The organism is Erwinia aphidicola (genome assembly GCF_014773485.1).
In the GTDB taxonomy this organism is placed as follows: Bacteria; Pseudomonadota; Gammaproteobacteria; order Enterobacterales; family Enterobacteriaceae; genus Erwinia; species Erwinia aphidicola.
The window spans coordinates 171,843-229,343 of the sequence record NZ_JACXBP010000004.1; the positions used below are offsets into that span (position 1 = coordinate 171,843).

56 protein-coding genes and 1 tRNA gene (2 of these 57 running past the window's edge) are annotated in these 57,501 nt (G+C 53.7%); 14 read left to right on the plus strand and 43 right to left on the minus strand.

Annotated elements, in window-relative coordinates:
* The 3 genes from ID864_RS10930 to pepA all read right to left on the minus strand — a co-directional run.
* Positions 1–1,046 carry the 5' portion of a valine--tRNA ligase gene (locus ID864_RS10930; RefSeq protein WP_048914528.1) on the minus strand. It extends 1,810 nt beyond the left edge of the window, so only the first 1,046 of its 2,856 coding nucleotides appear in the window; the start codon lies at positions 1,044–1,046; its stop codon lies beyond the left edge, outside the window.
* Positions 1,047–1,058: 12 nt separating this feature from the next.
* Positions 1,059–1,508: a DNA polymerase III subunit chi gene (locus ID864_RS10935; protein ID WP_048914529.1), complete on the minus strand. Its 450-nt coding sequence runs from the start codon at positions 1,506–1,508 to the stop codon at positions 1,059–1,061.
* Positions 1,509–1,578: 70 nt separating this feature from the next.
* Positions 1,579–3,087 carry a leucyl aminopeptidase gene (pepA, locus tag ID864_RS10940; RefSeq protein WP_048914530.1) on the minus strand — a complete coding sequence of 503 codons (1,509 nt, stop codon included), beginning with the start codon at positions 3,085–3,087 and terminating at the stop codon, positions 1,579–1,581.
* A 256-nt stretch (positions 3,088–3,343) separates the two neighbouring features.
* Here pepA and lptF point away from each other — a divergent pair, with 256 nt between their 5' ends.
* Positions 3,344–4,444 (plus strand): LPS export ABC transporter permease LptF, encoded by a 1,101-nt coding sequence (gene lptF, locus ID864_RS10945; protein WP_048914531.1) that lies wholly within the window; start codon positions 3,344–3,346, stop codon positions 4,442–4,444.
* Entirely contained in the window at positions 4,444–5,520 is a 1,077-nt protein-coding gene (gene lptG / locus ID864_RS10950) for an LPS export ABC transporter permease LptG (protein ID WP_048914532.1), read from the plus strand. Before lptF ends, lptG begins: the two co-directional genes overlap by 1 nt.
* Positions 5,521–5,650: 130 nt before the next feature.
* On the opposite strand, the gene ID864_RS10955 is transcribed toward lptG, so the two are convergent.
* The 3 genes from ID864_RS10955 to ID864_RS10965 all read right to left on the minus strand — a co-directional run bounded on the left by ID864_RS10955 (position 5,651) and on the right by ID864_RS10965 (position 9,217).
* A complete protein-coding gene (locus ID864_RS10955; RefSeq protein WP_191149824.1) occupies positions 5,651–6,928 on the minus strand; it encodes a DUF445 domain-containing protein in 1,278 nt (425 codons plus the stop codon).
* A gap of 7 nt (positions 6,929–6,935) precedes the next feature.
* Entirely contained in the window at positions 6,936–8,438 is a 1,503-nt protein-coding gene (locus ID864_RS10960) for a helicase HerA-like C-terminal domain-containing protein (RefSeq protein ID WP_048914534.1), read from the minus strand.
* Positions 8,439–8,869: 431 nt separating this feature from the next.
* A complete protein-coding gene (locus tag ID864_RS10965; RefSeq protein ID WP_048918870.1) occupies positions 8,870–9,217 on the minus strand; it encodes a FaeA/PapI family transcriptional regulator in 348 nt (115 codons plus the stop codon).
* A 172-nt stretch (positions 9,218–9,389) separates the two neighbouring features.
* Between ID864_RS10965 and ID864_RS10970 the strand changes: the two genes are divergently transcribed.
* A complete protein-coding gene (locus ID864_RS10970; RefSeq protein ID WP_062818068.1) occupies positions 9,390–10,124 on the plus strand; it encodes a winged helix-turn-helix domain-containing protein in 735 nt (244 codons plus the stop codon).
* Positions 10,117–10,602 carry a FidL-like protein gene (locus ID864_RS10975; RefSeq protein WP_191149825.1) on the plus strand — a complete coding sequence of 162 codons (486 nt, stop codon included), beginning with the start codon at positions 10,117–10,119 and terminating at the stop codon, positions 10,600–10,602. Before ID864_RS10970 ends, ID864_RS10975 begins: the two co-directional genes overlap by 8 nt.
* A gap of 117 nt (positions 10,603–10,719) precedes the next feature.
* Here the strand turns inward: ID864_RS10975 and ID864_RS10980 are convergent, their stop codons facing one another.
* The 19 genes from ID864_RS10980 to ID864_RS11070 form a co-directional block, all read right to left on the minus strand.
* Positions 10,720–11,457: an SDR family NAD(P)-dependent oxidoreductase gene (locus ID864_RS10980; RefSeq protein ID WP_048917450.1), complete on the minus strand. Its 738-nt coding sequence runs from the start codon at positions 11,455–11,457 to the stop codon at positions 10,720–10,722.
* Position 11,458: 1 nt separating this feature from the next.
* A complete protein-coding gene (locus ID864_RS10985) occupies positions 11,459–11,698 on the minus strand; it encodes an acyl carrier protein (RefSeq protein WP_048917451.1) in 240 nt (79 codons plus the stop codon).
* A 14-nt stretch (positions 11,699–11,712) separates the two neighbouring features.
* Positions 11,713–12,504 (minus strand): hotdog family protein, encoded by a 792-nt coding sequence (locus tag ID864_RS10990; protein ID WP_191149826.1) that lies wholly within the window; start codon positions 12,502–12,504, stop codon positions 11,713–11,715.
* Positions 12,501–13,754: a beta-ketoacyl-[acyl-carrier-protein] synthase family protein gene (locus ID864_RS10995; protein ID WP_048917453.1), complete on the minus strand. Its 1,254-nt coding sequence runs from the start codon at positions 13,752–13,754 to the stop codon at positions 12,501–12,503. Before ID864_RS10995 ends, ID864_RS10990 begins: the two co-directional genes overlap by 4 nt.
* Positions 13,741–15,135 carry a TolC family protein gene (locus ID864_RS11000; protein WP_048917454.1) on the minus strand — a complete coding sequence of 465 codons (1,395 nt, stop codon included), beginning with the start codon at positions 15,133–15,135 and terminating at the stop codon, positions 13,741–13,743. Before ID864_RS11000 ends, ID864_RS10995 begins: the two co-directional genes overlap by 14 nt.
* Entirely contained in the window at positions 15,132–17,063 is a 1,932-nt protein-coding gene (locus ID864_RS11005) for an ABC transporter permease (RefSeq protein WP_191149827.1), read from the minus strand. The genes ID864_RS11000 and ID864_RS11005 overlap by 4 nt, the downstream gene beginning before the upstream one ends.
* Before the next feature lie 3 nt (positions 17,064–17,066).
* Positions 17,067–18,218: an efflux RND transporter periplasmic adaptor subunit gene (locus tag ID864_RS11010; RefSeq protein ID WP_191149828.1), complete on the minus strand. Its 1,152-nt coding sequence runs from the start codon at positions 18,216–18,218 to the stop codon at positions 17,067–17,069.
* Positions 18,208–20,322, minus strand: coding sequence for a peptidase domain-containing ABC transporter (locus tag ID864_RS11015; RefSeq protein ID WP_191149906.1), 2,115 nt, complete (start codon positions 20,320–20,322; stop codon positions 18,208–18,210). The genes ID864_RS11010 and ID864_RS11015 overlap by 11 nt, the downstream gene beginning before the upstream one ends.
* 8 nt (positions 20,323–20,330) lie before the next feature.
* Positions 20,331–21,281, minus strand: coding sequence for a hypothetical protein (locus ID864_RS11020; RefSeq protein ID WP_048917475.1), 951 nt, complete (start codon positions 21,279–21,281; stop codon positions 20,331–20,333).
* 5 nt (positions 21,282–21,286) lie between these two features.
* Complete coding sequence (locus ID864_RS11025; RefSeq protein ID WP_133625004.1) at positions 21,287–21,952, minus strand: DsbA family protein; 666 nt, start codon at positions 21,950–21,952, stop codon at positions 21,287–21,289.
* 74 nt (positions 21,953–22,026) lie between these two features.
* Positions 22,027–22,224 carry a DUF4762 family protein gene (locus tag ID864_RS11030; RefSeq protein WP_048917458.1) on the minus strand — a complete coding sequence of 66 codons (198 nt, stop codon included), beginning with the start codon at positions 22,222–22,224 and terminating at the stop codon, positions 22,027–22,029.
* A gap of 88 nt (positions 22,225–22,312) precedes the next feature.
* Entirely contained in the window at positions 22,313–22,978 is a 666-nt protein-coding gene (locus ID864_RS11035) for a hypothetical protein (RefSeq protein ID WP_048917459.1), read from the minus strand.
* A 23-nt stretch (positions 22,979–23,001) separates the two neighbouring features.
* Positions 23,002–23,550 carry a fimbrial protein gene (locus ID864_RS11040; RefSeq protein ID WP_099754638.1) on the minus strand — a complete coding sequence of 183 codons (549 nt, stop codon included), beginning with the start codon at positions 23,548–23,550 and terminating at the stop codon, positions 23,002–23,004.
* 9 nt (positions 23,551–23,559) lie between these two features.
* Positions 23,560–24,618, minus strand: coding sequence for a fimbrial protein (locus ID864_RS11045; protein ID WP_191149829.1), 1,059 nt, complete (start codon positions 24,616–24,618; stop codon positions 23,560–23,562).
* A complete protein-coding gene (locus tag ID864_RS11050) occupies positions 24,618–25,241 on the minus strand; it encodes a fimbrial protein (protein WP_099754640.1) in 624 nt (207 codons plus the stop codon). Before ID864_RS11050 ends, ID864_RS11045 begins: the two co-directional genes overlap by 1 nt.
* A 21-nt stretch (positions 25,242–25,262) precedes the next feature.
* Positions 25,263–26,003 (minus strand): fimbrial biogenesis chaperone, encoded by a 741-nt coding sequence (locus tag ID864_RS11055; protein ID WP_396018877.1) that lies wholly within the window; start codon positions 26,001–26,003, stop codon positions 25,263–25,265.
* 47 nt (positions 26,004–26,050) lie between these two features.
* Positions 26,051–28,534: a fimbria/pilus outer membrane usher protein gene (locus ID864_RS11060; protein ID WP_133622657.1), complete on the minus strand. Its 2,484-nt coding sequence runs from the start codon at positions 28,532–28,534 to the stop codon at positions 26,051–26,053.
* 397 nt (positions 28,535–28,931) lie between these two features.
* Complete coding sequence (locus tag ID864_RS11065) at positions 28,932–29,489, minus strand: fimbrial protein (RefSeq protein WP_048917465.1); 558 nt, start codon at positions 29,487–29,489, stop codon at positions 28,932–28,934.
* A gap of 597 nt (positions 29,490–30,086) precedes the next feature.
* Positions 30,087–30,599, minus strand: coding sequence for a DUF2501 domain-containing protein (locus ID864_RS11070; RefSeq protein WP_099754642.1), 513 nt, complete (start codon positions 30,597–30,599; stop codon positions 30,087–30,089).
* A gap of 444 nt (positions 30,600–31,043) precedes the next feature.
* Between ID864_RS11070 and ID864_RS11075 the strand changes: the two genes are divergently transcribed.
* Positions 31,044–31,128, plus strand: a tRNA-Leu gene (locus ID864_RS11075).
* Positions 31,129–31,197: 69 nt separating this feature from the next.
* Here ID864_RS11075 and ID864_RS11080 read toward each other — a convergent pair.
* Positions 31,198–31,551 carry a DUF1294 domain-containing protein gene (locus ID864_RS11080; protein ID WP_048917467.1) on the minus strand — a complete coding sequence of 118 codons (354 nt, stop codon included), beginning with the start codon at positions 31,549–31,551 and terminating at the stop codon, positions 31,198–31,200.
* Positions 31,552–31,765: 214 nt separating this feature from the next.
* On the opposite strand from ID864_RS11080, the gene ID864_RS11085 reads away from it, so the two are divergent.
* Entirely contained in the window at positions 31,766–32,098 is a 333-nt protein-coding gene (locus ID864_RS11085; RefSeq protein ID WP_048917468.1) for a DUF1493 family protein, read from the plus strand.
* Positions 32,099–32,179: 81 nt separating this feature from the next.
* Here the strand turns inward: ID864_RS11085 and ID864_RS11090 are convergent, their stop codons facing one another.
* The 10 genes from ID864_RS11090 to ID864_RS11135 form a co-directional block, all read right to left on the minus strand.
* A complete protein-coding gene (locus ID864_RS11090) occupies positions 32,180–33,442 on the minus strand; it encodes a PTS galactitol transporter subunit IIC (RefSeq protein ID WP_048917469.1) in 1,263 nt (420 codons plus the stop codon).
* A gap of 83 nt (positions 33,443–33,525) precedes the next feature.
* The gene (locus tag ID864_RS11095) at positions 33,526–34,527 is read right to left on the minus strand and encodes a 2-hydroxyacid dehydrogenase (RefSeq protein ID WP_191149830.1); all 1,002 of its coding nucleotides are present in this window, start codon (positions 34,525–34,527) and stop codon (positions 33,526–33,528) included.
* Between the two features lie 16 nt (positions 34,528–34,543).
* Positions 34,544–35,305 (minus strand): SDR family NAD(P)-dependent oxidoreductase, encoded by a 762-nt coding sequence (locus ID864_RS11100; protein WP_191149831.1) that lies wholly within the window; start codon positions 35,303–35,305, stop codon positions 34,544–34,546.
* A gap of 10 nt (positions 35,306–35,315) precedes the next feature.
* Positions 35,316–36,854: an FGGY-family carbohydrate kinase gene (locus tag ID864_RS11105; RefSeq protein ID WP_191149832.1), complete on the minus strand. Its 1,539-nt coding sequence runs from the start codon at positions 36,852–36,854 to the stop codon at positions 35,316–35,318.
* Positions 36,855–36,874: 20 nt separating this feature from the next.
* A complete protein-coding gene (locus ID864_RS11110) occupies positions 36,875–37,426 on the minus strand; it encodes a glycerol-3-phosphate responsive antiterminator (RefSeq protein WP_048917473.1) in 552 nt (183 codons plus the stop codon).
* A gap of 14 nt (positions 37,427–37,440) precedes the next feature.
* Entirely contained in the window at positions 37,441–38,232 is a 792-nt protein-coding gene (locus ID864_RS11115) for a class I fructose-bisphosphate aldolase (RefSeq protein ID WP_191149833.1), read from the minus strand.
* 1,316 nt (positions 38,233–39,548) lie between these two features.
* Positions 39,549–41,273, minus strand: coding sequence for an ATP-binding protein (locus ID864_RS11120; protein ID WP_191149834.1), 1,725 nt, complete (start codon positions 41,271–41,273; stop codon positions 39,549–39,551).
* A gap of 15 nt (positions 41,274–41,288) precedes the next feature.
* The gene (locus ID864_RS11125; RefSeq protein ID WP_191149835.1) at positions 41,289–42,437 is read right to left on the minus strand and encodes a DNA cytosine methyltransferase; all 1,149 of its coding nucleotides are present in this window, start codon (positions 42,435–42,437) and stop codon (positions 41,289–41,291) included.
* Between the two features lie 186 nt (positions 42,438–42,623).
* Positions 42,624–43,220: a class I SAM-dependent methyltransferase gene (locus ID864_RS11130; RefSeq protein WP_191149836.1), complete on the minus strand. Its 597-nt coding sequence runs from the start codon at positions 43,218–43,220 to the stop codon at positions 42,624–42,626.
* Positions 43,220–44,233, minus strand: a complete 1,014-nt coding sequence (locus ID864_RS11135; RefSeq protein WP_099754709.1) for an HNH endonuclease family protein — start codon at positions 44,231–44,233, stop codon at positions 43,220–43,222. The genes ID864_RS11130 and ID864_RS11135 overlap by 1 nt, the downstream gene beginning before the upstream one ends.
* 387 nt (positions 44,234–44,620) lie before the next feature.
* Here ID864_RS11135 and ID864_RS11140 point away from each other — a divergent pair, with 387 nt between their 5' ends.
* From ID864_RS11140 to ID864_RS11155, 4 genes are all read left to right on the plus strand, one after another.
* Complete coding sequence (locus ID864_RS11140; protein ID WP_187499080.1) at positions 44,621–44,980, plus strand: tlde1 domain-containing protein; 360 nt, start codon at positions 44,621–44,623, stop codon at positions 44,978–44,980.
* Positions 44,977–45,501, plus strand: a complete 525-nt coding sequence (locus ID864_RS11145; RefSeq protein WP_191149837.1) for a hypothetical protein — start codon at positions 44,977–44,979, stop codon at positions 45,499–45,501. The genes ID864_RS11140 and ID864_RS11145 overlap by 4 nt, the downstream gene beginning before the upstream one ends.
* Positions 45,502–45,993: a type VI secretion system tube protein TssD gene (gene tssD, locus ID864_RS11150; RefSeq protein WP_191149838.1), complete on the plus strand. Its 492-nt coding sequence runs from the start codon at positions 45,502–45,504 to the stop codon at positions 45,991–45,993.
* Positions 45,994–46,204: 211 nt separating this feature from the next.
* On the plus strand, positions 46,205–46,531 hold the full coding sequence (locus tag ID864_RS11155; protein WP_191149839.1) for a DUF1493 family protein: 327 nt from the start codon (positions 46,205–46,207) through the stop codon (positions 46,529–46,531).
* A 24-nt stretch (positions 46,532–46,555) separates the two neighbouring features.
* Here ID864_RS11155 and ID864_RS11160 read toward each other — a convergent pair whose 3' ends face one another.
* Positions 46,556–46,894, minus strand: coding sequence for a SymE family type I addiction module toxin (locus ID864_RS11160; protein WP_191149840.1), 339 nt, complete (start codon positions 46,892–46,894; stop codon positions 46,556–46,558).
* 499 nt (positions 46,895–47,393) lie between these two features.
* Complete coding sequence (locus ID864_RS11165; RefSeq protein ID WP_191149841.1) at positions 47,394–48,389, minus strand: hypothetical protein; 996 nt, start codon at positions 48,387–48,389, stop codon at positions 47,394–47,396.
* Between the two features lie 173 nt (positions 48,390–48,562).
* Here ID864_RS11165 and ID864_RS11170 point away from each other — a divergent pair, with 173 nt between their 5' ends.
* Positions 48,563–49,123 carry a UPF0149 family protein gene (locus ID864_RS11170; protein ID WP_053110389.1) on the plus strand — a complete coding sequence of 187 codons (561 nt, stop codon included), beginning with the start codon at positions 48,563–48,565 and terminating at the stop codon, positions 49,121–49,123.
* A 48-nt stretch (positions 49,124–49,171) separates the two neighbouring features.
* Here ID864_RS11170 and nlpA read toward each other — a convergent pair whose 3' ends face one another.
* Together nlpA and ID864_RS11180 are read right to left on the minus strand one after the other, a co-directional pair.
* Positions 49,172–49,978 (minus strand): lipoprotein NlpA, encoded by an 807-nt coding sequence (gene nlpA / locus ID864_RS11175; protein ID WP_099754703.1) that lies wholly within the window; start codon positions 49,976–49,978, stop codon positions 49,172–49,174.
* 147 nt (positions 49,979–50,125) lie between these two features.
* Positions 50,126–50,383, minus strand: coding sequence for a helix-turn-helix transcriptional regulator (locus ID864_RS11180; RefSeq protein ID WP_048914552.1), 258 nt, complete (start codon positions 50,381–50,383; stop codon positions 50,126–50,128).
* Positions 50,384–50,502: 119 nt separating this feature from the next.
* On the opposite strand from ID864_RS11180, the gene ID864_RS11185 reads away from it, so the two are divergent.
* Positions 50,503–50,805: a helix-turn-helix domain-containing protein gene (locus tag ID864_RS11185; RefSeq protein ID WP_099754702.1), complete on the plus strand. Its 303-nt coding sequence runs from the start codon at positions 50,503–50,505 to the stop codon at positions 50,803–50,805.
* Here ID864_RS11185 and ampH read toward each other — a convergent pair.
* Both ampH and opgB read right to left on the minus strand, forming a co-directional pair.
* A complete protein-coding gene (ampH, locus tag ID864_RS11190) occupies positions 50,792–51,967 on the minus strand; it encodes a D-alanyl-D-alanine-carboxypeptidase/endopeptidase AmpH (protein ID WP_048914554.1) in 1,176 nt (391 codons plus the stop codon). The two genes, ID864_RS11185 and ampH, sit on opposite strands and share 14 nt — an antisense overlap.
* Positions 51,968–52,061: 94 nt before the next feature.
* Complete coding sequence (gene opgB / locus ID864_RS11195) at positions 52,062–54,353, minus strand: phosphatidylglycerol--membrane-oligosaccharide glycerophosphotransferase (protein ID WP_191149842.1); 2,292 nt, start codon at positions 54,351–54,353, stop codon at positions 52,062–52,064.
* 599 nt (positions 54,354–54,952) lie between these two features.
* Between opgB and ID864_RS11200 the strand changes: the two genes are divergently transcribed.
* Both ID864_RS11200 and ID864_RS11205 read left to right on the plus strand, forming a co-directional pair.
* Positions 54,953–56,095 carry a porin gene (locus ID864_RS11200; protein WP_191149843.1) on the plus strand — a complete coding sequence of 381 codons (1,143 nt, stop codon included), beginning with the start codon at positions 54,953–54,955 and terminating at the stop codon, positions 56,093–56,095.
* A 203-nt stretch (positions 56,096–56,298) separates the two neighbouring features.
* Positions 56,299–57,453, plus strand: coding sequence for a porin (locus tag ID864_RS11205; protein WP_099754275.1), 1,155 nt, complete (start codon positions 56,299–56,301; stop codon positions 57,451–57,453).
* A gap of 46 nt (positions 57,454–57,499) precedes the next feature.
* Here ID864_RS11205 and ID864_RS11210 read toward each other — a convergent pair whose 3' ends face one another.
* Positions 57,500–57,501 carry a 2-nt sliver of a tautomerase family protein gene (locus tag ID864_RS11210; protein ID WP_048914560.1) on the minus strand. The gene runs 388 nt beyond the window's last position, so just 2 of its 390 coding nucleotides fall inside the window; its start codon lies beyond the right edge, outside the window — the gene reads right to left on this strand; only part of the stop codon is in view: it crosses the right edge, with 2 bases visible at positions 57,500–57,501.

Sequence of the window (57,501 nt, forward strand, 5' to 3'; positions counted from 1 at the left end):
TCAATCGCCGCGACAATCGCTTTACGCGCCGCGAAGCGTTCCAGCTTCTGGAACGCCGCCGGAATGGTCGGATCGCAGGCGTCAGACTCTTCGCCGTTGGTGTCGTAAACCTGGGCGCTTTCGCGGATATCACCGTCGAAGGTCAGAATGTTGATCATCGGCAGCTTGTGACGACGGCCCACTTCGTAGTCGTTGAAGTCGTGCGCCGGGGTAATCTTCACGCAGCCGGTGCCTTTCTCCATATCGGCATGCTCATCGCCCACAATCGGAATGCGGCGACCGACCAGCGGCAGCACGAGGAATTTGCCGATCAGATCTTTGTAGCGCGGATCTTCCGGGTTGACCGCCACGCCGGTATCACCAAGTACGGTTTCCGGGCGGGTGGTGGCGACCACCAGGTAATCTTTACCGTCAGCGGTTTTCACGCCGTCGGCCAGCGGGTAGCGGATGTGCCACATCGAGCCTTTCGACTCACGGTTTTCCACTTCGAGGTCAGAAATCGCGGTGCGCAGCTTCGGATCCCAGTTCACCAGGCGCTTGCCGCGGTAGATCAGGTTCTCTTTGTGCAGGCGCACGAACACTTCTTTCACCGCGTTCGACAGGCCTTCATCCATGGTGAAGCGCTCGCGCTCCCAGTCCACGGAGTTGCCCAGACGGCGCATCTGACGGGTGATAGTGCCGCCAGACTCGGCCTTCCACTGCCAGATTTTTTCGATGAACGCATCACGGCCGTAATCTTTACGGGTTTTGCCCTCTTCGGCGGCGATTTTACGCTCAACCACCATCTGCGTGGCGATGCCCGCGTGGTCGGTACCCGCCTGCCACAGGGTGTTTTTACCCTGCATGCGCTGGTAGCGGATCATGGTGTCCATGATGGTCTGCTGGAAGGCGTGCCCCATATGCAAGCTACCGGTGACGTTCGGCGGCGGGATCATGATGCAGAAGCTTTCCTGGCTGGTGTCGCCATTCGGTTTAAAGTAGCCCTGTTGTTCCCAGTGCTCGTAGAGCGGCTGCTCGATATCTTGCGGGTTATATGTCTTTTCCATTTCTGCTATGTCTTAGGCAAGGGGCGGCGTTGCCGTATTCAAGTGGAATCCAACGCTGCGATACGCTTTGTAGCGGTCGCGCGCCAGCTGTTTCAAGGATGCTTCATAGGGAACGAAGTCTATCACTTCATAGAAAGCGGTGGCAAAATCTGCAAACTGCGGCAGCAGGCTGATCAGCAGGTCACGCGGCGAGTTTCCGCGCCGCTGCGGCCAGGCCAGTTCGACCGGTGCGCCATATTTCGGGCCTTCACCCGCCAGATTATGCGGCACAAAGGCGCTGGCCGGACGCTGCCACAGGGCTTCATCCAGGCGGATAGCCTGGGCTTCATCCTGGCAGGCGACCAGCACGCGTTTCCCTTCCCGCCAGCGCGCCTCGGCCAGGTCACAGACCAGCGCTTCCTGCGCGCTCAGCCCGTCAACCGGGGTGTCGGTTTCCAGCAGATAGAAAGTTGCGTTTTTCATAATGATGCCAATTGGGTTCGGTGGTTTCCGCAGGGGCCAGGCATACCTGGCCCCTGCAAAGGCTTAACGATTAATCGTCGCCGTTCAGACCCGCTCGGTTAAGCAGGAACTGCGACAGCAGGGCGACCGGGCGACCCGTTGCGCCTTTGGCCTTACCGGAGCGCCAGGCCGTACCGGCCACGTCGAGGTGTGCCCAGTTGTACTTACGCGTGAAGCGCGCCAGGAAGCAGGCCGCGGTAATCGCACCGCCGGGACGGCCACCAATGTTTGCCATATCGGCAAAGTTGGAGTCCAGCTGCTCCTGATACTCATCGGCCATCGGCAGACGCCATGCGCGGTCACCCGCCTGCTCGGACGCGCCAATCAGCTCGTGCGCCAGCGGGTTATGGTTCGACAGCAGGCCGCTGATATGGTGGCCGAGCGCAATCACGCAGGCGCCGGTCAGGGTCGCCACGTCGATCACCACGTCCGGATCGAAACGCTCAACGTAGGTCAGGGCATCGCACAGCACCAGGCGACCTTCGGCATCGGTGTTCAACACTTCCACCGTCTGGCCGGACATGGTGGTCAGTACGTCACCCGGGCGATAGGCGCGGCCGCCAGGCATGTTCTCACAGCCCGCCAGCACGCCGACCACATTAAGCGGCAGGCCCAGCTCGGCCACCATGCGCATCACGCCGTACACCGACGCCGCGCCGCACATATCGTACTTCATCTCGTCCATCGCTTCGCCCGGCTTCAGCGAGATCCCGCCGGTATCGAAGGTGACGCCTTTACCGACCAGCACAATTGGGCGCGCATCCGCATCCGGGTTGCCCTTGTACTCAATCACCGACATCAGCGATTCGTTCTGCGATCCGGCTCCGACGGCGAGGTAGGCATTCATGCCCAGCTCTTTCATCTGCTGCTCGCCAATCACGCGGGTGGTGATATTGCTCCACGCATCCGCCAGCTGGCGCGCCTGCGAGGCCAGGTATGCGGCATTACAGATGTTTGGCGGCATATTGCCGAGATCTTTCGCTGCCTTCACGCCCGCCGCAACGGCCAGGCCGTGCTGGATAGCGCGCTCGCCGCTGGTCAGCTCACGGCGCGTTGGCACGTTGAACACCATTTTACGCAGCGGACGGCGCGGCTCGACCTTGTTGCTTTTAAGCTGGTCGAAGCTGTACAGCGTCTCTTTGGAGGTTTCCACCGCCTGACGCACTTTCCAGTAAGTATTGCGACCTTTTACGTGCAGCTCGGTCAGGAAACAGACGGCTTCCATCGAACCAGTATCATTCAGAGTGTTAATTGTTTTCTGAATAACCTGCTTGTACTGGCGCTCGTCCAGCTCACGTTCTTTGCCGCAGCCGATCAAAAGGATGCGCTCAGAGAGAATGTTCGGTACATGATGCAGCAGCAGCGTCTGACCGACTTTTCCTTCCAGTTCACCACGGCGCAGCAGGGCACTGATGTAGCCATCGCTGATTTTATCGAGCTGTTCAGCAATCGGTGACAAGCGGCGCGGTTCAAACACGCCCACTACAATACAGGCACTGCGCTGTTTTTCCGGGCTACCGCTTTTTACACTGAACTCCATGCACTCTCCTGAATCTTAAAGACAACGGCGCTTGCTCCGGCTAGAATGGACCGCTTTCGTACCGTATAGCGCTGGTGCAATATGTCGCTGTCAGATTGAGTTTTGGTGATAATAAGTTTTTTTTTGCATCACCAGAACGCGATTGTTGTCATACTATTTTAGCTATGACTTGGGCCATTGATAGAAAAAATGGCGTGTAAGCGATGAAACTAGCGATTTTCCTGCAAAAAGACAAGTTTTCACAGGCGTACTCAGCGTGATCATCATTAGATATCTGGTTCGGGAAACGCTCAAAAGCCAGTTGGCTATCCTGTTCATCCTGCTGCTGATCTTCTTTTGCCAGAAGTTAGTCAGGATTTTGGGAGCCGCGGTGGATGGCGAGATTCCAACAAATTTAGTACTCACATTATTGGGCCTTGGCGTGCCGGAAATGGCGCAGCTTATCCTGCCGTTAAGCCTGTTTTTAGCCATTTTGATGACGCTTGGCCGGTTATACACCGAGAGTGAAATCACGGTGATGCACGCCTGCGGTTTAGGCAAAAGCGTGCTGGTGAAGGCGGCGATGATCCTGATGCTGTTTACCGCGCTGGTGGCAGCGGTCAACGTTGGCTTCCTTGGGCCGTGGTCCTCGCGCTATCAAAGCGAAGTGATGCAGAACGCCAAAGCCAACCCGGGTGCCGCTGCACTCGCGGCCGGGCAGTTCCAGCAGTCGGGCGATGGCCAGTCGGTGCTGTTTATCGAGAACACCAAAGGCAACACCTTTGACAACGTGTTCCTGGCGCAGATGCGGCCGAAGGGCAATGCCCGCCCGTCGGTGGTGGTGGCCGATCATGGCCATATGTCGCAGCGTGCCGATGGTTCCCAGGTGGTGACGCTGGATAGCGGTACGCGCTTCGAAGGCACCGCGCTGCTGCGCGACTTCCGCATTACCGACTTCAAGAACTATCAGGCGATTGTCGGCCATCAGGAAGCGATTCTGGATCCCAATGATTCCGAGCAGATGAGCATGAAAGCCCTGTGGCAGTCCGATAAACCCGATTTCCGCAGCGAGCTGCACTGGCGCCTGACGCTGGTGTTCTCGGTGCTGGTGATGGCGCTGATGGTGGTGCCGCTCAGCGTGGTCAACCCACGCCAGGGGCGCGTGCTGTCGATGCTGCCCGCCATGCTGCTCTACCTGATTTTCTTCCTGTTGCAGAGCTCGTTACGCTCCAGCGGCGGCAAAGGGCGCCTCGACCCGGCACTCTGGATGTGGGTGGTTAACCTGGCTTATCTGGGGCTGGCGATAGTGCTGAACGCCTGGGATACCGTACCGATGCGCCGCCTGCGCGCGCGCTTTACTCGCGGAGGATCGGTCTGATGTTTGGCGTTCTTGACAGATATATCGGTAAAACGATTTTCAATACCATCATGGCGACGCTGTTTATGCTGGTGTCGCTCTCCGGCATCATTAAGTTTGTCGATCAGCTGCGTAAAACCGGGCAGGGTGACTACACCGCGCTCGGCGCCGGGCTCTACACCATCCTCAGCGTGCCGAAAGATATCGAGATCTTCTTCCCGATGGCGGCGCTGCTGGGAGCGCTGCTGGGCCTCGGAACGCTGGCTCAGCGCAGCGAGCTGGTGGTGATGCAGGCATCCGGCTTTACCCGTATGCAGATTGCCGCCTCGGTGATGAAAACCGCCATCCCGCTGGTGCTGCTGACCATGGCGATTGGTGAGTTTGTTGCCCCGCAGGGCGAGCAGATGGCGCGTAACTACCGTGCGCAGCAGCTGGTGGGCGGTTCGCTGCTCTCCACGCAGAGCGGGCTGTGGGCGAAGGACGGGAATAACTTTATCTTTATTGAACGTATTCGCGACGACAACCAGCTGGCGGGCATCAGCATCTACAGCTTTAACCAGCAGCGCCGCCTGCAGTCGGTGCGCTACGCGGCATCGGCCAAGTACGATGCGAATAAAAAAGCGTGGGCGCTGGCGCAGGTAGATGAATCAGACCTGACTGACCCGCAGCAGGTGAGAGGCAGCCAGACGCTGACCGGCGAGTGGAAAACCACCCTGACGCCGGACAAGCTGGGCGTGGTGGCGCTGGACCCGGCGGCGCTGTCGATCACCGGCCTGTATAACTACTCGAAGTATCTGAAGCAGAGCGGCCAGATGTCCGGGCGCTATCAGCTGAATATGTGGAGCAAAATCTTCCAGCCGCTGTCGGTGGCGGTGATGATGCTGATGGCGCTGTCGTTTATCTTCGGACCGCTGCGCAGCGTGTCGATGGGGATGCGCGTGGTGACCGGGATCAGCTTTGGCTTCCTGTTCTACGTGCTGGACCAGATTTTCGGCCCGCTGAGCCTGGTGTATAACATCCCGCCGATCCTCGGCGCGCTGCTGCCCAGCGCGGCGTTCTTCGCCATCAGCGTATATATGCTGTTGAAACGCAGGTAATTGTTGGGTTGCGGGTCGACCAGAAAAGCGGTCGACCCCTACAAGATCGGTACGTGACGCCCGTGATGATGGCGCACCGTTCACTACCCCCTGTAGGGGCTGACCCTCTTTTCCGGTTAGCCCTTTTTTCTTACAGCACCAGCGGCAACAGCGACAGCAGATACAAAATCAAACCAATCACCCCGCCGACCAGCGTGCCGTTAATGCGGATGCGCTGCAGATCGCTGCCGATATTCAGCTCCACCTGATGTGACATATCTTTGGCATCCCAGCTTTTTACCGTATCGCTGATATGGCGGCTGAGAAACGCCGAGAACTCCGGCGCCACGCTGCTGGCGGCGTCCTCCATGTGCTGATTAAGCGAGCTGCGCAGCGCGCTGTCCTGCATCAGCGTTTCGCCAAACCACTGCCCGGCGGCGCTCACTTTGGCGTGCAGCTGTGAGTCCTCACGGTCGAGATCGGCCTTCAGCCAGGCTCTGAGATCGCCCCACAGCTGGCTGATATAGCCGTTCAGCGCCTCGTCCTGCTTGAGGTAGGTTTTAATCTCCTCCGCTTTTTCTGCCATTTCCGCGTCGGTGCGCAGGCGGGTAATCAGCCGCTGCACCGCGCGGTTAAAGCCCTGGCGCAGCTGGTGCGACTCATCATTTTCAATCTCGCTGAGGATCGACTGCACCGCTTTCGCCGCCACGCCGGCGCTCTGCTCGCCCAGCCACTCGCTCGGCAGCATCTTCTCCTTCAGCGGGTGCTCGCGCTTCAGCCAGCGCACCACCTGCTGGGCGATAAACTCGTGCGTACCGGGCTTGTTGATCAGCTGCAATACCTGCGCCAGCGCATCGTCCAGCAGCTGCTGGTGGCGGTTATTTTTGGTCAGGCTTTCCAGGATCATCGCGGCCGACTGCGTGAGGTCCACTTTGTCGATCGCCTTGTGGATGGCGCGGCGCATGAATGCCTGAATACGCTGGTCATCGGCAAGGTCGAGAAAGCCGCGCACCATCTTCAGCAGATAGCCGCTGAGGCGGGCAGTATTCTCAGCGCTGCTGAGCCAGCGGGCGATAATCTGCGCCGGATCGTGGCGGCGGATCAGCGCCAGCAGCGACTCGGTGTTGAGGAATTTGTCCTGTACGAACAGCGCGAGGTTATCAGCGATGCGGTCCTTGTTGCGCGGGATGATCGCGGTGTGGCGGCCAACCAGCGGGATCGGCACGCGGCGAAACAGTGCGCTGACCGCAAACCAGTCGGCCAGCGCGCCAACCATCGACGCCTCCGACACCGCCTTCAGCCCGGCTATCCACAGGTTTGGCGGGTTGTACAGCGGCCAGACCACCGTGGCGATAAACAGCAGCGCCGCCACGCCCAGCAGTATCAGCGGCAGGCGCCTGGCCTGCCGCAGTTCCAGTTCCTTATCCATAAACTCCCTACTTGCGGCGGCCGCCCATAATGCTGCCCAATACTCCGCGAATGATTTGATTGGTGATCTGCCGGGCGGCGCTTTTTGCCACGCTCTGCACCACGCCTTCGCGCTTGCCGCCGCGCGGCCCGGTGCTGCCAAACAGGATATCCTTCAGCCCGCCGAGAATGCCGTCATCGACCGCCACCGCATCGCCTTTCGCCGCCGGCGCGCTGGCGCTGTCGGTGGCTGCCTGCACCCCTTTTTGCAGCAGCTCGTAAGCCGACTCACGATCGACCGCTTCTTCATACTTGCCCGACAGCGCCGAGTGATTGATCAGCCCGTTACGCTCATCGTCGGTGACCGGCCCCATGCGCGAACCGGGGGCGATGACCGAGGCGCGCTGCACCACCGACGGGCTGCCTTTCTCATCCAGGAAGGAGATCAGCGCTTCGCCGGTGCCCAGCTCCTGAATTGCTGTGACAGTATCAAACGCCGGATTGGCGCGCATGGTCTGTGCGGCGACCTTCACCGCTTTCTGATCCTTCGGCGTAAAGGCGCGCAGCGCGTGCTGCACGCGGTTCCCCAGCTGGCCGAGCACCGCATCGGGAATATCCGCCGGGTTCTGCGACACGAAGTACACCCCGACCGCCTTGGAACGGATCAGGCGGATCACCTGCTCAATTTTATCCAGCAAAACGGCGGGCGCTTCATCAAACAGCAGGTGCGCCTCGTCGAAGAAGAACACCAGCTTGGGTTTCTCCTGGTCGCCCGCCTCCGGCAGCTGCTCGTACAGCTCCGACAGCAGCCACAGCAGGCTGGTGGCGTACAGCTTCGGCATCTGGTACAGCTTCTCGGCGGCGAGGATGTTGATCACCCCTTTGCCGTCGGCATCGGTGCGCATCCAGTCTTTGATATCCAGCATTGGCTCGCCGAAGAAATACTCGGCACCCTGCTGCTCCAGCGCCAGCAGCCCGCGCTGGATCGCCCCGACCGACGCGCTGTTGATGTTGCCGTACTGGCTCTGAAACGCCTTGGCGTTGTCGCCGATGTACTGCGTCATGGCGCGCAGATCTTTAAAGTCGAGCAGCAGCATCCCCTGGTCATCGGCCACGCGGAAGATGATGGTCAGCACGCCGCTCTGCACCTCATTAAGGTTTAGCAGGCGCGCCAGCAGCAGCGGGCCAAGGTCGGACACCGTGGCGCGCACCGGGTGGCCGCGCTCGCCGAAAATATCCCACAGCACCACCGGGTTGCTCTGCGGCGTCCAGCCGCTGACGCCGATTTTTGCCAGCCTGGCGCTGAGCTTTTCCGACTCCGCACCTGCTTTGGCAATGCCGGTCAGGTCACCCTTTACATCGGCCATAAACACCGGCACGCCGATGTTGGAGAAGCTCTCCGCCAGCTTTTGCAGCGTGACGGTTTTTCCGGTGCCGGTCGCCCCGGTGATCAGCCCGTGACGGTTGGCCATAGCGGGCAGCAGGTGCAGTTGGTGTTCGGTGGTCTGGGCAATCAGCAGCGGCTCGGTCATAGTGAGTTATCCATCGGGTTGGAAGAGGGGGGGACCCCTGTAAGCCTGGCAGGCATCCATTTTTCTACAAAAAATACATAACCATAAGGCGATGATGAGGAAATCATCGCGTAGTGTAAAGGATAAATTAATAGCGCTATTTACTCTCTGTCAATGCGGATTTTCAAGATGTCACGGCAGGGGAGGATGGCGGAGATAATAACAACTCCTCATCTCTTTTTATTTTTATGATGAAAATAAAAGCCAGGAAGGTTAAAAAATGTGCTGGTGGGCAGGGGTGTTTTTTAAAGTTAAATCATCCGTCTTAGACAGGATGTTATTAATAATTACAATTTAAATGAAAGAGCGTTGCACCCCATTTTGGATGCAACGGCTCTTAATGCTCTAAATGCGATGAATATAACGTGATTTTCTGTTCTAAGAGGGAACATTCATCGCTGCAATATTTTAAGATCCTGTTGGTCCTTGAGTAAGTACCATTTATGATACTTTTTTATTTTATCTCTGCTCACACAGCCGCGTTGTTCTAACGGGAGAAGCAAATGTCTGACTTTGTAAATGGAAATGCCGCATAGGTCGGCAATTTCTCTTGTCGACAACCCCTCAGAAGAGTGCTCTTTTAACGAGTTGAGAATAAAGATCTGTTCGGGGATATTAACCTTTTTAATCTCGACATTGCTAATACCCATTTCCATTGCCAGCATAAGCAGATTTTTAAGATGATTGTGGTGACCTTTGCGTAACTCACCTGAACTGTAAGAACATACAGAGGTTTTCATTTTGCCTACTCCATGGGCTTCAAAGGAAGCTCGTAGTATGAGATCCCAGTAATTCGTTAGCAACATTAACGTGAAATGAAGCTTGAATCAGAAGTTTTATCTAAAATTTATCATTTTTTTATTTTATTGTTCTGTTTTTGGGTGTTCAGTAAATCTAAGTTTGGAGGAGAATATGAGATTCAATATCGAAGGCGTAGTTATTTTTGATACCGAAAAGGCTTTACTTGTCAATCTGCTCACGGGAGATTGTATCGAGTTATCCCAAACATCGGCGCGCCTGCTGGCTGCATTGCTGACGCATTCCGGAGAGGTATTAGCGCGCGATGAGATTTTTCAGTCTATTTTTGATAAGTTTGGCGCACGGGCTTCTAACAGTAATTTGAATCAATATATTTCAATACTGCGAAAAAATTTACATGATTTGGGGATCGAACAGGAGATTATTATTACTGTCCCTCGCGTTGGGTTTACGATCTCGGAACATGCGGTAATTAATGAAGAAGTCAACGCTCCCAATGTCGCTGTCAATCAACGATGGCTGCCTTTTTTATACGAAAAGCTCATCGCGGGTCGGATCTATTTTATGGCCGGAGGGAGTGTTGTTTTTTTAGCATTTATTGTCTTTTTCTTCAGGGTGGAAGAGCACATCACAGAATTAATTCCGTCAAAGATGTCACTGAATCAATGCAGTTTTTATGTCTATCTTCCCATGTCAATGCAGGATATTCATAACGCTTTTTCTTTGTCCGGAAGAGTGCTGGACTGCTCGGTGCCAAAAAAAATCTATCTTTACAGTCAGGTTATAGAAAGTGATTTAGGTTACCACGTTCAAATTTTGATGGTTGAATGCGAACGAAATGGCAATCGTTGTACCAGTGAGTATATAAGAGAGATTCACAATGCTTAAGCTGTCAGCTTTGCTTGCAATTATTACCTGTCTGCTGTCGGTAGGTGGAGTAATTTATTTTTCCAAGGATCCCGTTTTTATCTGTGAAACGCCATTCACCCTGACTCAAAATGTAAATAATGAGGTGATTCGTGCCCAGGGCGTCATGTTTGTCCATGTTGACGGTGATAAACTGTTTATTAAAATGGATGGCCTGCTCACTCACCAAAGCAAAAAGTATATTATCGCGCGCACGATTGAGCTAGCGTATAAACACTATAATCTTAAGGCCGACCTCTATAAAGTTGTCAGCCTCGACACTGTGCGCGACGACACAGACAATATTGATGATGGGCTGGTCTCGGGCTTGCTTTTCGGTATGAGGCAGAAGGAAAAAATTATTTTCCTTAAGCGTGTCGGGGATAGTGTCATTTTGTTCGGCAATAATACCTTTCCGCAGTTCGGTTGCCTACGCAATCCAGCGGAGGCCCACAGTTAATCCCCTCGCTGCGCTAACAGGAAATTCTCTGTCCAGGTGCAGCAGGTTAACCGCAAACGGTGGGCCCAATCACAGCTGATGATGCCGCGAAATCAGCTATTTCGCGGCGTGGGTTAATCAGGCCGAGAGCCCACCGTCAAGCACCAGCGTCTGCCCGGTTAAATAGCTGCTGTTATCACCAATCAGAAAGGCGGCGGCCTGGGCCACATCCACAGGATCGCCCAGCCGCCGTAGCGCGATATTTTGCCGCATCGTTTTCAGTTTCGCGGCGGGAACAGCCTCAATCATTTCGCTGGCGATTAATCCCGGGGCCAGGCAGTTGACCCGAAGACCAAACCGGCCGACCTCCCGCGCCAGCGAACGAGCCATGCCAATCATCGCCGCCTTGCTGGCAGCATAGGCCGTCTGCCCGCTGTTGCCCTGAAGCGCTGTGACGGACGACATCAGCACGATCGAACCGCTTCCCTGCGTCATCATCTCGGCAAGCAGCCCCTGGTGCCAGTTCATCACTGAGACCAGATTGTTATCAAGAATTGCGCGCCAGTCCTGCGCATTCTGATGAATGTGCAGGGCATCGCGGGCGATCCCCGCGTTATGAATAATGGCGTGCGGTGCGCCAAACTGTTCGAGTAACGACCCGGCGACCTGCGCGACGCGCCCGTCATCCGTGCCGTCGCAGCATACCCCTTCAACCCAGGTGTCGGTGCCCATACTCCGTGCCTGCGCCAGCGTCGGCGCAATGCTCTCTGCGCTGCGGCCGGTAAAGACGATGTTCCACTCGGTCAGCAGGTGCATAACCAGCGCCTTGCCTATTCCCCGGCTGCCGCCGGTTATCAATATCCATTTGTTGGTCATATTAACGCGCCATCTCCTGCTCAATAAGCTGACAAAGCTCTTTGAGGGTCATAAAGGGATGATTGATAAACATATCGGCCGTCAGCGTGACCTTAAACTCGCGCTTTGCCAGCACCATGAGTTCGACATAATCCAGGCTATCCAGCTCAAGCTGTGGCAGCGTCGTTTCTGGCGTGATTTCGCCGGGTTCCAGATCTTTTGCATCGCAGATCATTTCGCTGATTTTGCGGTATACAGTCATAATATTATCCTTATTTATGCTATGGCCACCGGGCCAATCTTGAGAGTGACGGCAGTGCTGATAAAGTGATTGCGCGAGTGGGTTCTGGCTGCAATACGGATAATCGCACCTTGCTGAAGATCGCCGATGACCATCACCGGCAGCGTTTCCAGCGTCAGATTTTCTGCCGGGTCGTGCGGATGCCAGTCTGCCAGCAGGCGGTGGTCAAAAAGGCTTTCCTGATGCGTCTGAATCACGGGAATGTGGGCGAACAGGGCTTCCAGCGTCGTGCCCTGCGGCAGCATAGCGGCGACGGCCTCCTGACGAAGCAGCGCCTCATCCTGAATCAGGTGGCGAAACAGCAGCGCGTCGAGGAAGTGCCAGCGCTGTCCGGCAGGTAAAAGCGAGGCAAACTTCTGCTGAAGTCGCGCCAGCGTGGGGCGATCCAGCTCGCCGCGGCTGACGTTGACGCTGTCGACGTCCGGCAGGGCAGCGGTGGGTGCGATCTGGCAGGTGAGGCAGGTTTCTCCGCTGGCCGGGTCGCGAACGATGGCCGCTGCCGCTTTTTTCTCATCGCGTATCAGCTGATAGGGCATGTCACACCACAGCGGTCTGCGCAGGCGTACCGTGCATTTCAGCAGGGGGGCATCGCTGGCAGATGGACTGATTGCGGCTTTGACATCAAGTAACGCGCGCATGCCGTGTACGCTAAGATGCGCTGCGCCCTGTTTTTGTGCCCAGGACGCGTCGAAATGGACAGGATTGTAATCCCCGGAGAAGCCTGCCCAGTCGTGTGCATCGCTCAGGGTGTAGTGCAGCGGCATCATGGGTGTTTTTCCAGGATCAGTGCCGCATTGGCTCCCCCAAAGCCAAAGCTCAGGTTCAGCGTGCGGCGAATGTTCCCGGCGCGATGTCCCTCAACGATATAGTCGAGGTCACAGAGCTCGTCCGGCTGCTGATAGTTGGCGGTTGCCGGCATGGTGCTCTGTGCCATCGCCTGCAGACAAACAATGCTTTCAAAAACGCCGGCAGCGGAGATGAGATGGCCCGAGTAGGACTTGGTACTGGAGACGGGGATCGCGTACGCGGCCTCACCGAGCGCCATCTTCAGCGCCTGGGTTTCATTGAGATCGTTCAGCGGCGTTGAAGTGCCGTGAGCATTGATATAGTCCAGCTGCGTGGGCGCCAGCTGCGCCTGATGCAGGGCTTCAGTAATGGTTTTAACGCGCGCGAGACAATCCCCGGCGGGCGACGTGAAGTCCCAGGCATCGGAGAAGTTTGCGTAACCGGTGATCTCCCCGAGGATCGTTGCGCCGCGCGCCAGGGCACTTTCGCGTTCTTCAAGGCAGAGTACCGCCGCGCCTTCGGAGAGCACAAACCCACTGCGGTGGGCGCTGAACGGGCAGCTGGCGCGTTGTGGATCGGACTGCTCCTTACTTAACGCCCCCAGAACGTCGATGTTCCACACCGCACAGTGGCTGGTCAGCGACTCTCCGGCGCCGGCCAGCATCATTTTTGCTCTACCGCTGCGGATCACCTCGCAGGCATCGCCAATCACCATTGTACCGGTGGCGCAGGCAGCAATAACCGTATTTTGATAGCCGCTTAGCCCCCAGAACTGGCTGCACGCGGCCGTGGTCACGCTGGGCATCGCGAAGAAACAGTTAAACGGCGAGGTGACGCCGGTGGTGGCAAACTCCTCCTGGGCGCTGTAGCTTTCATCCAGTCCCGCCCAGCCTGTTCCCATAATCACCCCACAATCCAGCGCAGAATAAAATGCGCGCGGCAGCGACTCACCAAAGGCCATCGCCATCGCCTGGCGCGCTGCGCCGACCGTCAGACGCGCAAAGCGCGGCAGCTTACGGCGGATCGCTGCGGGTACACCTTTCAGGCTTGGCTCCTCATCGATCAGCCCGAGAAAACGGGTATGAATGCCCAGCTCAGTTTTATCCACGTAGCGGTAGCCCCGGCGGTATTCCATGATCGACTGCCAGCTAGCTGCTGCCGTTGCGCCAAGCGGCGTGACGGCACCGTATCCGGTCACAACCACGCGTTTTCCCTGATTATTTAACGTCATTATTTAATATCCTGTATTGCGTTTTGCCACCCCCCTGCGCCAGCCAGAGCTGAAGCGTGGCGTAGAGGTAATCGTATTGCGTTTGTGCAAGGGTATTTTCCAGCGTCAGCAGATCGTCCTGGGCGTCCAGCAGCGTTTTAAAATCTACCGCGCCAGCGCGATAGCGGCTTTCAGTCAGGGTTAAACGCTGGCGGCCCAGCGACAGCGACTGCTGCAGGCGGCTGCGCTGCTCCGCGGCGCTAAGGCGCTTCTCCATCGCGTTATCCACCTCGGCGAGAGCGGTATACGCGGTGCGGCGAAAAGTGATGGCCGCCTGTTGGATCGCCAGCCCCGACTGCCTGACGGTGAGCTGTGTGGTATTCCACTGGATAAAGGGCAGCGCGAGTGACGTGCCGACGGTGCGAACGGGGTCGCGGAACCACTGGCTGAACGCCTGGCTTCCGGCATTCAGAGCAGCATTTAACGACAGCGAAGGGTAGAAGCTCAGCCGCGAGGCGTCATAGCCCGCCAGTGCCGCGCGCAGGCGTGACTCAGCCGCCTGAATATCGGGGCGATGGGCAATCACCTGCAGCGGCGTTTTTTCCCGCACCGGCACGCGCTGGCTGGGCAGCAGGAAGGCGGCCTCCGCCGTGTGCTGCTCCGCAGGGCGGTTAAGCAGCAGCGCCAGCGCATTGCGCGCGTTTTCACGCTGTTGCTGCAGCGTGCGCAGCTGGTTCTGATGCTCAATCAGCGCCTGCTGAGAGAGCAGCACATCCAGCTGTCCGACCTTGCCTGCCCGGAACCAGGATGCCACCTGCTGCGCCGTCTGTTGCGAGATCGCCAGGCTTTGTTGCCGGTTGCGGATCTGCTGGTTGTAGAGGGCAATGTTCCAGTAAAGCTGCGCGGTGGTGCCAATGGTGGAGAGCACCGTGGCCTGATAGTCCTCAGCGCTGGCGACGGCCTGCCATTCGCTTTGCTCGCGAACACGCGCCAGCTTGCCCCACAGATCCAGCTCGTAGCTCAGGCTTAACTGGCTGCTGTAGCTCTCGCTGGTCGCGGCGGCGCCGCGCAGGTGCTGGCTGTTGCTGGCACTGCCGGTCAGCTCCACGTTCGGCGACAGGTTAGTGGCGGTTAGCCCGGCGGCCACGCGCGCCTGCTGCAGGGTAATGGCCGCGGCGGCCACATCGTTATTACTGGTCAGAACCTGCGTGATGATGCGCGACAGCGTGGGGTCGTCGAAACGTTCCCACCAGTTGTCATACCGCCGATCGAACCGATCGGACCGATCCACAGCGGGCCAGCGCTCGGGCAGTGAAAGCAGCGGGCGCTGATAGTCACTCTTGCCGAGGTGACCGCAGCCGCTCAGCAGCAATATCGCGGTAAGTAAGGCGGGGATCTTCATTCTCGCGCCAGCGCCTCCATCGGGTTAAGTCGGGCAGCTCTGCGCGCCGGAAAATAGCCGAACGTCACTCCAATAGCCGCGGAAAACAGGCAGGCGATGACCAGCGGGAAGAGGGTAAAAACCATCGTGAACTCATCCGTTATCAGTGAAAACAGCGTACCTACCAGCCACGAACCGGCGATGCCTGCCAGCCCGCCCAGCACGCAGATGGTGACGGCCTCGATCAGAAACTGATTCATAATGTCCGACGGCCGCGCACCGACAGACAGGCGAATGCCGATTTCATGGGTGCGTTCCGTAACCGATACCAGCATGATATTCATGACGCCGACGCCGCCGACCAGCAGCGAAATAGCGGCAATCGCCGTAATCAGCAGCGACATCGAGTCCGAGGTTTTTTGCAGCGCCGTTGCCAGCTTATCGTCGGTCTGGGTAAAAAAATCCTTTTTGCCATGACTGCGTACCAGATGATCCACCGCTCTGCGCGTCGCTTCGGCGGGCTTCAGCGTCTCCTGAAAGCGCAGAGTGATGGCTTCGAGCGGTTTGTCGCCGGTGATGCGCTGCTGTAGCGAGGTGTAGGGTATCCAGCCGCTGACAAAACCGCCGATCATCTTCGGCCCGGGGCGTGAGGCCACGCCGATCACGCGCCACGGCGCCCCGGCAATCTGTACGATCTTCCCTAGCGGATCTTCACCATCCGGAAAGAGGGCATCACGGCCGGTTTCATCAAGGATCAACACCGGTTCGCTTTCAGCCACATCCCGTGCGCCAAAGCCGTGTCCCTGTACGAACTGCAGTCCCTGTAAGGCAAAGTAGTTCTGCGACACGCCGTTCAGCATGACGGAAGCGTCGTAGCCTTTGCGCACGGCTGTCGTCATGCTGCTCAGCAGCGGGGAGACGCCCACCACCCACGGGAGTTTTTCCAGGCTGCTGACATCATCCATTGACAGAGCACGTGTCATATCCGGGCGCTGATTGCCCCAGCCGCTACCGGGATGGATTTCCAGCGTGGTGGTGCCGAACTTACCAATTTCATTCATGATGGTCTGACGGGCGCCTTCACCCACGGCCATGGAGGAGACAACGGAGGAGATGCCGATAATAATCCCCAGCATGGAGAGAAAGGCGCGCATGCGGTGCCCGCGCAGGGCGCGCCAGGCCATGCGGAAAGATTCCGTCAGACTGCGCGTCAGCGAGGCACGCCCGTTATCCTGCTCAGGCAGGGAGACGGGCGTAGCTGGCCGGGTCTGACGGGCATCTTTGATGATTCTGCCGTCGCGGATCTCAATCACCCGCTGCGCCTGGCGGGCAATCTGGTGGTCATGGGTGACGATAATCACCGTGTGACCTGCGGCATGAAGCTGATGCAGTACGTCCATCAGGGCTTTGCCGCTGACGCTATCGAGCGCACCGGTCGGCTCGTCGGCGAGGATGACCTGCGCCCCGTTGATTAACGCCCTGCAGATGCTGACGCGCTGCTGCTGACCGCCTGAAAGCTGGGTCGGGCGATGATGAAGACGTTCGCTCAGGCCCAGCTTGTCTGCCAGGGAATGAATACGGGCGTAGCGCTCTTTTTCCGGCATCGCGGTATACAGCGCCGGCATGGCGATATTCTCTTCCGCCGTCAGATAGGGCATTAAGTGGTAGCGCTGAAAAATAAAGCCCAGATAGCGACTGCGCAGTTCGGCAAGATGCTGGCTGTCGGCCAGGTGTACCGCCGCGCCATCGATCAGCACCTCGCCGGAGGTCGGGCGGTCCAGGCAGCCAATGATATTCATCAGGGTAGATTTACCGGAACCGGAAGCGCCGACGATGGCCACCATCTCCCCGTGCCCAATGGTGAGTGAGATATCGCTTAACACCGGTAGGGTTTGCGTTCCGGCACGAAACGCCCGGCAGACATGGCGTAAGATGATTATGGGTTCCATGGATTACGCCTGGCCTCCGTCCGGGGTCAGTGCCACCCGATCGCCGGGCTGAGCCCCCGCCAGCACTTCGGCGTACTGACGGTCGGAGATGCCAATCTGTACGGTGCGCGAGTAGAGTTTGCCGTGATTAAAGACGCGGATGCGGTAGTGGTTGGCCTCCAGCGGCTGCCCCAGTGCGGCCAGCGGAATGCGCAGCACGTTGTTCGCTTCAGCAATGCGGATAAACACCTGAGCCGTCATCGAAGTTTTCAGCTCGCGGTCGGCGTTCGGCACGGTAAAGGTGCCGGTGTAATAGACCGCAGAGGCCTGCTGATTGGTGCTATTTCCCCGGCTGTTTTGCTCTTCCAGCGCCTCCTGGGGGGCCGGCTGCACGTAGCCCATCTCACTGTCGTAGCGTTTGTCGGGATTGGCGATAACGTAAAACTGCAGCGGCTGGCCAGGATGGATCTTCTGAATATCCGCTTCGGAAATGCGCGTCTGTACCTGCATGGTGTCGAGATCGGCCAGCACCAGGATCGTCGGTGCGGTTTGCGACGACACAATCGTCTGCCCTTCGCGTGTCACAATACCGAGTACCTCGCCGTCCATTGGGGCGACGATGCGGGTATAGCCAAGGTTCGCGTTGGCCGTTTTCACCGCCATTTCACCCTGCACAATCAGCGCGTCGTTTACCGCAATTTGCTGCTGCTGCGCATCGTACTGTGCCTTCGCCTGTTCAAATTCACTGCGAATGCCGGAGCCATCGCGCATCATCATCTTCTGCCGCTGATACTCCTGGCGGTAGCGCAGCAGCGTGGCTTGCGCCGCCAGCTTCTGCGCCTTCGCGCTGGCTAACTGCGCCAGCGCATTGTTCAGTTCTGACTCCTGGAGAGTGGGATCGATCTCTGCCAGCAGCTGGCCTTTACGCACAGTGTCACCCTGCTGCACGTAGAGCTTGCGCAGCTGGCCATTCACCTGGGCTCCGACGTTAACCTGCACGGCGGGTTTCAGTATGCCGGTAACCATGACTATTTTTGTGATGTCACCACGTTCAAGCGTTTCAAGCTGAAGGCTTTCCTGTGGGGAAGATGAGGTGTCGAAGGCTGCAATGGCGGCGAGGGTCACGGCTATCGCCAGCACACAGCCTGTCGCTATCCAACGGGGTCTAAGCTTCACGTCGCGGCTCCTGTGGCGTCAGTTGGCCTTCAGCGAGACGATAAACGCGATGAAAACCGGACATCACCTGTTCGCTATGGGTCACGACAATCAACGATTTTCCGTGGCGCTGACAGTGGGCGTGGAGGGCCGCCATCACGATGGCTGCCGTTTCGTCGTCAAGATTGGCGGTCGGTTCATCAAGCAGCAGAACCGGGCGCGAGCTGTACATCGCCCGCGCCAGCAGCAGGCGCTGACGTTGCCCCAGCGACAGTGCGGCATGGCTTTCGCGGATCAGGGCATTAATCCCACCGGGCAAGCCGCGCACCGCCTCCCCGAGCGCAAGCGACTCCAGCAGTGCCTCAATGCGCTGCTGGTCGCGCTCGCGGTAGGCGGCGTCAAACAGGGTAATGTTTTCGCGTACGGAGGCGTTAAACAGGATATCTTCCTGGCTTTGCAGGCAGACAAACTGCGCCAGCTGCTGGCGAGGTAGCGGAATATCACCGGCATAGCAGGTGCCCGCCTGCGGCGAAAACAGCCCGGCAATCAGCCGCAGTAAGGTGCTTTTCCCCGCGCCGGACTCACCGAAAATGGCTATCTGCTCACCGGCCGCCAGAGAGAAAGAGACCGAGTCGAGAATCGTTTTTTCCGCATCCCAGGCATAGCGGATGGCCTCAAAGTGGAGATGTGGCGGGCTGTGCGCCAGGACCGGTTCGGGCGGGGCGGCTTCTGCACCGTTTTCCGCTGGCAGAAACAGGCTGTGCGCGCGGCCGTCAATGATGTGCAGCTGAGACTTCTGGATCACCGAGTAGAAGATGCGCGTAATGTATGAGGTAAAGATCTGGCGCAGAAAGCTGTAGGCAAAAAAATCGCCCAGCGAGATCAGCTTGCTGTGGACCATGGGCAGCACCAGCAGCATAAAAATCACCATCTCTATGCTGCCCGTCAGCTGGTAAAGCCCCTCTTTTACCTGCTGATAGATTTTTTGCCGCTGCAGGCAGGAGAACAGATCGCGGCTATAGGCAGCAAAGGCGATCTGGCGCTGGCTCTCCAGCCCGGCGGTTTTGACCGTCAGAACGCCCTGTAACGTCTCCATAAAGAAATCGTTCAGTGCCGCTCCCTTCAGCTGTAGCTGCTGGGTGTACCAGCGATCGCGGATCACCGCCCAGATGCTGATCAGGCCCATGACCGTCACGCCGACGGCAGAAATGGCCGCCAGCAGGGGGGCGATCCAGAACATGATGGCAAGGGAGATGACGGCGATCACCCAGTCGGAGCGCAGACTGTTGTCGAGCTCGATCTTTTGTAGCATTCCCGACTGCCAGGCGGTGAAACGGCTGAAAATCTCCCCCGGCGCGCGCTTTTCAAAAAAGCGCAGCGGGTTGTTCAGCAGACGCGAGAAGCCGAGGCTGCTGTTGATCAGCACGAAGCGTTTGATAAACCTTTCGCTGACGATCCTGACACCCATTGCCATCAGCGTGGAGACAATAAACGCCACGATAAATGCCCCGTAGGGGAAGGTGTCGCTCCCGGTACTGGAGAAGGCCTGGTTAATCGCGTTGCTCACCATCGTTGGCATCAGAAACAGGCTAAGCGACACCAGAAAAGTCAGCAGCATCAGCCGGTAGATCCCCGGTACGGCGGCGGTCTCCTTCAGGCTCATAGCACGCGGCGCGCGCGGCGCTTTGCTCTGCGGGGGTTCTGCGATCGGAGCGGCCAGATGCGTGTCGGGATCGACAATCAGGGCATAGCCGCTGATCTCCTGCTTCAGCGCCGCCAGCGGCAGCCACTGCTCTCCTATCGCCGGATTCATCACGCAGGCATGATTGCCTTTGCGGTAAGCCAGCAGCACAAAGTGGCTGGCACCGTAGTGCAAAATGGCCGGTAGCGGCAGATCCCGCAGCTCAGCATGTTCAAACAGGACCGGCGTAGTGGCCACGCCCAGGCGGGCCATCATCTTCATCAGTGCATCAAGTGAGGTGCCGTGATCGGAAGCCGGAAACAGCTCGCGCAGGGTTTCCAGAGAGACGCGCTGCCCCTGGGTTTGGGCCAGCATCGCCACACAGGCGAGACCGCACTCGTTGGTCTCTTCCTGAAAAATAACATCGGGGATCGTCGTTTTCATCATGATGTTCAGTGATTAATAAAATAGAGAGAGTGGTTGTGCCAGAGCAACCAGTCCTGGGGACGGGTTCGCAGCGTCTGTTCGATAATGCCAGGCAGGGCGCCGGGCACCGCTTTAGCCGCCACGGGGGCATGAATATGGATATGCAGGCCGCGATCGTAATAGAGATGATAAAAAACCACCTGGGCGGAGATGGCAGCAGACAGGCGTACCACGCCGTTGTGTAACTTTGCCGCGCGTCCAAACAGACGGCAGGGCAGCTTAGCCGCCAGCGCGCCCTCTGCCTGCAGGGTATAGTCCGGAGAAATATCCGGGAAAATGATCATATTCTGCTGACCCTCGATGACGTCGTTCAGCAGCGACATCAGATCGCCAGCCAGCGCCTTATTCTGCTGATGAATTGAGCAGTAGGAGAGCTGGATCCCACCCAGCGCCCGCGTGTGGCGGTTATAGCGCGCCGCACTGGCGGAGACGACCACGCTGGCTCTCCCCGGCGTCACGCTGGCGCCCACCATCGCGGCCAGCACATCGGAGACGGAGTGTAACGGCGCGAGAATAATCGGGTGCTTTTCGCGGTGCAGCGGTGCGACTACCGCATCAAGCTGTCTGGCGCAGCGCTGGATCTGCTGCAGAAGTGCCGGGTTCTGTCCCCAGGTGGCCGCTTCTTCCAGCAGGCGACGGCGCACCGCAATCCACGCGGCGTTGATCTTCTCAGTCTGCCCCGTCAGACAGCGGTAGTTCTCGGTTGCCACCGCATTTTGCAAACGCCAGCCCCGGCCGACAATACGCAGTGCACAGAGCGCCCTGGCGACCGCGAGTAGCGCGGGCAGATAGCCGTATCGCAAAATTTTGCGCAGTATCACCATGGCCGCGCGCGACCCCAGACTGCGTAATGCAGCAGTCCGCTCAACGCCATTTCTGACGCTAAAGACGATACGGATCAACAGAAGCTTCAGCACCGGGATCACTTATCCTCGCTGAGCAGTTGCCGCATTCGGTCGGCAAACGCCGGGAAATCGCGATCCTGAGCGACGACGTAACGCCGGTTAATAATAAAAATTGGCGTGGAGCGGATAGCGTAATGGCGGGTCACCTCCGCCATATAGTTCAGGCGGTTTTTTACTGCGTCACTCTGACTGACACGATGATATTCCCCTACGTCGATATTATTTTTTGTTAGCCAGGCTTCAAGCGCTTCGCCATCGCTGAGGTTAATATTGCGCGTAATGATGGCGTTATAGGCGCTGTCGCGATACTTCTCTTCAATACCCATCTCCTCCAGCGTGGCAAATAGCGGAGCGTAGACGGCCAGGCCATTATCGTCGCTGGTGATGTGAATCGCTTTGAACTGGCTTCCCGCCGGCAGCGAACGTGCGAATTCGGCGAGATTATCTTCATTCGCGGCACAGTAGTGGCAGCCAAGAGACATCACCTCAATAATGGTTTTGTTGTCCTTAATAGGGCTGTTTTTAACCTCTTCATCGCTGACCTCACGAAAAGCTTGCGTCTGGTTAACGTCAGAGGAAAAGGTATTAAACACAAACAGGTGATAGCACAGTACGGTTATCAGTACAGAGATTATTATCAGCAACAGGGAATAGCCGATAAATGTGCGGCGCTTAATCTGGATAGTCATCTTCATCTCGTTATGAAACAGAAAAATACCCGGAAAAGAGTGACTCCGGGTATTAGCCCTTCAAGGGTTTAGTTCAACACGCCACAATTGCTGCTGGCCGCATCTTTTGAGGTGCTGGAAATAACCGTACCGTGCTTATCGGTGCAGGTTGTTACCAGCTTACAGGACTTCACGCTCCCTGATGTAATCAGCTGATAGGTGCTTTCACAGGTCTTACAGGTGCCACCAATAATGCGTGCGGCTTCAACAGCGGTCACTTTTTTCATCTTTATTTCCTTACTTTAGGTTGATTTTGCAGACAGGTGCTGCGCGATACCGACGGAAAACCCGGCGGTAAATATCGAATTTATTGCTTTATCTTGAGGGCGTAAGCCATTTGAACTTCTCAAAAAGAGCGATGTTGTTTTTTATATTTAGCCTTTTCATTAGCTTGCGCTTTACATAGCTTATTTTTCGGATGTCCGTGTCCGCCTGATGGGCAATATTTGACAGGGATTTCCCTCTCAATATCTCTTCAATTAACCACCACTCATTACAGGAGATTAAATGATGGACATCACCACTGCGTAGAGTGTTACGGGTATAATCTATCAGCGAGTAGCTGAACCGGTTTTCATTGGCTTTTTTTTGATTCAGTCCATTAAGAAAAGCAGGGATATGCTCCATTTTTTCATTTTTCATTAACCAGTGCGCCTGTGGAAACAGGTTGTAGATGGTTAAGAAAAATGGCATATGATGATTGCTTAGCATAATGACCAGCTTTTTGTTCTGGTGCTTATAACAACCCTGCATTCTGTTCAGCATCACAAAACGCTCCATAGGGAGCATATCTAAATCGCAGAAAAGCCACAGGTGTTGGTTACCCTCGATCCTGCTTTTAGTTCGATCAATAAGCTGTTCGTAATCATCCGTTAGCGAAAATGACACATTTCTTGTTTCACGAAATAAAGATGAAATGCTCGCCTTCATCCCCTCAAAAAAGTAGGCATTTTCGTCATAAAAAAAACATCGATACGTCATGCTGAAAATCCCTTTTGATGCCGTTACTGATAATTCAATATGTAGTTTGCCGTGGCGGTAAAAGGCCCGGTGGTCAAGGTTTCTTTTGATAGCGCTTCAGGCTCTGCGGCGACAAAAGCTTTAAAGTTCAGCTGCATCATCCCGCTTTTAAGCGTGACAGGAAGCGTTGCCACTCCCAGTTGGATCGGCGTGTTATCTTCTTCCAGCAGTCCGATGCCAATACCGCTGGCCCCATTGGATGTCGAGGGTTTTATCGCCAGGTGGTCTTTCAGATTGGGGTTTTCGCTGCCGCTAAAGGTTACGGTGACGGTACTTGCCAATTGCGGATTACAGTCCTGTAGCTTGAGCGTGAAAGCAATGGGTTCACTTTTCTCAGAGTGGTAAAGATCGCGCGTTGAAATTTTGCCAAAATCTACCGGTGCACTTTCCGATTCCGGAGCGATGCTGCAGGGGATAGCCACCACAACGCCTTTAAAATCCAGCTGGCCACCAATCAGTTCGCCAGCGGCCTGCGCGGGACCCGCAAGAAGCAGAGGCAGCATCAGTACGAGACCAATAATGATATTTTTCATTCTCTTCCCTTACTGGAATTGCGCGACGATAGTTGCCGAGGCGCTGAATTCGCCTTCCTGAATCATCGACGTGGCGCTTTTTGCAATCGGCGCGGCCACGAGATTCCAGTTCCCTTCATTATTGGTAAAGCCCGGAACGTCATAAAAAGTATTGGGGATGATGGCTTTACCCTGACTGTCCTTAAGGGCGATACCCAGCTCGGGACGCGCAGGAGAGCCACTGACGCTGAGATATCGACCGTCGTCAAAAGCCGGCGAGGGCTGTTGAATACCCAGCTTGATATTCAGTGCGCCACTGGCAAAACTTCCTCCCTGGCACTTCACGTGGATCGGTATATTTTGGCTGTAATTAATGCCGTTCAGCTTGCTGCCCGTTCCGGGGATGGTGCCAAAATCCACCACCACAGGCGTGCCCTGATTAATCACGCACTTGTCCGGAACGGTAATGATGGCGGAATTGATGTTGGTGCGCGAAAGGGCCACCGTGCCCTGGTTACCCGCGACGAGGCTGCCGAACAGCCTGGCAATCTCGGTACCCTCCAGCCTGATGCCGTTAATAATGGGTTTGGTCACCATAAAGGTCACGCGGCCCATCGAGCCCGAGTCCATATCGGGCGTTATTCTTGAGGAGGGCGCGGTGCAGCTGTTCGCCAACATATTTGAAACGTTATTAAACGGCACGGCAAAATACTCGCGCCGCGCGCCGCTAATCCAGATCTCAATTTTGACGGACAGGTAGTCATTGAGCTTGAGAAAGCCTGCGTAGCGACTGTCCTGTGGCAGCGTCGCCGTGGAGGAGAAGTAGATAGGCGCATTGCTAATATTGCTGTTGCAAAACACCCTGGCCGAGTAGCTTCCGCTCAGGCTATAAGCGCGCGGGATAGTGGCACCTATGCGATTATCGGTAATATCCTGATTTTCCAGGTTGATGTTGTAGTCATAGGTGCCCGCCGTCGGCTCAATGGCGCCATGAGGCTCGGCGGACCAGGCTAAATGAGGCAGCAGCAGTGCAGCAGCAGAGAGGAGGCCCCGACAGCGTGGCTGGCGTAACAGCGTGGAATTTTTCATTACAGATACTCCATTTTCAGGCGGATCAGACTGCTAAATTCGCCATTGCTGACGTGACTGCCCGTTGATTCCAGCGCGGCCATAAAGTCAAACTCGCTGTCGCCGGCATTGATCAGATAAGAGCGGGCTGTCTGATTGAACGCCAGCGCGTTGCCGTTGATATCCAGCAGCCGGATGCCTGCGCCCTGCACGGTTCCGTGAATGCGCAGCAGTTCCGCGTTGCTGGGATCGGCCTCTCCCATAAAAATCAGCTGGATAGTTCGCTCACCCTCGGGATTGGCCGCCCTGTTACTGACCACCCGCTTCGCCCCGTTAGGGGCTGGCGCACCGGCGGCTCCTTTCAGGCAATTTTTCAGATTCAGTCTGATGTGTACCGGCTGACTGCGATCGCCAGCCTGATGAAAACGTCCCGCGTCAATTGCTCCCAGCGCAATATCCCGCATATGGCTCTGCGTTATCACCGTACACGGCAAGGTAAGATCCAGACTGTGGAACCGGACAATGCCGTTGACCTCGCGAGTCTGCTCCCCGGCCTTAAGATCTGGCAGCCGTAACGTCTCTGCCTGCAGCGGAAGTGTCAGGCTCATCATCAACAGAGTCAGAGATGAAAGTGTGTGGCGCATTGTCGGCTCCCTGTTACCTGGTTACTGATCCTGCTGCGCAGGCGGTAGCGCTTTACAGGTGTTGCCGTCACAGCGGTATTTCAGCTCCGGGTGGCCGCCATAATCGTTGACGAACATCATGGAGAAGGTGCTGACGCTCGCTTCCGTGATAGCAAACTGCTGGCTCGATTTCGGCGCAATCATGATCCCTGGAAAGTGGGTGAGTTTGCGCTTCGCATCGTCCGACAAGCCAAGAAGGGTGATGTAATAAGGCGTCGGATTCTGTGCCGTTATCTGATTGCCGTTTTTCTGGAACACCACCTGGTCCTGCCAGACCTCGCTTTTACTTTTTGGGATCACGGCAGCCGGCCGGTAAAACAGCTTGATGCGTGACTGCATCGCCAGCTGCAGCGTATTCGGCTTATCGGGTTTCGGCGGGATCTCACGCACGTTGAGGAAGAACAGACTCTCCCTGTCCTTGGGCAGCTGCTCTATTCCCGAAGTCTTTGTGACGCGTGCAATTCCCTTTTGCCCGCCATTAATGCGCTGCAGCGGAGGTAAAACCAGCAGCGGTGCCGTGATCTTATTGCCCTTTTCATCCTCTACCCACGACTGGGCAAGAAAAGGAATGGCTGAACTGGTATTCGAGAGATTTACGCTAGCTGAGGCCTCTTTCTCGGTAATAATCAGCCGGGTCCGATCGAGTGAAATACCCGCTACGGCCTGGCCACTGAGTACGCTCAGCGCCACGGCGGCCATCCAATGGGTTGTGTATTTATTCATGCTCATTTTTGACCTTTTATGACTGTGAATTAACATCATGGGCGTGCTTAGCGGCACGGCAGCAGCAAGCTGGTGGCTTGCTCGTTGATATCCGACGGCATGGCGATGCGGCACTGATTTTTACCATTCCAGACCACGTTCAGCGTCTCGTCAGGATTGACCCCGGCCAGCCAGGCTTGCCCGTTATCCAGCACCATCGCCACGCTGACACCGTCTGCGTTATAAACCTCGGCACCAAATGGCGGTACGCTATTGTCAGCCAGGCGCAGCGTGGCCATGATTTTCAATCCCCTTGCCATGCCAAAAGCCTGATAGCCGATGGCCCCTTCGGTCAGCGTCGCGGTGGTAATGGCTTTGGCGGGTTCGATGTCGCCATCCATCGCGTCAACGTCAACGCGGGTATCAAAACTGCTGTAGCTCACGATGTCCGGCACCACGGCAATACCAAAACTGTTGGTTCTTGAACGTTTGTCATTAAGCGGCACACCGCCGATCCCGTTGGTGTCGACCATCACCCGCGCCGTGTTCATGGTGGCTCCGCCGTTGTGCAGCGCCGCGCCATGACGTGTGGCGGTAAAGCCGCCGCGCACTGATGTGCCTAGCGCCACAAAGCGATTTTGCTGGTAGCTGGCATTGGTGTTGATATCTGCCATCTGCGCACGACGCTGGTAGTAGCCGTCAACGCTGGCGTTGCCGTCCTGGCTGGCGCCGCTGCGGATACGCCACAGATTGTTAGCGTCGCTGTTATCGGTGTAGGACGCCATCGGGCTGCTCTTGCCGTTATAGCTCTGTACATCCACACCGGCCCACCGGCTGTCACCTATCGGGATCGAGAGCGAGAGGGCGAGAGAATCATCCGTGCGTCCACGATAGTCGGAGCGGTATGCCGAAAGATTAGCGCTGATGCCTTTAGTATCCCCCACGCGGAAGCTGCGGCTGACAGACATGCCGTAGCGCTCCCTGCGTTTGTTTTCCCAGTAATTTTGATGGGTGTAAGACAAAAACAGGGTGGTAGCCTGGTCCGCGCTATCCGGCCAAAAGGTTTTATTGGCGGTGATGGTGTACAGCTCTTTTTCACGGCCAAAAAACGGTGAGTCCTGATAGTCGCGGTAGCGATCGTCGAGGTATTGCGCCATCGTTCGGTAATTTTTTTGCGAAAAGCGGTAGCCTGCGAAGGTGATCGCACTGTGGTATTCGTCAAAGGTTTTCGCATAGCTCAGCTTCCAGGAGGTGCCGGTAAGACGCTCGCCATCACGCTGTTTACTCAGGGATTGGGTGGCATCGACAGAAAGGGCCCCCAGCACGCTCAGGTCGCGCCCAACGCCCACTGTGGAGGCGGAAAATTCCTCACCAGACGTTTGCAGCCCGCCGTATAACGACCAGGCATTACTGACCCCCCAGGAAAAATCCCCGGAAATGAACGAAGGCCCCTGCAGCTTATGGCTGTAAGTCGACGGCGTGCCGCCGGCAAGGTTGTAGCGTACGTATCCCGGGCGCGTCAGATAGGGAATGTCGGCGGTATTAATCTGGAAGGTAGACACCGAGCCGTCCTGCTCTTCGACGCGGACGTCCAGCGTGCCGCGCACCGAGCTGCGCAAGTCCTGAATATTGAACGGTCCCGCAGGCACGGTGGTTTGGTAGATAATACGACCGCTCTGGCTGACCGTTACGGTGGCGTTCCCGCGCGCAATCCCCTGAATTTCAGGCGCGTAGCCTTGCAGGGCGGGGGGGAGCATGCGTTCGTCACTGACGAGGTTTGCCCCGGTAAAACGCACCGTGCTAAAAACCTGCGAATTGAGCGAGATTTCACCCAGCGTCAGTTTGGCCGCCATCATCGGCAGGGGACGATAGGCGTAAATCTGATTCCAGTCGAAAGCAAACTGGTGATTGTCACTGTAATAGCTGGTTTGGTACTCACCGCGCAGACGCCACGCGCCAAGATTAGCGCCGGCCTGGCCGTAGCCTGATACCGTGCTGTAATTATGGCTGTCGTCGAATTGTCGGGTCATTTGTCCGTTGAGACTGTAATCAAAAATCAGGCCGGCGATGCCGTTATCCCAGCGCTCGGGTGGCGTCCAGTCAGGATCGTCGTATTTCATCCATGCCTGGGGCACGGTAATGTCCAGCGAACCGGCATAGTTACTTAATTGCACACCCGGCAACGTTTGCAGCGAGTAGCAATTCTCATAGGGCTGGGCGACCTTCAGCCGCGCTTCTTCTTTCAGCGCCAGCTTATTCAGCAGGCTGCTGCTGATGCAGGGCTGGGCACTTTTTCCCTTTGCGGTTTCGATATAGCGAATTTTTTCCTGATCCAGCGACTTGCCGTTAACGCGAATATCAAGCAGGTAGCTGCCAGGCGAGATGTAGTTATCCGTTGAGAAACGAGATAAATCGATATGGGTACGATCGGCGGTATCTAACACGTCGGTATTGAATTCAACGCTATCGTCAGCATATATTGCCGTGGCGTAGCAGACGCTGATTGCCTGCAAAATGGCCGCGGTTGATTTAACTCTGAAAGTTCCCAACATGATTTCAATCCTGGAAAAAATGTTTAAATGCTCTGCGTTTCATAACGAACTTTTCAGTACGGATAGCGTAAGCCTACCCCCCGAAAACAGATGCCTTCCGTAATATCATCGGGGTGTTTTTTTATTGGCTAGCGCTCTCAATGATAAGTGTTTTAATGCTCTGAGTTTAATTTTTCTGCTCTTTGCTGGGGTTCTTTTTTGTGGTGATATTTTATTTTTCTGTTTAAGGCCCGACCGAGTATGATTTTTTCCTGCTTCAGCTCGCGCAGAAAAAAGAGCAATGAGACGCTCATCGCTACTTATTGCGTTGCCGATCTCCATTCTGACTCTCCCTGGCATTGCCATCGAATGTGAAAATGTGCGGGGGGATCCCCCCGCACTGTATCTTTATTGCGTATTACTGGTAGGCGATTTCGAAATTAATGGTCGACTCGAAAGAACCTGCTGTAACCGGGCTGTAAGCAACATTATTCTCAGCATCTGTGGTTTTTTCAGAACGCAGGAAAGCAACAAATGGAATGGTCGTCGTGCCGTTAACCAGCTTCACGGATGCAGTAGGCTGGCCCCACTTAACTTCCTGGTTAGCGCTGTCCAGCATGCCGATACCCGCGCCAGAGGCGGTACCAGAAGTAAATGCTGCCAGTGAATCATCAACGGCATTTGGGCTGGTTGGGTTATAGGTAACAACAGCACTTTGCGCTACGGTGGTGTCGCAGTACTGCAGTTCAATGTTTTTCTGAACGCTGGCTGCACGCTGGCCATTTGCCAGTGCTGATACAGGAACCTGGTAGAAATTAACGTTCACTGGACTGGAGTTTGCAGAAAGACCACAGGCGGTATTGACCAGTTCACCTTCGAATTTGATCTGCCCTGTGGTGGTATCAGCGGCAAAAGCAGCCCCAGAGCTCAGAGCAGCAGTGAAAGCAGCAGCCATAACTACTTTAGTCATTTTCATAATTCATCCTGTTTATATTAAAATCCTGAGAAATAAAGAGTCACAACCTCACGATCAATCTATAATTCGATCCTTGTCAGGTGCTATCCGTATTGTTCGCTTAAGTGATGTTTCGCCCATCCCTTGTAAATCAGTAATGAGTGAAAGTGCTTAACCGAACTGGAAAGGATGCTATCAAAATAAAGAAAATCCTAAAAGAGTTGCGCACTAGCTCAGTGATATACGCCATCAAAATTTAAGATCGGGGTCTTTTTCTAAGGTATATCTCGCGAAGAGGTTAGAATAATCCTAACCCGTGGCTTATAAGATTGTATAAAGATGAATTGAGGTGTTATTTCCTATTTTTTTTAAGATATTTCCTGGTTGTAGGGACTCTTATGGGGATTACCCATCTCCAGCAATGGAATTAGAGCGATGCAAAAGTCGGGTAATAAGAGCGCCCGCAGGCTGACTTGAGAAATAGTTTAGCGACGGATTACGATGGGCTTTATCCCTATAAAGGTTAGGGCTAAATAGTGGCATTACCCGGTACGGGTTATTTGCCTGGCACGGCAGAGAGAGGCGGGGAGGGGACAGCCTCACCGCCTGAGAGAGAGGTTACGAGATAAACTGTTTACCCTGCTTGAGAACCAGATCGCAGGCTTTGGTTTTCACCTTTTTGCCGATGGCGGTATCGCCCAGCGACTTCAGGTCAACCTGCTGATTGTTGCTGGTATTCAGCAGGCCCATCAGCCCCTGTTTGTAATCGGTGGTTTCCTGCTGCTTTTGGGTATCCGCCAGGCCCAGCTTGCCGAGCAGCTTATCCTTCACCGAGGAGACATTGTTATCAACGATGTTGTTCTGCACGCAGTACTGCAGCACGCCCGCCGCATTGGTCATGGTGCCGGAGCTGAGCGACTGGCTGCCGCCGTTCAGCAGCCCGGTGAGCGCGCCCAGCGAGGTGCCGCTCTGGGTGGTGGTAGTAGAAGAGGCGGAGTTGCTGTTGGCGTTCTGCCCCAGCGCGCTGGCGGCCGAGTTAAGCTGATCCTGCCAGCTGGCAGCCCCCGCCGCAGCGGTGAACAGGGCGGTGGAGACGGACAGTGCCAGAACAAACTGAGAAGCTGCTTTCATGAGGTGACCTATACAATGTGATGTGGCGCGCAGCCCTCCGTGGCGCTGCAACGATAGCTTCCCTTTCGGACCCTGTTATGCGCGTTGAGTTCCTTTAGGAATGTTCCGTAACTCATGCCGCCACCTCCACCGACGCCCTATTTTTGTAGGGGCCGACCGTTTTTAGGGTCGGCCCGTTATACCCCCATCACCCACCGTTTTCCGTTTTTGGTCAGCCATTTTCACACCTGTCACCCCCCGTTTTCGCTGCTGCCGACCGTTTTTATGGTCGGCCATTCTCACACCTGTCACCCCCCGTTTTCGTAGGGGCCGGGCATGCCCGGACCGTTATTCTCTGCCCCCAGCGCGTGTTTTTTCAGCACTCACACCCAGCGCGTGCGGAATGGGGTTGCGTATACAGGGGGTAACGGTATAATCCACAACGTTTTCCGCATACCCTTCAGTGCCGAAGTGGCGAAATCGGTAGACGCAGTTGATTCAAAATCAACCATCGAGAGATGTGCCGGTTCGATTCCGGCCTTCGGCACCATAAATCAGGTATGAACATTTAAGCCACCGCGAGGTGGTTTTTTTGTGCCTGAGATTCAGCTTTCCTCAATCACATCACCAGGCTGATGACGTTCGGATAAAACCAGTAAAGCGCGACCATCATCCCGATGTTCAGCACAACAGTAATAAAGAAGTAACGCTTAAACGGCTGCTTCTGCGTTTTATGGCGAAACAGCTGCTGACCAAGCACCGCACCGGGCCATCCTCCCACCAGTCCCAGCACCAGCAATGTTGACTCCGGCACTCTGCGCCAGCTTTTGCTCGCCGCCATTTTATCCCCCCCGTAGATGAGAAACGTCAGCACGCTGGCGAGCAGCAACCACATCACCAGCGGGTGCGGCAGCAGCGCACTGGCGACCGCCGCTAAGGCCAGAAGCAGGTAACAGAAGATATTGAGGTTCATGGGATTTTTGCGGTGGCCGTTGTTGAGAAAGAGGGGCGATTGTAGCTGATTTTGCGCAGGATTCGCGAGAAAGTAAGAGAAGGAGTAGCTGCGATATCCAGGACATGAGATCGCTTTTAAACTCCAGAATGCTGATAATTTGAACGCTATGATTTTAGGTTCATTGAGGGGGCGCAACTGCCATGCCCTCACTAAAAGGGAGGAACGATAAAGCATGGAAGATGATATTGAACAGCGGGTTATCGCACTGGCAAGGCGCCACAACGGTGTTTATTTATTTAACAACGAAAAGAAGCAACGGCTGCTCACACCCACAACTGATTTAGACACGGATATGCGCTTAGACGTTGGTGAAGCCGAAGATTTAATGGACGAGTTCTTTAGAGAATTCAAGGTTCAACGGGGGAGTTTCAGGATTGAAACTTACTACCCTGATGAGCCTTTTTCGTGGAATCCTTTCAAGAAATTTCCAGTCACTCCTGTACCCGACTTCACTCTTGGGATGCTGATTGAATCGGCTAAGGCAGGGAAGTGGCTGTACGACTAATCAATGGCACCGGGTTGATACGGTTGCCCTCCAACCGTATCAACCCGACAATGCCTGCACCGCGCACCACAAATCTCACCGCTAATGCGCCGTGCCAAACAGCTCCGCGAACTTCACTGCCAGCCAGCCGACGGGAGTGGTTGCTCCCCCGACCATATTGGTCACTTCAGACATCCCCTCCGGGATCGGGATATTGGCGTTTCGCGCCGCCTGCGTGTACTCCGGGGAAATGTCGCTGCCGACGTACAAAATGCAGGTGACGATCAGCGTGCCGGTAATAAACATGCGGAACATATTGCGTTTACAGAAGGGCGTGACCATCGCCAGCAGGAACATCAGTGACGCCAGGTCAACGAACGGCAGCACGCGGTTGCCCGGCAGAATGACGGACAGCATCACCGTCACAGGGATAAGCAGCAGCCCGGTTGCCAGCACCGAAGGTTCGCCAATCAGTAACGCCGTATCCATACCGATGTAGAAATCCCGACCGGGGAATTTCGCCTTCAGCTTTGCTTCCGCCGCATCGCGCACGATCATTAATCCCTGCACCAGGATCTCGATCATTTTTGGCAGCAGCAGCATGGCCGCCGCGACCTTAATCGCCAGCGCAACCGCCGCCGACGCACCATATCCGGCCAGCAGCGCCAGCAGTAATCCCAGCACAAAGCCTAACGTCAGCGGCTCACCAAAAACGCCAAACTTTTTATTAATGGTTTCCGGGTCAAAGTTTATTTTTCTGATAAGCGGGGTTTTATCAATAAGGTAATTACAGACCATGGCAAAGGGCACGTAGCATATACAGGTAAGATGGGGGAAGGAGATCCCCTTGAGGTGATAATTTTTCTGCAGGTAGGGCGCGGTGAAATCTGCCGCCAGCAGCGTCAGGATAAATATGCCGAAGGTAATCCCGACAGCAAGCCAGTAATTACCGGTTCCGGCATACACCACTGAACCCACAAGCAGGAATATCCAGTAGTTGAAGATATCGATATTCACCGTTTTGGTGATTTTCAGCAGCAGCATCGCCAGGTTGATGATAATAAAACCGACCACCACCGGCAGCATCAGCGGCGAGCCCCAGCCGATGGTTGAGGCCGTGGGCCAGCCGGTATCGACCACCGTCAGGTGCAGGCCAATGCGTTCAACCATCGCCTGCGAGGCGGGGCCGAGATGGGTCAGCAGCAGGCCAATCACCAGCCCGACCCCTTCAAACCCGATTCCAACCAGCATCCCGGCTTTAAATGCCGTGCCGAGGGTGACCCCAAAGCAAAGCGCAATAATAAAGAATATTACGGGCATCATGGCGGATGCCCCCAGACTGATAATGCTGTTGATAATATCCATAATCATTCCTTCAGCGTGCGGAAGATATGGGCACGGAATATTCCGCGCCCTGTTGGTTATGTGGATTGAATACAGCGTGCGGGTTATTTTTTATTAAGCCAGGCCAGCAGAGCCTCAGAAAATAGTTTGGGCGAGTGGCTGAAGGCATCCATAGTGCTACCGGCAATATGTGGCGTAATCGTCACGTTATTCAGCGTGTAAAAAGGGCTGTTATCCGGCAGCGGTTCGTCATCAAAGGTATCCAGCGCGGCACCCATAATTTTCCCGGCTTGTAAGGCCGCAATTAAGTCGCCCTCATTGATTAACCCGGAGCGGGCGGTATTGACGATAATCGCGCTGCTTTTCATCAGGGAGAAATGATGCGCGTTAATCATCTGCGCGGTTTCCGGCGTCAGCCGGGCATGCAGCGAGATAACATCGGCGCGTTTGACCAGCTCATTCAGCGAATCGACTTTTTCATAGCGATCGTGTCCGCTAACGTACTTATCGTAAAAGATAATCTCCGTATCAAACGCACTAAGGTAACCGGCGACCCGCCGGGCGATATTGCCCAGCCCGACAAGGCCGACCACCTTACCGCCAATCTCCGGGATCGCCCGATGGTTAGGGCTCTCACCGCGCCAGATTTTAGCGCGCAGCGCAGCGTGCGAACGGGCAATATTGCGCATCTCCGCGAGGATCATGCCCACGGTGAACTCCGCCACGCTGCGCGCATTGCGCCCCGGCGTATTCATCACTTCGATCCCGCGCGCCTGCGCAGCGTCCTGATTGACGTTTTCCACGCCGCCGCGCAGCACGCCGATAATCTTCAGCTGTGGCAGCTGGTTGAGGACGGCGGTATTCACCGGGGCGAACTGAACGATCAGGATGTCGGCGTCCTCCGCTGCCAGCAGCAGCTCTGCGGGTAACGCCACGGCTTCGGCACCCTGCTGCTCAACCCGCAGATTATCCTGCTGTAATTTCTCGACGGAGGGATGCGTCCATTCGCGCACTTCAACCTCGATGCCTTCATCCCTGAGCGCCTTAAGGCCGGATTCCATCATCGCTTTATTGATAAAAAGATCGGCAATCGCCAGACATTTCATAACTGTTCTCCATGGGTTAACGCATCAACATCCCGCCAGTGACATCGACCGTGGCTCCGGTCATATAGCGGGTTTTAGGGGAGACCATAAACACGCCGATATCGGCGATCTCTTCCGGTTGGGCCACCCGGCCCAGCGGAATGCGCTTCAGGTAATAGTCAGGATCCCGTTCGAGCTGGTGACGAACCATCGCGGTATCCATCATCCCGACGGCGAGGTTATTGACGTTGATTTTCTGCCTGGCGACCTCGCGCGCCAGCGAAATGGTGAACGCCACCAGTCCCGCTTTACTGGCCGCGTAGTGCGCATGCCCGGTGGTAGAGCCGTGAAAGGCCGCCTGGGAGGTAATGTTCAGAATGCTGCCCGCCTGGTCCCGCTGCAGGCAGTGATTAACAAACAGCTGGCTGAGGTGAAATACCGCTTTCAGATTGATGTTCATCACCCGGTCCCAGTCCTGCTGGGATAATTCAGTGACGTAGCCGCTCAGCCATATCGCCGCGTTGTTGATCAGGATGTCCGCGCTACCCAGCCTTGCAACGCAGGTTGCGAACAGCGCCTCCCGGCTTTGCTCATCCGCCAGATCGGTTTTCACCGCGATAATGTTAACGCCGGTGGCATTTTTCACGCTGGCAACCAGCTGCTGCGCGCTCTCTTCATGCGTTAAATAGCTGAAGCAGATGTTGACCCCTTCATTTGCCAGCGACAGTACCAGCTCTTTTCCCAGCCCGCTGGCACCCCCGGTGATGATGGCGCTACGGTTTTTTAAGTTCAGATCCATGCTTGCCTCATTAATCGGTGATGAAGTGGCTGCAGCGCCGCCAAGGGGACTGCATCTCTGACAGCAGATTTTTGTACAGCTGATATTTGTCCTGATAGACCTGCTGATTGTCCGGGTTGGGCAGCACGGTGCGCGAGACGTGGACCATCGCCTGAGAGGCGCTAAAGACGTCGTCAAACCAGCCGATCATCACTGCTGCCGTCATCGCCGTGCCCAGCGTGCCGTGCTCTTTGACATCGACGATTTCCAGCCGCGCCTGGAAGATATCGGCGAACAGCTGCAGCCAGGCAGGGGAGTTAGTTACCCCGCCCGCGATGCGAATCGTGCGGCTTAACTGCGGGTTGATGTGGCGTAAACGCTCGGTGTGATAGAGGTGGCTGAAGGCCACGCCCTCGTAGATCGCCCGCAGGAAATGGGCTTTTTTATGGAAGCTGCTGACGCCGATAAAGCCGGCGGAGGCATCCGGGATGGTGTTGGAGCCAAACACAAAGGGAAAGAACAGCAGGTGGCTTTCTTGCGGCGTGGTGGAGGAGACCAGCGCGCTGCACAGGTCGTAAACGGATGAACCCTCCGAGGCCGCTTTATCCCGCTCGCCCTCCATAAAGTTATTGATGAACCACTCCAGATTACTGGCCGAGGTGGGGCTGGCCTCGGTGATCAGCCATTTACCGTCGATCGGATAGATGGAGGTCATAAACAGATCTTTGTCGATCACCGGTCGATCGGTGACGTACTCGTTGATGCTCCAGGTGCCGGTGACGATCGCCAGCTTATCCACGCTGTTGATGCCGCAGGCGATAGCAGAGGCAGAGATATCAAACACGCCCCCGGCAACCGGCGTTCCCGCCTGCAGCCCCGTCTGGCGGGCGATCTCCGCGCTGAGGGTGCCGCAGCAGTCGGTGGAGAGCTTAATCGGCGGTAACCTGTCGCGCAGCTCAGTAAGGCCCCACCACGCCAGCAGTTCGTCGTCGTAGCGGCGCTCGCGCACGTTAATCAGGCTGGTGCCGGAGATATCGGTCAGCTCCACGCAGGCTTCCCCGGTCAGCCAGAAGCGGACCAGGTCCTTCACCATAAAAATCGCGTGGGTTTTTTGCAGCGTTTCCGGCTCGTGGTCCTGCAGCCAGGCCAGCAGGGCGACGGGCTGCCCGGCCCAGACCGACTGCATGGTTTTGGGCAGAATATGGGAGATAAATTCCGGCGAGTTTTGCCATCTCTCCACATACTCTTTTGCCCGGCTGTCGGTGGAGATAATGCCGTTACGCAGCGGATGACCGCTTTTATCGACCAGATACAGCCCGTTGCCGTGGCCGGTTACGGCGATGCCTTTGATCTGGCAGGCGGCAATGCCGGACTGCTCAAGCGCTTGCCGGATAACGGCAAGATTGGCGGCCCAGAGTTCATCCATATCGCGTTCGGTGTGATGCTCTTGCGGGGTCAGCATGCGGGTGGACTGTGCGGCGCTGGCGATAACCTTACCGCGGCGATCGTAGATGGCGGCCTTAGTGAAGGTGCCGCCATTATCAATGCCCATGACGAATTCATCATTCATTAGCGTGGACTCCTGATTGGTTACCATAAGCCAGGTTCGCTGGTGGTGATCCCTTTAAATCCGGCATGGAATATTTTCTCGACAAGGGTTTTGCGCTTTACGAAGCCCCCGGCGATAAATACCACCTCACAGCCGTTTAAATTGCGGCTGATTAATTCCAGGCACTGGCAGGCATATTCGGCCGGTAAAATTTCAATCGCATCCAGCGGGTTGTGCTTAACGATATCGATGGAGTGGTCGAGCGAGCGCGAATCAATAAGCAACACGCGAAATATGGTCAGCAGCCCCTCTTTTTTGGCATAGCGCAGCGCGGAAAGATTGGATGAGATAACACCATCAACCCGGTAATAATTTTTTAGCAGGGCGATCCCTGCCTGGTCCGGTTTAAATCCGCCGAGCAGTTCAAGATGGACCAGCACTTTTTTACCGCCCTGATGACATTTGCCAATCAGCGACTGCAGGTTGCCGATATTGGCCTCCGACAACAGCAGATACTCCGACGGGCAGGCGAGCGCCTTGTCCAGGTGCTTATACTTTCTGACTGAGGGAATAATGGTGTTATTTAACTGCATAGTGATTTCCGATGTTAATGAGCCATGTAGAGGCTGTAAGCATCTTCCGCCGTGGCATTGTGATGGATGATGGCATTCAGACCTGCTACCACTTTTGCTGGCTGTGGGTCCTGCGTGATATTGCGGCCCACCGCCACCCCTTTTGCGCCAGCCTGCATGCAGTGCTGTACGAATTGAAAGTAGCCGTCGATACCGGTTTTAGGCCCGCCGAGCGCCAGCACCGGTACGCCCGCAGCCTCGACGATCAGCCGGTCTTCGTCAGTACCGCTAAAGCGGGTTTTGATCACGTCTGCGCCCAGCTCCACCGCGGCTCTGGCCGCCGCTGCAATGATCTTCGGGTTGTTCGAGTCGTCGCTGGTCACGGCATAGCCGTAAGGGAGGGATTCAACAATCAGCGGCATATTCCAGCGGTCGGCCGCCTGCGCCAGCTGCATCGCCATAAGGTGGGTTTTCTCCTCGTTGAAGGCGCCGGGGAAGGTCATGCACACCACGCCCTCCGCCGCGACTTTCAGCGCATCTTCAATGGAGAACACCGCAACGGTATCGGGCACGCTATTATCAAAAATACTCACCGTGCTATCGACGCGTAATACCACCGGAATATGGCTTAATGCCTCACCGAAGTTTTTCAGCATGCCGTAAGTGACCAGCGCACAGTCCAGACCCTGCGCGACCAAATCTGGCAGCTGGCTGAGTGTATTATCAATACCCGCTGTTTTAGTTGAAAAGTGATAACCGTCCAGCGCCAGCGTGACCGATTTGCCATCTTTTGCAAAAATTCTCGACAGACGACGTTGTTTAGACATTGATTTCCTCCTGAGTTGAAAAACAAAAAAGCCCTCAGAGAAACGAATCTCTGAGGGCTTACTCTTCACGTACCCTGATGATAATGGTTCGGGGGGCCAAACCATTACTCTTGAATTATTTATCCGGGAAAGAGGCGTTTATATTTACAATATAAATTCACTCTTCCGTGCGATTAACAACTAGCATGTGGCCGTTCGCCCTGTCCAGTCGGGATAGATAAAATGAGACGTTCATCACGACTTGGTAAGTGGCTAATTCACCGCAAGCCTGAATGCTTCCGCCATATATTCCTGCTCCCGCTGAGGGAGTTGTAAACCATTGGCAATGGTCCTCCACTGACTCACGATGTCAATAAAGTCCTGAATGATTTCATCAGCCTCTGCAAGGTTCAGACGGAAGTATCGGGTAATACTAACCTCATGCGGCTCAGTGCCCCTGCATCAAGCGAACGCAGCGTTAGTGGCCTTAAACCTGTCCGTTCCGGAAGTTGTTTGGCTGTCAGTTTACGGCTCAGGTGGCCCAGCTTTAACCTCTCACCAAAATCAGCCAGCAGCCGGGCTGTGACAGGAAGTAGATTTGCTGTTTTTTTTTGCCATGGTACTAATATTTTATCTTTTTATGGTTTTTGTGGGAATAATAATAGCACTCATCTTGTGGGAGGGTATGGTAGTTGAAAAGGAGATAATGGAGAGATAATATTATGGTCTTGTAGGATGGAAAGAAAATAATATTAGCACTTTATGAGGTCGGAGGTGTGGCAGACTATTCTATATGCTAGGCCAATCCAAACAAGATAGACTATGGCACTCTGCGGCTGCCTGTGCGCAGCACCATTTTATCCCCAACAACATTAACAGCGTCAGCCAGCTTGTAATTATGAACCCTGTAATGATCTTTTAAGGCTATTTAAAAAAATATACGGTTTTATGATTATTTAATTTTTAAATATATGCAGAAGTCTTTTAGTGGACTCATGGGGGAATGAGTTGTCTTTGATCTTCTTTTAAGCTGTGTATAGGGATTGAATGGTGAGTTTTTAAAAGCATTGAAATGTTTTTTTAACTTCTTATCTATGGTTGTGATTATTTAAATGCATAATTAATTACGCGTGGGTTTATTAATAAGCAAGTTGGATTTTTATTTTTTCAATTAAGGTATACTACAGGGTGTTTTAGGAGGGTAATAATTTTTTTTGATATTACAGGAGTTATATGAATTAATTCGATACTGTGAGTGCTTAAGTTACTGATGTTACAGGCGAGTTATTAATGGTTATACGGAGATTGTTTACAGGTAAACATCTCCGTAAGTTAATTTATTTTTCATTAAATGAAATAACAAGGAACTCTAATAATGGAAATGTTTGAGTTCTAATGGCTGCTAATTCTATATCAGTCATAATATGCTTGCAGTGCACGACATTGTTAAGTGTCTTAACGTGATTACGTAAACGACCTGTAGCATTCCTTAATTTATTTTTTTCATCTTTTGGAAAATATTCTGGGTGATCTAAAAGCCAATGAGAAGCCATTGCTAAACTAATACCCTGATTATCTTTCGTCTCTTGACTATGTGATTTTCTTTTGCCTTCTCCGACTGAATAAAAATGTTCTATGACTTCATCATACTTATTGCTGTTTTTAATAAAAACTAGCAGTGTTTCTTCAATCAAAGACCTATATAATAACGATGATGCATGTGGAAAAGATTTAATAACTATTTTTTTAGCTTCTATTATTAAGTTATTAAGAATCCAATCATTGTTTGGTTGATGGAAATTCTCGGGTAAAAGTGTATTCCACTGTTGCGTATGCTTCGTGGTTTTTCCTATTGGTTTTTTTTCGCCTTTTATTCCTGCGTTCGATTTATTCGCTTCGCTTGGAAGGGCTGATGATTTTGATGGTAATGGATTGTTAGGTAGCGATGTAGTGGATGTGTTAAGTTTGTTATCTTTCACAAACTTTATAAATCTTTTCTTGTCACTTCTGAACTTCAATGCCATTTCAGCTAGGCTGTTTTTTATCTCTAAAAAAACGAGAGAGTCTGTGGTTATTTTGGTTTTTGTTGAATCCCACGGTAATAAAGAAACATCTTGGCAGTTGAATCTTATCAATCCAATGAAACCATTATATTCATTGTGCCAGTTCCTGCTCCATCCATAGTCAGAACCGTCTCGTTTAGCAATTTCGATTACTCGATCATTACATATGACATACCAACCAAACTCAGAAATATTTGCCAGGTCGTTGACGCCGTAGCCACCCCCAACATTGTAATTTTTATGAAGCCCATACTCTATAAATACATTAACGCCCATGAAATCAATCGGTGTTGGACATAAAATTGATGGGATATGTGGGTGCGTAGTTATTACGGGGAATCTCTCCTTAATAAGGATGGGTTTAGAATTAATGGGTTTTATTTTTATTTGCAATCCTTTTTTTATGAAAATTCCATAGCGGTCTGAAAGTTCATTCTTGAGTTTTTTTAACCACTCTTCATTTTGAAATTCTTTTTTTACCAGCCCCTTCAATTTCGAAACTATGAATAAAGTTTTTCTTTTTCCTCTAGAGCGTGTTTTATTCGCTTCTAAATCTCTAGAATCACCAAAATCAAAGTTGTTGAACTGCATTTTTATTGCATATGTACTGGTGTCTGTAAATAAAGAGTAATTCGTTCCAAATTTCAATAGGGCCCTTTTTAGACCAATCCCATACTTCCCGAGACCATAATCATGATTAGACTCTTTACCAACCATTAACATATCATTTTTTAAGGTGGTGTCAGGTATACCAAAACAGTTATCAATTATTTTAAAACTATCCTTGTCAAGTCTAATGTATATTTTGAACCCATTATAATTATCGGGAAGACCATACTCATCGAGAGAGATAGTTCCTTCATTATTTAAGTGTTCTTTGGCTGCATCTATTGCATTGTCAACTAAGTCAAATACGCTGGCTTGAGTACTAATATCGCGAGTTATGACATTTTCAAGAAAGCGAGAGTCAACACCTGTCCTTACTATTAATGTGCTCATTATGTGTCCTTTTTTTCACACCGAACTTTCTAAGTTTTTTATTTGGTAAAATTTACTCACAACCATAGATAATATATATTCTGAGACAATAGGTGATACACTATTGCCAATCATTCTAAAACTATGCCACTTAGTTTGATGGAAGGTAAACCAGTCTGGAAAACCTTGTAATCTTGCCGCTTCTCGTACAGTAATGACGCGAGACTCATCTGGATGTATAGGCCTGGCTGCTTGGAAACTTCCTTTATCACTGCCTGTTCCCGCGCGTAATGTAGGACACAATCCATTCCAATCTAATCTATGGAATCGACTTATTTCATCGGTGCATCCGGGTATTACTTCGGAATATCGCTGTTTCACAAGTGTAGTATGTCGAGTTTCAAAATTCCCTGATACCAAATTATTTTTCATATTTTCAATGGATTTTTCCCAACCCAGTCCATTTGAAGGGATGGATCTCATTTTAATAGCGTATTGTGAAATTGGCTGTCCATCTATATCCCGATACTTTGACCATCCATAATCTTCTTTATTTTTTGTTTGAAAGATTGGAGTTGGAAGGTCCCATATTGCATCCTTAACAGAATTTTTTATAGATGATAGTTTAGGATATAATTCGCTCTCAGTTATTTTATTGAAACAATCAATATTATAACCAATAACTATAACTCTTTTCCTGATCGTAGGTGCGCCGTAATCGCTTGCATCAATGGTGATTGGTCCAATGATTTCATAATTATTGGATACAAGCTCTAATGCGGAAAATAATGTGCTTCGACTTCCTTTATCAAGGATGCCTTCGACATTTTCCATAATAAAAAATTTTGGCCTTATAATGCTAATATGTCTGTAAAAATGAAAAATCAGACTATTTCTAGGGTCATCTTTAATTTTTTTTCCTATGCGACTAAAACCTTGGCATGGTGGTCCACCAATTACACCGTCAATTTCACCATTTCCGATAATAAATTTCCAAGCTTCTTTTGTTAAAGAGGATAAATCTGTGTTAATGACTCGAGTGTTAGGAAAGTTTCGTTGATAGGCTGATTGTAAGTCATTATCTATATCTATTGCTGTATGAGTATGAAAACCAGCCAGTTCAGCTCCTAGACCGAACCCACCGCAACCTGAAAAGAGATCTATGATATTTGGTTTTTTATTCATGGCATGGTGGTCCATTATTGTATGCTTAAACATTTACAATTAAACTTGGTCATGAAAACGTTATTATGGTCAAGATTTAATATTATGTGGATATACCTGGAATTATGAAGAAGTAACGTCATATAATCAATCATAAAAGTACCTTCGAGCCAAAAGGAACTCATTTATTTTTATATAACTATATGATTAATAAGTCTTTTTTTTCTTGATTTGTTTTTGGATGTGATTTAACCAATAGCCTTCATGGCGGATACTTTTGTCTTGTGTTTTCCATGTTCGAATGCATTGAGTCTCGGCGACACCTTGAAAAATTTTTTCGAGACCTGACTCATCCATATCCGTAAACCTCCTTCCATCCTTCTCCCTCTCCCCGCAGCCGTACTTAAACGACAGATACCAAACCCCGCCCGGCTTCAGCGCCTTTGCCAGCTGCGCCATTACGCCCGGCAGTTCCGCCAGCGGCACGTGCAGCAGGGAAGCACAGCACCAGATGCCGTCGTAGCGCTCCACTTCAGTGACGTCCTCGAAGCGCATCTGCTTAACCGGTAATCCCGTGTGCTGGCGTGCCAGCTCGACCAGTTCGGCGGAGGCATCGAACGCTTCCACTTCATAGCCCATCTCGCTAAACGCTTTGGCATCGCGACCGGAGCCGCAACCGGCGTCGAGTATCCGCGCGCCCGGCTTGAGGTGGGCGACGAACGGGCGATACAGTTCGGACATATCGACATCCACCGTCTCGCTAAAAAAGCGCTGTGCGTGCAGCTGGTAATAGTCACTGTTCATCAGAAAATACTGTCCCCTTGTGCGGCGGGCTGCCAGGTGTGCAGCAGCGCGTTGAGCGCGCTCTGCCAGCGCTGCTGCAGGAAGTTGTGGCGCTGCTGGCTGCTGCTGCCGGTTTGCTGGATCAGCGTTTCCCGCAGCGGCAGGTGGCTGTTAATAAAGTATTCATTACGGTGATGTAAACGCTCCAGCAGCGGCAGCGCAGGGATGCGCGCAAACTTGCCCTCGTGGCCGCGATTGCATAACTGGCAGGCCAGCACCAGGTTCCAGACGCCGTTGAGGTTGGCGTGCGTGGCGTGCAGCGACCAGGGAATAAAGTGGTCGACGTCGGCGAGGTTGTCATCGCCCGCCTGCAGGCTGATGTCGCGATAGCAGTAGAAGCAGCGCCCCTTCTGGTAGCCGTTCAGGCTGTCGCGGCAGCTGGTGATGTTGATGCGTCGCTGCTGCTGACGGCTGAACAGCAGCTGCTCCTGTTGATCGTATTCCAGCGCGATCAGGTTGCGCGATACGCCCATCGCCCATGCCTGTTCCACCAGCCGCCAGCGGGCATCCGTCTCCTGCACCAGGTTGTTAAACTGCGCGGTCTGCGTCAGCTGGTAGAAGTTATCGGTCAGGCGAATCCCTTTGGCGGTTTTGCGCTCGTCGATAAAGAAGCGTTTATCGATCTCGGCGCTGTTCACGTTATGGAAAGCGTCAATCACGTTGGCAAAGCCACGGCGTACCGTCTGCTCAATCAGCTGCGCTTCGCCGATCTCCTCGTTGTTGAACTGTATGCAGGCATTCAGAAACTGACTTTGCCGTGAGGTGATCTGTTTTGGCGCATGGCGCAGGTGCGTGCAGAGGTGGCGGGCAAACGGTGCGGCTAAGGTTTCCAGCGGGATCAGGTCGTCCTGATGCTGCTGCAGGTCATACAGCGCATGGGCGAGGGCGAACTTATAGGAGGCAACGTTTTTGCCAAACAGGATCACTCCGCGCCAGTAGTTCGCCAGCGTCGGGTCGGCCTGATAGAAGCGCATAGGTTATGGATCCCGCTACGGTTAGCGCCCGAGAAGTGGGCTAAACGAGTAACGTGATCACATAGCAAAATGGCGGCGATGTAAACCAGAAATGCGGGACGGCTCGCAAAATCGTGAAAGGAGTTAAGATAACGGGAAGGTTTAGGTGTTGGTATTGCTATTGGATTGAACTAAGAGGACATTATTAAAATGTCACTTCCCTAATGGTGTTTAATATACTATCGAAACAATTAATAAATTGCCGCGTTGACTTGTAAATTTCGGTTGTTAATTTAATTGCATTGATTATACTTGCCTTTTTTATTGAGGTTTATGCAGCGAGTATGATATCAATAATGACGAAATTAAAGTCTCGATTAATTTTTTAAAATGACATAAGGATGCGTTATGACGTGGGAGTATAATCAAAGAACAGGTGAAATGACTCATAATGGAGCTCACTATGCTAATGGTTACAGCGGAAGTCCTCGAGGTAAGAATGATCCTTCAAAGGAAGATGTAGGTTTCGTTGGTCCGATACCTCATGGCTACTGGCGTATTACAAGGCATACTAATAATAAAGGACCCTGGACGATAGAGCTGGAACCTATCGCTGGTACGAATACCTATGGACGCTTTGCTTTCAGAATTCATGGGGATAACCCCAATACAATCGGAAGCAGTTCTGAAGGTTGTATTGTCATCAATGGTGCAAATCTCAGAAAAAATATTTATAGTTCTGGTGACGATATACTGGTGGTCAGATGAAAGGGTTAATTTTTTTATCACTGTCGTTGCTAGCCTGCAATTCCATAGCTGAAACCACTATGATTACGCCTGAAATCGTATTGCAAAATATCCACCGCGATGGTGCAGAAATTTACCTGCGAGAATTAGCGAAACAAAATGCAACGGCCACTTCAACGAGCAGTTGGGAATCTATTGTTGAAAATATATCTAGCGGGGATGTCACTTGGCTGAAGATAGTTCCCCTTATTGCTGGCAACACAGATGCAGGTTTCGCAGAGGATATTGCTACTGCGCTGGCCCAGGCTATTCCTAAAAATGCGAGGGGGGTGATGGATGTAATCAATGACAAAATACCTCCTGTTAGTATTTCTAACGTCTGCTCGATGCCGCTTTATAACGAAACGATTCCAGAGAAAAACGAGTACTTTGTCAAAGCAGTGCAGGCGCTTTACAAAGACGGTACACCACAGGCTAAAAAATGTCTGCGGCAGCTTATCAACACGGTCGGCCGGGCTGGCCCATTTAAAATGGTGGATTAGATGGCAATTCCAGTTTATATTTTTATACATGATGATTCCGGTAATCTCATTAAAGGGAGTGTTGATATTTACGGGAGAGAAAATAGTATTGAAGTTTTAGGGCTGCATCATGAAGTGCATCTGCCAACGGATGATCTATCCGGTAAGACTATTAGCACGCGTAAGCACTTAGCTTATCTTATTGAAAAGGAGGTTGATGCATCTTCATCGTATCTGTATCAGGCGTTAAGTTCTGGGCGTTTGTTGAAAAAAGTAGCGTTGAAATTTTTTAAAATTAATGATGCCGGATATGAAGTTGAGTATTTTAATACTCTTTTGGAAAATGCACGGGTAAAGTATATAATGCCGCTAATGCATGATGTGAAAGATCCTTTAAAAGAAAATTTCAACCATATGGAAATCGTTGAATTTATCTATGAAAAAATCAGCTGGAAATATGTTGATGGAAACATCATACATTCTGATAGCTGGAATGAGAGAAAAACCGCATAAAGTGGTGTCATTGTAAACTGTCAGTGCGGACTCAATGAAATAGTGGCTATCTCTAATCGCCATCTCCGTATTATTATTTCTGGCGTTGCTAGATGTCGGCACGCAGGGAGCACACTGCCTGTGGACGATGGAAGCACTGGCGGAAGAACTAAAAGCGCATGTGCGTAGATAACTGAGTGGAAAAAAATTTTTAAGCAGGGAGGTGAGGAACATGGATGTTGAGGATGGCGTGCTTGAGTTTTTTCATGAGGAGTTATCAATAGTCACAACATGGAAGTTAAGGCACGTCCCACTCGAGATGGATGATATTTTGCAAGAGTATGCAGATGGAGGGGAGCTCGTCGATGCCATTGCAGCATACGGCGAAAAGTTTCAGCTGGATGTCACGCGGATCCATTGGGCAAACTACTATCCTTGGCGAAGGGATTCTGCGATCCGCCGATGGCTTTTCCTTCAGTCTTTCTTACAGACGAAAAAAACGCTCTCGACCAGAATGTTTGCCGACTCCGCCAAAGCCGGCCGCTGGCTGTATGATTAAGGGGCCGTCAGCCCCTTGAGTGATTTACGACTCTTTAATCTTTATTCCCGCCAGCCGCGCCACATACTTCTCCACCCGGCGCTGCTTGGATTCCGGGAGCCTGCGCACGATGCGGATCCCCTTTTGCAGGCGTGATTCATACTGCTCGCGTACTGTGATCATTATGCAGCCGTTCACGACGCGCATCTCCACCGGCGTGCCCCGTGGGAAGCCCGCATCAGCCAGCCACTGACCGCTGATGCGCAGTAACGGCACATCCCAGTATTTTGGAGGGTTTCTCACATAACCCACGCGGCAATGATGTAATTCCGGCACTGCGGCTTCTGGTTCAATGATTTCTGCATTACAATCCTGCTCATCCATAATAACTACTCCTAACTAGTTGTTGTGGCTAGCGGCGTAATTGTGTTCGAGCACATTTACGCCGCGACTTAATACCCTGTAATTATATCCAGCGGGATAAAGTAAAACAGCGAAAAATAAAAGCCGTTTTGGAAAATGCAAAGCGGCTCGAGAAAATAAATGTAAGCCGTGAAATAACCCTTCCCGAAAAATGGATGTGAAAAATTAATCTCATTAATAGTGAGGGCCGATCGGAAAAAAGGATCGGCCCCTACAGGGTTCATGCAGGGCGGTAATATAGGGCCGATCGAAAAAGAGGATCGGCCCCTACAGGATTTATGCCGGGCGGTAATATAGGGCCGATCGGAAAAAAGGATCGGCCCCTACAGGGTTCATGCCGGGCGGTAATACAGGGCCGACCGGAAAAATGATCGGCCCCTACAGGATTCATGCCGGGCGGTAATACAGGGCCGACCGGAAAAATGATCGGCCCCTACAGCGTGACGGATACAGTCAGCCCTCAGCGCACATCCTTAAACCACTGCGGCACGGGGTGCGGGCCTTCCATGCGGCGGCGCAGTGTATCGGGCTGCCCATCGCTGCCTGGCGTGCAGTGCAGGCGCTCAAAGCCCCAGCTGCCGTCACGGCCGGAGTAGTAGAGCGACCAGTTCTCATCATCGATGGCGAAATAGCGCTCGTGGTCGCTGCGCCGCGCTTCACCTGCGCAGTAATAGCTGCTCTGCCATTCGCGGTTAATTGCATAATCCATCGTTTCCACCATGATCTTGCCGAACCACTGCACCAGCCCCTGCATCGACAGCACGATAATAAAAAAGAAGGTGGTCAGGGTCAGCATCATTCTCGGCCTGCTGCCTTTCATCACCACCAGAAAGGTGATACTGGCGGCGGGGTAAATAAGCAGTGAGAACCATACTGAAAAGTAGAGCACCTTGACCCACAGATTCAGCACCGGGGAGTCATCCAGCTTAATGCCGCTCATCATATAAAAATCGCTGGCGGCGTAGCTGCTGGTGATGGCGTAAATCACCGGTACGGCGGCACCCAGAATATATCCCGCCTTTTTTAACGTCTGGTTCTCGTTGCGCATTAAGGCGATCAGCAGCAGCAGGGCGGACAGCATCCCCAGCGCGACAAAGCCAAGCAGCAGATAGCGCCCCGGCCATATCCAGCCGCCGTTCACGGTAAATATTGAGAGGAAGAACGCCAGCAGTGCCCAGGTTGCCAGCGTGTGCGCATTCTCCTCAAGGGAGTGCAGGGAGAAGCAGAGCCAGCCGCGCCGGAACCGGTCCAGCCAGCGCCAGTCATCGCGCCAGAACAGAAACAGCAGCAGCACCGCCAGGCTCAGCAGCAGGATGATGCCTTTGCCCGGCAGCTGCACGCCGACCAGCCATATATTCAGCAGGCCAAAAAGGCACAGTGCGGTCAGTGACGGCTCTTTCCTGATGGCACCCGCTATCCCTCTAAAAATCATTGCCGCCCGCTGCCTGAACCCCATGGTGGTTAACTCCTGTGGTGAAAATTGTCCGCTAGCTTCTCGCTGATTAATCTGTGAAATGTCATCACGTATTTCTCGACGAGTAAAACTAAACTACAGGCTGTGGTAGCTTTTTTAGTGCGTGGCACCCAGAATACTCGCAGACGCAATTTAATACGCCGTGGAGGTACAGCATGCAACAAGGACCCTTAACCGAAGAGGAACTCGAGTTCCTGGACGAAATCTTAACCAAGTACGGTAATGACGATTCGGTGCTGGATGCCTCTGAACTCGACGGTATGTTCACCGCTATCCTCTCCGGCCCAACGCTGGTGGAGCCGCAGGTGTGGCTGCCGGCGATCTGGGGCGGCGAAGAGAACGACCCGGAGTGGGAATCGGAAGAAGAGTTCGAGCAGTTTATGGAGCTGATCGCGCAGCATATGAATGATATTGCTGATCGACTGAGCGAGTACCCGGAGCAGTTCGAACCGCTGTTTGGCCTCAACGAGATGGAAGGCACCGAGTTTGTGGTGGTTGAGGAGTGGTGCTACGGCTATATGAAGGGCGTGGCGCTGGGCAACAACTGGCCAACCCTGTCGGAAGCGCTGAAGCCCGCGCTGGCGGCTATCGCTCTGCACGGCAGCGAAGAGAACTTCGACAAGCTGGAAAGCATGAGCCCGGAAGAGCATGAGCAGAGTATCGAGGCGATCCGCCCGGCGGCACTCAGCCTGTTCAGCCCGAAGGTTCTGCACTAAAAAAATCAGGCTGGAAAATGCCCGCGCATTCTCCGGCCTTTTCTACTGTTACCAGCCCGGCACCGCGCCGCCGTTAAAGATCCCTTCCGCTGCTTTTGCCACTTCTGGCGACTCATACGACTTCACAAAATCCTGCACGTTCTGCGCATCCTTGTTGTCTTCCCGCGCCACGATAATATTGACGTAAGGCGACTGCTTATCTTCGATAAACACGTTGTCGCGCACCGGGTTCAGCCCGGTCTGCTGCAGGTAGGTGGTGCTGATAATCGCCACGGCGACCTGGGCATCATCCAGTACGCGCGGCAGCTGCGCGCCCTCAATCTCCATAATCTTCAGCTGCAGCGGGTTGCGGGTGATATCGGCGCTGGTCGGCAGCAGGCCGGTGCCCGCCTTCAGGGTAATCAGCTGCTCTTTTTGCAGCAGCAGCAGGGCGCGGCCCAGGTTGGTCGGGTCGTTAGGGATGGCGATGGTATCGCCCTGTTTTAATTCGCTGACCTGCTTAATCTTTTTCGAGTAGCCCGCCATCGGGAAGACGAAGGTGTTACCGACCGCGACCAGCGTGGTGCCTTTGGCCTTGTTGTCCTGCTCAAGGAACGGACGATGCTGGAAGACGTTGGCATCGAGGTCGCCATGCGCGGTCGGGTCGTTAGGCAGCAGCGAGCCGCTGAAGCCAACCAGTTCCACATCCAGCCCGTACTTCTCCTTCGCCACTTTTTTTGCCACTTCGGCCACGTCCTGCTCGGCACCGTTAATCACGCCGACCTTAATATGGTGCGCGTCGGCGCTTTTCCGATCGCAGCCGCTCAGCAGCATGCCCAGCATCAGTGCCGCGGCGGTAAGTACAGGCAGTTTCACGTTATTTGTCCTTAAATACAAAGAGGTAGAAAGCTAACCACTATCCGTGAATCCGCCGCTGAGTCAACGGCGCAGTCCAGGCTAAAAAAGCACATGATATAAGCAGGAGGAGTAAGAGGGGTTATCGCGGCAGGTAGAGCGCAGGCGTTACTCTGGGTGCTGTTGCAAATACCACTGGCGCACCAGCTCGGCCAGCTCATCTTCAACGGTGTAGAAATAGCAGGAAGGCACGTTCAATATCGACGCAAGGCGGCACACCAGCTCGAAGTCCGGCACATGAATGCCGCGTTCGTACTGGTTCATGCGCGCGCTGGAGGTCGCTTCATCAATCCCGGCCAATACGCCGAGTTTTTGCTGAGAGATCCCTTTACGCAGGCGGGCTTCCTTTAAACGGTGTGACAGCATGGCGATCCTGATGCGTTAACAAGTAACAGGATTCTCTTAGCTGCTTATGCAAATTGTACTAAGTTATACTTAGTGTTAATTTTACAGACTCAGGAGTTTAGCCAGCAGCAGAGGGAGCGATGAAAAGAAAAGATATGCATCCGGCCGATATCATTGCGGCATTTAAGAAAAAGGGGATCTCCCTGGCGCAGCTGTCGCGCCAGGTTGGGCTGAGTTCGGGAACGCTGGGCAATGCGTTGAAACGGCCCTGGCCGAAAGGGGAGTTTATTATTGCGGGTGCGTTAGGCAAGCATCCGGCGGACATCTGGCCAACGCGGTACTACGACAGGCGGGGGCGCCTGCTGCCAAGAGAAAATTTGATCCGCCGCCAACGGTCGGTGGCGACGGATCGCGCAGAGGATGAGGATATCACTGCGCCATAATGCTGGCGGCAAGCTGTGCGCTGCCAGAACTGTTACCTATCAGCTCGGTCAGCAGGTTGTTGACCCCATCGCTCATTGGCGTAAAGCGGGTCTCTGCTGAGCGGGCTACCACGATAAAGACGCCCACGCTGTACTGCGGCACCATCGCCATATAGGTGATGAAGCCGCCGCCGCCGCCGGTTTTTTCAATAATGCCCGGTCGGCCGTCACGCGGACCCATATAGACCCAGCCCATGCCGAGCGCGTCGGCGCGGCCCGGCACGTCCATGCCGTCGACTTTGGTCAACTGCGCGCGCTGGTAGATCATGGTCTGCAGTCGGTCAGCCTGCGGGCTGCGGGTGTGAACGTCGGAGGAGAGGAACTGCTGCATCCAGCGGCCCATATCATCAGGCGTTGAGTATACGCCCCCGCTGCCAATCGCCGCCAGCGAGTTGTTGCACGGGCTTGGGCTTTTCGCCGGGATCATCAGGCGTGCGCACTGGTCAGGTGAAGGGGTAAAGGTGGTGTCTTTCATTCCCAGCGGTCGGGTGATCTTCTCCTGCAGCAGCGCGGGATAGGGCTTGCCGCCCGCGCGCGCCAGCGCATCGCCCAGCAGGTCAAAGCCCAGGTTCGAATAAGCGGCGCGTTCGCCCGGCGCATATTTTAGCTGTGCGCTGCGCAGCCAGGCCCAGCGCTGGCTGTAAGTTGGCCAGGTAAATACCGCACGGTTTGCTTTGCCGCCGGGCTGTTCACGCGGCAGGGCGGCGGTGTGAGTGGCCAGGTTGATCAGGCGGATAGGCTGGCCGTTGTAGCTCGGTACACGGCTGCCGGGCGGGGCGTATTTGCTGAGTGGGTCATTGAGCTGTAAGCGCCCCTCTTCGGCCAGTTTAACCATCAGCTCGCTGCTCATCAGCTTGCTGAGCGAGGCGATGCGGATCAGCGAATCTTTTTGTGGCCGCTGGCTGCTGCCGGGGCGCACGGAACCGCGGCTGACGAACACCCGCTGGTTGGCATCAATCGCTACCATCGCCATACCGCTGGCCTTGGTATTGTAGAAAATATTATCGGCGTAGCGTTCGACGGTCTGCGAAGCCAGCAGCGGGTCCGGCGTGGTTCGCGCCTGGCTCAGCAGTGGCAGAGCCAGGGCGGGAAGCAGCAGAAAAGCATAGAGCGAAGATTTCAACGGGCGTGCATCCCTGTAAGTGAATGATTGACCGCTTCATAGTAGATTTTCTGCTTTTAACTGCAAGCGATTCCTTTAGCGGAAATGTGCCACTTCAGGGTTGAGCCGTGACCTTCAGGCTGACCAGCCCTATCCCCAGCTTACGTGCCGCAAAACCATCTACCGTACCTTCACTGGTTTCAATCGGCTCCGGCGGCGTGATGACGATGCTGCGCGCCCGTGACGGGTTATCCACCTGCAGCGTCATCGTGGTGTCCTGCGCGCCGAAGGTCACCTGCTGCTGCCAGTCACCGACTCTGACCTGCACCGGGCGCAGGCTGTTATTGCCAAAGGCGCGGGCGCTCATCGTCAGCGCAAACTTAGCTGGCAGAGGCTCCAGATACTGGATGGTGACATCCGGCAGCAGGTTGGCATCCGACCAGCGCCCCCAGTTTTCAGCATAAGAGAGGCCGGACACTTTCTGCACCTGCTGCGGCAGGCCAGGCAGATTGAACTGAATGCTGTCCGAGGCGTATTTCAGGTCGGCGTCGGCTATCTTCAGGCGCGTCAGGCTGCGCTGATAGCGATCGTCACTCTGCTCACCCTTGCTAAAGGTGATTTTCCCCAGCGTGTTGCCCGGTTTAACCTGAATAATGGTCGGGTGCGCATTCAGCGTACCGTTTGCCACGCACAGGCCGTTGTTCATTATCAGCTTGTCATCCCATACGCTGCCTATTTTGTAGCAGCGATCGATCCAGACAAACTTCTCGTCGGGGGCGAATCTTGCCAGCTGCTGTTTCAGCGGGGTCGCCAGGTAAGCATCCAGCTTCGGTTCAATCTTATTTGGCATCACTGACAGTAACAGCGGCAGCTTGAAGTGGGCGCCAGAGAAGCTGAAGGTATTTTTCTCGCTATCAATTTTGTAGTCGGAGATCGCTTTCGGGAAGTTCCACAGCGAAATCACGTCCGGCTTCCACTCGTTGATCTTCTCTTTGATATTGAGATAGGTGGCGGAAAGGGAGGTGGAGGAGAGGCTGCTGCGCCCCAGGCCGATAAAGTTATCGCCGCCCATCGCATCCAGCACCGTGGCGCCGTTGTCCAGCGTGTTGCGCTTCAGCGAAATCACTTTGCTGCTGACGTCATCGCCGCGCAGCATAAAGAACAGATCGCGGCGATCGTGCTGGTTAAGATATTTGTAGGCGGTGTTGTTCATCGCCAGATGGTCGGAGCTGACCACGATAATGGTGTTTTTGAAATACGGCGTGGCGCGGATTTTTTCAATCAGTCTGGCAATATGCTCCTGGCCGCAGGCAACCGCCGCGAAGGATTTATTCTCTTTGCCGTCAAACGGATAAGACTTGCGCTGGCAGCTGCGGGAGATAAAGCCATCCGGATGATGGGTATCTACGGTCAGGGCAAACAGCGAGAACGGCTGGTTTTTCTGCGCCAGCTCCAGATATTTGTCAAACACCACCTCCAGCACGGTATCGTCATACCAGCCCCAGTCGTTGCGATATTTCGGGTCTTTCACCACGCCAGCCAGCTCTTTAAAACCGTACATATGGTCAAAGCCGTGCGAGGAGAGGAACAGATCCTTGCCCGCGAAGCTCAGGCTGGCACCCTGGTAGAAATAGTTCTGATAACCGGAAGATTTCAGGATATCGCCAAGGCAGACATTCTGCGGGTAGAAGGTCGACAGCGAGCTGGAAGCGTTGCCGTCAAACGGCGCAAACAGCGGGATGCCGCACTGTGAGGCCACCATACCGGCAATGGTGTATTCGGTGCCGGGCAGCTGTTCAGTATTGCTGAAGTCCAGCGAGTTATTTTTAATTTCGTTCAGTTCAGGTGCCAGTTTTGGAAACGCATGCTCATCAAAATAGGTGCGTTCCAGGCTTTCGGCGTAGATATACACCAGATTAGGGCGATCGCCGCGTAAGCTTTTTCCCGGCACCTGATAATGACTATAAAAATCCGAGTCGCCTTTGGTCATTTGTGACTTAATTAAATTGGTGACCTGCTGATAAGCCGGGGTGGTTTTGATCGAGAGTACGGCAAGCACCAATGCCAGCAGGCTATATAATTTGCTGTAGTTATGGTTTTTACGCAGTCGTAATACCCAGGATAATAACAGGAATAGCAGTAATAACGTTATTATCAGCGCCACCGCTGGCAGAATATACTTCTGCACCCCGGCGCCGCTCAGGCTGCTGGTGATGGTATAAATAACCGCATCGTTAATGCCTTCACCGGTGAAATAATTACTCGCCAGCAGTGAAGCATTCAGCACAATGTAGACGCCCAGCAGTACCAGCACCGCCGAGAACCACAGCTTATGGCGTCCTGCCTTCCATGTGTAAAGTGATACAGAAGCGATAAAAAATAGGAGTGATAACCATTCTGAAACCATCGGATCAATTTTACCCTGTATGTGACGCAATCCCTGTCAGGTGCCTGCGAAAAGAAAATATTAAGTTCAACGGATTAATTTAACGCAGCGAATTATCTCTGGCAACCAACCAGGGGGACAGGAAAATGTGATAGTGCCCACGCCAGGAACCCCGCCGTTTACCTTTCGTTTAACTTTGCGTGACGCAATGATGACTTTTTTCAATCTGCTGTTTGCGGGCGATAAGGCTATTTGACGCTGCTTTTCATTGCTACAGGCGAAGCCACCTTCACTCAGCCATGACCAGATAGTCGAATAGCCCGGATTTGGCGCGAAGTATCTTAAACATAATTAATGAGTGAGTGCAGGAGGGAATAATCTCAAAATTAGGATTTAGCTCACATAAATGGCGAGTCAGCATCTTTTTCATTTAAAAACCACAAAAAGCCGTCACGATGTTGCAAAAATGTTAATTGCGCCAAATTTTTGCAATCTCGCTATGCAGAAACGGGTGGGTTCACATTTAGGGATAAAACCCGGTTAAGAATCAGGCGTTTTTATGATTGCGCATTTCGTGAAAACTGCTCCCCTCCGGGGGAGTGGTCTACTCAGGGAGGGTAATGATGAAACTCGCTTGCACGCTTCACCTGTGTCGTTCCGCGCTGCTGCTGCTACTTTTTTCCACCTCATGCCGGGCTGAGATCACCCTGCTCAGGGCCGATCCGCAGGGGGGCAGCTCGCTAAGCCGCTTCAATTTACGCGTCGGCGGCGATATCCGTATGAGTATCTATGATGTGATGGGCGGTAAAGATCGCGGTTCTTATCAGCGCAACCTGTTTGATGGCGGCTCGCGCCTGCGTTTCCATCTGCGCTATCGGCTGGATAACGACTTCAGCCTGGTGGGCTACGCGGAAACAGGGGTGAATAGCGCTGAGCTGATCGGCTGGCACGGCCACTATGCTGAAGGGGCGCGCAACACCAGTAATCGACAGCTGTTTGCCGGGGTACGCAGTCAGCGCTGGGGCGAACTCACCTGGGGCCACCGCGACAGTATCTATTACCAGGTGGTGACCGCTAAAACCGATATCTGGGGCAACGATATGCACACCGAGCCGGTGGAGAACGGGATGGAGGCAAATGCCGATGGTTCCTGGCACGCCCGCCGATCGCTCAACTACCTGCAACATTTCGGCCCCGTCGATCTCTACGCCAGCTATCTTTTCCCGGTTAATCCATACTACAGCCGTGGCGCAAGGTACAAGCGGCATGATGGTCAGTCACTGGGGATTGACGACCATGTAACACCCCGGCTGTCGTGGGGGCTGGCGTGGAACCGCACCCGCGCCTCCATGAGTGATGCACAGCAGCAGCGTAAGCGCTTTGATCAGCAGATCCTGGGAACCGGGTTCTCCTGGAAGCCAGGGCACTGGACGGTGGCGGCGACCGGCGGCTGGTTCCGTAACTTTACCCCTCTGGCCGGCCGATCGCTGCGGCGCTACTTTGCCACCCGCGCCTGGGGGCTGAGCTATTTCATCGGGCGGGACTTTGCGGTAAATCGCTACGGGCTGAAAAGCATCATGCCGATCTACTTTGGCGCCCAGCTGCGTGCCGGCCAGCATCGTGAGCGCTACCAGCGTGAGAATGGTCTGGGCGTGGAGTTCTTTTTATACAAAGGATTCCGTTTTGACTATCAGCATGTGTTTCGCTCCAGCAATGACCACATTGGTGATTTAAATTTGTTTCGCCTGCGCTATGACTTCTAAAGACTATTTGGCTTTTGTTTAGGCACGGTCAATAAATACCGCACATTTTGATAATTTGTGTGAATAAAAAAACATAATGAAATATTTGCTTAATCTCTTCGTGCGCAAAACCGCACAAAATCGTCATGCAGATGAACTAAATGTCACTTATTTCGGGCTAATATCTCGCCGTTATATTTGGCAATATTACACAGGGCTACATAATGTTAACTAAAATGCGTGTTTTAACTCAGGCCATTGGTCTGGGGCTGATTGTTGGCAGCGCTTCTTTTGCTGCTAATGCTGAGATTACCCTGCTTAAACAAGATCCCCAGGCGGGCGACCCGCTGAGCCGTCTGAACTTCACCGTGGGCGGCAGTATTCGTCCACAGTTCAACAATCTGACCGGCAACGATGGCAGCAACGCCTACCGTCGTAATGGTTTTGACGGCGGTTCGCGTTTCCGCTTTGCCGCTGATTATTATCTTTTTGATGATATCAGCTGGATCAGCTACTACGAGCTGGGCGTCAATATCCCGGCGGTGTTCGACTGGGATAACCACTACGCCCCGGGCGCGCACAACACCACCCGCCGTATGCTTTACACCGGCCTGAAAAGCAAAACCTGGGGTACGCTGACCTTCGGCCAGCAGAACAGCGTGTATTACGATGTGGTCGGCGCGAAAACCGATATCTGGGACTACGACATGCTGGCCCAGGCACCGGGTAACGGGATTAACGGCGACTACGACGGCTCTTATCGTTCACGCAAGATGCTGAAGTACAAAAATACTTTCGGCGACGCGGATGTGTATGCCTCCTACCTGTTTGCCGACAATGACTACCTGGTCAATGGCAATAGCCTCGGCTACAAGCGTCAGGGCGGCGGATCGCTGGGCGTGGATTACCACATCGCGAAGGATCTGACCTGGGGCACCGCGTGGAACTACACCCGCGCAGATATGCGTAACCGCAACAACGGCGATGACAAATCCTACGACCAGAACATTTTCGGTACCGCGCTGAGCTGGACGCCGGATAACTGGACCTTTACCGTGGGCGGCGGCTGGTACGACAACTTCCTGACCACCAAAAAAGCCGATGTTCACAACTACTTCGCCGGTGATGCGTGGGGCGTGGAGTATCTGGCCGGTTATACCGTGCCGGTGGGTCAATACGGTCTGAAGTCGGTGATGCCGTACTTTATGGGCGACCGCCTGCAGTACGTGTCGGGGCGTGATTACCAGCGCATCGATAACGGCCTGGGTGTGACCTTCAAGCTGGATTACGGCTTCCGTGTTGACTACGAACACGTGTTTACTTCCAGCACCGACAACCTGGGTGATATGAACCTGGTGCGTCTGCGTTACGATTTCTAATCGTTATGCACTCCCCGGCGGCCAGCCGGGGAGTTTCTGCTACTGCTT

Bases quoted from the DNA above. Each gene is read 5' to 3' on its own strand.
- ID864_RS11040 (WP_099754638.1), bottom strand. From the start codon at position 23,550: ATGAAAAATATCATTATTGGTCTCGTACTGATGCTGCCTCTGCTTCTT.
- lptG (WP_048914532.1), top strand. From the start codon at position 4,444: ATGTTTGGCGTTCTTGACAGATATATCGGTAAAACGATTTTCAATACC.
- ID864_RS11170 (WP_053110389.1), top strand. From the start codon at position 48,563: ATGCAACAAGGACCCTTAACCGAAGAGGAACTCGAGTTCCTGGACGAA.
- ID864_RS10975 (WP_191149825.1), top strand. From the start codon at position 10,117: ATGCTTAAGCTGTCAGCTTTGCTTGCAATTATTACCTGTCTGCTGTCG.
- ID864_RS10995 (WP_048917453.1), bottom strand. From the start codon at position 13,754: ATGACGTTAAATAATCAGGGAAAACGCGTGGTTGTGACCGGATACGGT.
- ID864_RS11105 (WP_191149832.1), bottom strand. From the start codon at position 36,854: ATGAATGATGAATTCGTCATGGGCATTGATAATGGCGGCACCTTCACT.
- ID864_RS11050 (WP_099754640.1), bottom strand. From the start codon at position 25,241: ATGCGCCACACACTTTCATCTCTGACTCTGTTGATGATGAGCCTGACA.
- ID864_RS11030 (WP_048917458.1), bottom strand. From the start codon at position 22,224: ATGAAAAAAGTGACCGCTGTTGAAGCCGCACGCATTATTGGTGGCACC.
- ID864_RS11015 (WP_191149906.1), bottom strand. From the start codon at position 20,322: ATGAAAACGACGATCCCCGATGTTATTTTTCAGGAAGAGACCAACGAG.
- ID864_RS11055 (WP_396018877.1), bottom strand. From the start codon at position 26,003: ATGAATAAATACACAACCCATTGGATGGCCGCCGTGGCGCTGAGCGTA.
- ID864_RS10985 (WP_048917451.1), bottom strand. From the start codon at position 11,698: ATGACTGTATACCGCAAAATCAGCGAAATGATCTGCGATGCAAAAGAT.
- ID864_RS10935 (WP_048914529.1), bottom strand. From the start codon at position 1,508: ATGAAAAACGCAACTTTCTATCTGCTGGAAACCGACACCCCGGTTGAC.
- ID864_RS11130 (WP_191149836.1), bottom strand. From the start codon at position 43,220: ATGAACAGTGACTATTACCAGCTGCACGCACAGCGCTTTTTTAGCGAG.
- ID864_RS11200 (WP_191149843.1), top strand. From the start codon at position 54,953: ATGATGAAACTCGCTTGCACGCTTCACCTGTGTCGTTCCGCGCTGCTG.
- ID864_RS11110 (WP_048917473.1), bottom strand. From the start codon at position 37,426: ATGCAGTTAAATAACACCATTATTCCCTCAGTCAGAAAGTATAAGCAC.
- ID864_RS11090 (WP_048917469.1), bottom strand. From the start codon at position 33,442: ATGGATATTATCAACAGCATTATCAGTCTGGGGGCATCCGCCATGATG.
- ID864_RS11085 (WP_048917468.1), top strand. From the start codon at position 31,766: ATGGAAGATGATATTGAACAGCGGGTTATCGCACTGGCAAGGCGCCAC.
- ID864_RS11125 (WP_191149835.1), bottom strand. From the start codon at position 42,437: ATGAATAAAAAACCAAATATCATAGATCTCTTTTCAGGTTGCGGTGGG.
- ID864_RS11155 (WP_191149839.1), top strand. From the start codon at position 46,205: ATGGATGTTGAGGATGGCGTGCTTGAGTTTTTTCATGAGGAGTTATCA.
- ID864_RS11145 (WP_191149837.1), top strand. From the start codon at position 44,977: ATGAAAGGGTTAATTTTTTTATCACTGTCGTTGCTAGCCTGCAATTCC.
- ID864_RS11005 (WP_191149827.1), bottom strand. From the start codon at position 17,063: ATGGAACCCATAATCATCTTACGCCATGTCTGCCGGGCGTTTCGTGCC.
- ID864_RS11115 (WP_191149833.1), bottom strand. From the start codon at position 38,232: ATGTCTAAACAACGTCGTCTGTCGAGAATTTTTGCAAAAGATGGCAAA.
- ID864_RS11135 (WP_099754709.1), bottom strand. From the start codon at position 44,233: ATGCGCTTCTATCAGGCCGACCCGACGCTGGCGAACTACTGGCGCGGA.
- ID864_RS10965 (WP_048918870.1), bottom strand. From the start codon at position 9,217: ATGAAAACCTCTGTATGTTCTTACAGTTCAGGTGAGTTACGCAAAGGT.
- ID864_RS10960 (WP_048914534.1), bottom strand. From the start codon at position 8,438: ATGACCGAGCCGCTGCTGATTGCCCAGACCACCGAACACCAACTGCAC.
- opgB (WP_191149842.1), bottom strand. From the start codon at position 54,353: ATGGTTTCAGAATGGTTATCACTCCTATTTTTTATCGCTTCTGTATCA.
- ID864_RS11070 (WP_099754642.1), bottom strand. From the start codon at position 30,599: ATGAAAGCAGCTTCTCAGTTTGTTCTGGCACTGTCCGTCTCCACCGCC.
- tssD (WP_191149838.1), top strand. From the start codon at position 45,502: ATGGCAATTCCAGTTTATATTTTTATACATGATGATTCCGGTAATCTC.
- ID864_RS11045 (WP_191149829.1), bottom strand. From the start codon at position 24,618: ATGAAAAATTCCACGCTGTTACGCCAGCCACGCTGTCGGGGCCTCCTC.
- ID864_RS10980 (WP_048917450.1), bottom strand. From the start codon at position 11,457: ATGACCAACAAATGGATATTGATAACCGGCGGCAGCCGGGGAATAGGC.
- ID864_RS11205 (WP_099754275.1), top strand. From the start codon at position 56,299: ATGTTAACTAAAATGCGTGTTTTAACTCAGGCCATTGGTCTGGGGCTG.
- ID864_RS11160 (WP_191149840.1), bottom strand. From the start codon at position 46,894: ATGGATGAGCAGGATTGTAATGCAGAAATCATTGAACCAGAAGCCGCA.
- ID864_RS11060 (WP_133622657.1), bottom strand. From the start codon at position 28,534: ATGTTGGGAACTTTCAGAGTTAAATCAACCGCGGCCATTTTGCAGGCA.
- ID864_RS11185 (WP_099754702.1), top strand. From the start codon at position 50,503: ATGAAAAGAAAAGATATGCATCCGGCCGATATCATTGCGGCATTTAAG.
- pepA (WP_048914530.1), bottom strand. From the start codon at position 3,087: ATGGAGTTCAGTGTAAAAAGCGGTAGCCCGGAAAAACAGCGCAGTGCC.
- ID864_RS11080 (WP_048917467.1), bottom strand. From the start codon at position 31,551: ATGAACCTCAATATCTTCTGTTACCTGCTTCTGGCCTTAGCGGCGGTC.
- ID864_RS11180 (WP_048914552.1), bottom strand. From the start codon at position 50,383: ATGCTGTCACACCGTTTAAAGGAAGCCCGCCTGCGTAAAGGGATCTCT.
- ID864_RS11120 (WP_191149834.1), bottom strand. From the start codon at position 41,273: ATGAGCACATTAATAGTAAGGACAGGTGTTGACTCTCGCTTTCTTGAA.
- ID864_RS11165 (WP_191149841.1), bottom strand. From the start codon at position 48,389: ATGGGGTTCAGGCAGCGGGCGGCAATGATTTTTAGAGGGATAGCGGGT.
- ID864_RS10955 (WP_191149824.1), bottom strand. From the start codon at position 6,928: ATGGATAAGGAACTGGAACTGCGGCAGGCCAGGCGCCTGCCGCTGATA.
- ID864_RS11095 (WP_191149830.1), bottom strand. From the start codon at position 34,527: ATGAAATGTCTGGCGATTGCCGATCTTTTTATCAATAAAGCGATGATG.
- ID864_RS11100 (WP_191149831.1), bottom strand. From the start codon at position 35,305: ATGGATCTGAACTTAAAAAACCGTAGCGCCATCATCACCGGGGGTGCC.
- ID864_RS10990 (WP_191149826.1), bottom strand. From the start codon at position 12,504: ATGATGCCGCTGCACTACACCCTGAGCGATGCACACGACTGGGCAGGC.
- ID864_RS11000 (WP_048917454.1), bottom strand. From the start codon at position 15,135: ATGAAGATCCCCGCCTTACTTACCGCGATATTGCTGCTGAGCGGCTGC.
- ID864_RS11140 (WP_187499080.1), top strand. From the start codon at position 44,621: ATGACGTGGGAGTATAATCAAAGAACAGGTGAAATGACTCATAATGGA.
- ID864_RS11035 (WP_048917459.1), bottom strand. From the start codon at position 22,978: ATGACGTATCGATGTTTTTTTTATGACGAAAATGCCTACTTTTTTGAG.
- ID864_RS10970 (WP_062818068.1), top strand. From the start codon at position 9,390: ATGAGATTCAATATCGAAGGCGTAGTTATTTTTGATACCGAAAAGGCT.
- ID864_RS11065 (WP_048917465.1), bottom strand. From the start codon at position 29,489: ATGAAAATGACTAAAGTAGTTATGGCTGCTGCTTTCACTGCTGCTCTG.